The following is a 57,671-nucleotide window of genomic DNA, read 5'->3' on the forward strand; positions in this document are numbered from 1 at the left end:
CCATGGCCGACGGGTCCACGTTCCAGCGGGCCGCGGGGTCCACGAGCACAATGTTGGCCGGCTCACCCACCTCCAGCGGGCGGCCTTGGCCGCTCAGCCGGCCGATGGCCGCCGGGGCGGTGGACGTGACGCGGGCAAAGTCCGCCCACGTCATAAGTCCGGACTCGATCATGGTCTCCTGGACCACGGAAAGCGCCGTTTCCAGCCCGGTCATGCCCATGGCCGCGGACGCCCACTCGCATTCCTTGGCTTCTCTGGGGTGCGGGGCGTGGTCGGTGCCGACAATGTCGATGGTGCCGTCGGCCAGGGCCGCGCGCAGGGCGTGCACGTCGGCGTCTGCACGGAGCGGGGGGTTCACCTTGTAGACGGGGTTCCAGCTGCGGACCAGTTCCTCGGTGAGCAGCAGGTGGTGGGGGGTGACCTCGGCCGTGACGTTGATGCCGCGTTCCTTGGCCCAGCGGATGATTTCCACTGAGCCGGCCGTGGAGACGTGGCAGACGTGGAGGCGGGATCCCACGTGCTGGGCGAGCAGGACGTCGCGGGCAATGATGGATTCCTCGGCCACGGCCGGCCAGCCGGCCAGGCCAAGCACGGCCGAAACCCTGCCCTCGTTCATTTGGGCGCCCGCGGTCAGGCGGGGCTCCTGCGCGTGCTGGGCGATCACGCCGTCGAACGCCTTGACGTATTCCAGCGCCCGGCGCATCATAACGGGGTCGCTGACGCAGATGCCGTCGTCGGAAAAGACGCGGACGCGGGCGCGGGAATCGGCCATGGCGCCCAGCTCGGCCAGCTGCTCCCCGGCGAGGCCGACGGTCACGGCGCCCACGGGGCGCACGTCCACCCAGCCGGATTCGCGGCCCAGCTGGTAGACCTGCTCGACGACGCCGGCCGTGTCCGCCACGGGCGAGCTGTTGGCCATGGCGTGCACGGCCGTGAAGCCGCCCAGTGCCGCGGCCCGGGTGCCGGTCTCCACCGTCTCGGCGTCTTCCCGGCCGGGTTCGCGCAGGTGCGTGTGCAGGTCCACCATGCCGGGCAGTGCCACCAGGCCCGCGGCGTCGATGACCGTGGCCCCTTCCGCGGACTCCCCCAGGTTCTCCCCCACGGCGGCGATGACGCCGTCGCGGACCAGCACGTCCGCCGTCGTCGTGCCCAACAGGGACGCAGAGCGGATGAGGTAGCTTGCGTGGTTCATGAATGGTCCTTTGCGGCAGGCGGTGCGGATGTCGGGGCGTGGGCGGCCGGCATGCCCCCGGAAAGCAGCAGGTACAACGCGGCCATGCGCACCGAGACGCCGTTGCGGACCTGGTCCAGCACCGTGGAGCGGGGCGAATCCGCGGCGGCCGAGGAAATCTCCAGGCCCCGGTTCATGGGTCCGGGGTGCATGATGATGGTCTCCGCCAGCTTCAGCGCGTCCAGGCGGGCGAGCCGGGCGTCGTCGAAGCCCCAGCGGCGGGCGTATTCACGCGTGGAGGGGAAGAAGGACGCCTTCATTCGCTCGGCCTGGACACGCAGCATCATGATGGCGTCGGCGCCGGCCTCGAGCGCGGCGTCGAGGTCATAGCTGACCCCGCATGGCCAATGTTCGACGCCGACCGGCAACAGGGTGGGCGGGGCAACCAGGGTGACGCGCGCCCCCAGTGTGCGCAGCAGCCACACATTCGAGCGGGCCACCCGTGAGTGCAGCACGTCGCCAACAATGAGCACGCGCATGCCGGAGAGGTCACCGCCCACCGACGGTACGCCGGACAGCCTTGACCAGTGGGCGCGCATGGTGAACGCGTCCAGCAGCGCCTGCGTGGGATGTGCGTGGGTGCCGTCGCCGGCGTTGATGACGGCGGCGTCGATCCACCCCGAGGTGGCAAGCCGCGCGGGGGCCCCTGAAGCCCAGTGTCGGATGACGACGGCGTCGGCGCTCATGGCCTCCAGCGTCTGCGCCGTGTCCTTCAGCGACTCGCCCTTGGAGACCGAGGAGCCCTTTGCGCTGAAGTTGATGACGTCGGCGGAGAGGCGCTTGGCGGCTGCCTCAAAGGAGATCCGGGTGCGGGTGGAGTCCTCAAAGAACAGGTTTACCACGGTGCGGCCGCGCAGGGCCGGCAGCTTCTTGACCTCGCGCTCCCCCACTGCCGACATTTCCCGGGCGGTGTCCAGGATTGCGATGGCGTTGGCCCGGCTGAGGCTTTCGGTGTCCAGCAGGTGCCTCACTCGCCGGCCTCGATCACTACTTCGTCAAGGATGCCGGGGCCGTCAATTTCGCTGATGCGCACTCGAACCTTTTCGCTGGAGGAGGTGGGCAGGTTTTTGCCGACGTGATCGGCGCGGATGGGCAATTCGCGGTGGCCCCGGTCCACCAGAACGGCCAGGCGCACCGCCTGCGGGCGTCCCAGGTCGACGAGGGCATCCAGCGCGGCGCGGATGGTGCGTCCGGAATACAGGACGTCGTCAACAAGCACCACCACCTTGCCGTCGATCCCGGAGACGGGAAGTTCGGTGCGCTGGGGTGCCCTCGTGGGCTGGTGTGCCAGGTCGTCGCGGAACATGGTGACGTCCAGCTGGCCCACTATGGCAGCGGGGTCAATGCTGGGATCGGTGGCGGCCAGTTTGGCGGCCAGCCGTTGGGCGAGGGGGTAGCCCCGCCGGGGAATGCCAAGGAGGAGCAGGTTCGCCGAACCCTTGTTGGCTTCGAGAATTTCATGGGCGATACGAGTCAGGGCGCGGTCAATGTCCGCCGCGGAAAGTACCATGCGGGACGAGTTGGGCGCTGCTGCGTTGAATGGGCGTTCCCCGAATGGTGCAGAGGTGCTGGTCATTGTTCTCGCGTCCCCTTTCCCCGCCTCACTGGACGGAATTAAAAGGTTGATTACTGTTTTCAAAGCTACCACAGCGCCCGCTCCGGGCCATTGCCGGGCGCCGCCGCCGTGGGCCCGCGGCCGGGCCGCTTGGCCGCTGGCATCCTCGCGCCTTCCCTGCCCTGGCTCCGTCCCCACCGGCCGCTACGCTTATACGCATGACTGAACCCGGGAATTGGCAAAACCAGCAGAATCAGCAGTTGCCGCTTCCACGGTCCGGCGCCCCGCTGCAGCAGGCGCACTCTGCGCAGGAACTGTTGTCCCAAGGTCCTCCCGGCGCGCAGCCGGCCCCGTCCCACGAGTACTGGGCGCACCCGGCACCGGCGCCCCGCCGCCGCCCCCTGGTGGTGACCAACGTCATCCTGCTCTGCGTGCTGCTGGCCGTAACCTTGGGCACGCTTGCCGTATTCGCCTTTGCCATCGGTGTCAGCGTCTTCCTTGTCTGCGGCGCCCTTGCCCTGGTGCCGCTGACCATTTGTGTCGTGACGCTGATGTGGATCGACAGGTGGGAGCCGGAACCCAAGACGGCGCTGCTCTTCGGCTTTTGCTGGGGTGCCGGCATGGCCGTGGTCACTGCACTGGTGGTGGGCAGTTGGGTGCAGCCGCTGCTGACGGCCTCCAATGCCTCCGCGGATCCGGACTTGATCGGAGCCGTCATCCAGGCGCCGCTGGTGGAGGAATTCTGCAAGGGCGCGGGCGTGCTGCTTTTGTTCTTCCTGCGCAGGCGCACCTTCGACGGACCCATCGACGGAGTGGTCTACGCGGGCATCATTGCCGCAGGCTTCGCCTTCACGGAGAACATCCTGTACTTCGGCCAGGCCTTCAATGAGGCCGGCGGCCACCCCAGCGGCCTGGTGGGCATCTTCGTCATGCGCGGACTCATGTCCCCGTTCGCCCACGTCATGTTCACCGGCATGCTGGGCGCCTGCGTGGGCTACGCAGCCCGCCATGGAGGCACCGCACTGGTTCTGGGCGCCTGGGTGGTGGGCCTGGTCCCGGCCATGCTGCTGCACGGGCTGCGGAACAGCCTGACGTTTATCCACGGCAACTTCCTTGTGCTGTACCTGGTCATGCAGGTGCCGGTCTTCATTCTGTGCTTCACCGGGATCGTGTTCCTGCGCCGGGCCGAGGCCCGGCTGACCAGGCAGCGCCTCTCCGACTACGTCCCGGCCGGCTGGTTCAGCCAGCCCGAGGTGCCGATGCTCGCCTCAGGCGGGGGCCGGCGCCGTGCGCTGGCGTGGTCCAAGACGTTTGGGGCGGGGAAGGTCATGAAGGAATTCATCCGCCTGGCCACGCGCCTGGCCTTCACCCGGCAGCGGATCCTGGTCGATGCCAGGGGCGCGCCAGGCAGCGCCGCGGCATCGCGCTTCGCCGCCGCGCAGGGGCAGGAGCTGACACTGTTGCACAAGGCCGCGGCCGCCCGCGGTGAGCTGCTGGGCCGCCACGGCGCAGCGGTCGCGGCCGCCCAGCATCCACCCTTAAACAACTGACCCGCAGCAGTGGTCGAAAAAACGCAATTCTGCGGGATTTTTCGACCACTGCTGCGGGTCGGCCGGAAGGTGACTCCGCGCGCCCGAAGGGCCACGACCGAGGCACGGGAGGGCGTGGCTGGGCCCACGCTGTCCAGGTTCCCGGCAAAATCGCGCCAGCGACTCTTTCGGGCCGGACAGTGGCTGAGCCCACGCTGTCCAGGTTCCCGGCAAAATCGCGCCAGCGACTCTTTCGGGCCGGACAGTGGCTGGGCCCACGCTGTCCAGGTTCCCGGCAAAATCGCGCCAGCGATTTTTCGGGCCGGACAGTGGGGACTACGCGAGCAGGGTCGGCTTGACCTGCTGCAGGCGGCCCAACAGCCCGTTGACGAACTGCGGGGACTCGTCGGTGGAGAGCATCTTGGCCAGTTCCACGGCTTCGCTGACGGCAACGGCGTCCGGGACGTCGTCGTTGTACAGCAGCTCCCATGTGCCCAGGCGCAGGATGATGCGGTCGACGGCGGGCATCCGTTCCAGCGTCCAGCCCTGGGAATAGGTCTGCAGGTGCTCGTCGATGCTTTCCTGCATTGCTGTCACTCCCTCGACCAGGTCAACGGTGTAGGGATTGATGATCTGGCCGGTCTTTTCACGCCTCGCGGCAATGGCCGAGAATGCCGTGACGTCACGCTGCTCGGCTTCAAACAAAATGTCCAAGGCCCGGCGGCGTGCCTTGCTGCGCGCTGAATTGGGTTTGCCCGAAGGGCTGGTCTGACTGCTTGCCACTACTCGCTGACACGTCCCTGGTAGCTGCCGTCGCGGGTGTCGACCTTGACGAGGGTGTTGTTTTCCACGAAGAGCGGGACCTGGATTTCGTAGCCGGTCTCCACGGTGGCGGGCTTGGTGCCGGCCGAGGAGCGGTCGCCCTGCAGGCCGGGCTCGGTGTAGGTGATGCGCAGCTGCACGGACGGGGGCAGCTCAATGTAGAGCGGGGACCCTTCGTGCAGGGCAATGGTGACGTTGAGGTTTTCCAGCATGAAGTTGGTCGCGTCGCCCACGGTCTTGCCGGAGACGGTCAGCTGGTCGTAGTTCTGGTTGTCCATGAACACGAAGTCTTCGCCGTCCTGGTACAGGTACTGGTAGTCGGAGCGGTCAACAGTGGCCGTTTCAATCTTCAGGCCCGCGTTAAAGGTCTTGTCAACAACTTTGCCGGAGAGGATGTTGCGCATCTTGGTGCGGACAAAGGCTCCGCCCTTGCCGGGCTTGACGTGCTGGAACTCAATGATGTTCCAAAGCTGCCCTTCAAGCTTAAGGACAGTTCCGTTCTTGATGTCGTTGGTTGTTGCCACAGTAGCCTCTTACGTATAAGTGTTATCAAAAATCCATTGATCATACTACCGCATCGGGTGGCAGCTGCCACCCGATGCCCGTCATTCGCGGTCGGCCAGGTCCAGTGCGCGCTGCAGGGAAACGGTGGAGGAGTAGATCGCCGATGCGTCCGCGCCGGAGGCGACGCGCTCTTCCAGGGCCGTGGAAAAGCACTTGGCGGCCGCCGCGTAGTTGCCGTTTGAAAAGTAGACCTTCCCCAGCTGGTGGCGGATCCACGCCTCCAGGGATGAATCCGCCACCGTGGGCAGCAGCGACTTAAGTACCCGTTCGGCCCGGTCAAAGTGCCGGGTGGCACGCAACACCTCGGCATCCAGGACCTGCAGCCGGATCGACTCCGGGTCCAGCAGGCGGGCATCGGCGGCCATCTCTGCGGCCTCGGCGGTCAGGCCGCGGGCCAACAGCACGAACACGTGGTCCGCGGCATCATTGGAGATTTCCAGCGCAGCGGCGCACTGGTCCTCGTCCACCACCTCGGGCAGCAGCGTTTCCGGGTTTACTGCCGTGCCGGGGAAGCCGGCGGACGGCCAATCCTTGAGTCCCATCTACGATGCAATCTCCTGGTAGGCGGCAAAGAGCAGGGACGGGTCCGGCACCTCGAGGATTCCAGGGCGGCCGATGCCGTCCAAGACCACAAAGCGCAGCAGGTCCCCGCGCGTTTTCTTGTCCCGGCGCATTCCGTCCAGCAGTGCCTGCCATCGGTCCCTGCGGTACGTCAGGGGCAGGCCCAGCTGGTCCAGGATGCGGCGGTGCCGGTCGGCGTCGTCGTCGCTGAGCCGTCCGACGCTGCGGGCCAGCTCCGCGGCAAACATCATGCCGACGGAGACGGCGGCGCCATGACGCCATGAGTAGCGTTCGGCGTGTTCGATGGCGTGGCCCAGCGTATGGCCGTAGTTGAGTGTCTCGCGGAGCCCGGTTTCAGTCAGGTCCTCCGAGACGACCCTGGCCTTGACGGTGATGGCCCGCTCAATGAGTTCGCGCAGGACATCGGAGCGCGGGTCCTTGACAGCTTCCGGGTTCGCCTCGATCAGTTCCAGGATGGCAGGGTCCGCAATAAAGCCGCACTTGACCACCTCGGCCATGCCGGAAAGCAGTTCATTGGGCGGCAGCGTGTCCAGCGTGTCCAGGTCCACCAGCACGCCGGCCGGGGGGTGGAAGGCGCCAACCAGGTTCTTGCCCTCGGCGGTGTTAATGCCCGTCTTGCCGCCAACGGAGGCGTCCACCATGCCCAAAAGTGAGGTCGGCAGGTGGACCACCTTTACACCGCGCAGCCATGTTGCGGCCACAAAGCCGGCAACGTCGGTGACGGCACCGCCGCCCACGGCCACGATGGCGTCGGACCGGGTGAAGTCGTTTTGTCCCAGCACCTGCCAGCAAAAGGAAGCCACCTGGATGTGCTTGCCTTCCTCGGCATCGGGTATCTCGGCAGTCAGGGACGTGAATCCGGCAGCGGCAAGGTCCTCCCGGACCGCCTCGCCGGTGGCCCGCAGTGCGCGGGGGTGGATCACCAGGACACGTTTCACCCGCTCCCCCAGCAGCTCCGGAAGGTTGGCCAGGAGGCCGCGGCCCACGACAACGTCATAGTTGTCGGTGGGCGCGGTTCCGGTGACCTTGATGACTGTGTTCAATTCATTCACGGTGCAGTGTTCTCTTTCCTTGATTCAGCGTCCAGCAGGGTGATCAGCTGGGCAACGAGCTCCGGCACGTTTGACTTGCCGACATCAATGGTGACGTCGGCCAGGCGGGAATAAACGGGTCCCCGTGCTTCCGTGAGCCGTGACCACGTGGCCACGGGGTCTGCGGACAGCAGCGGGCGGCCGGTGTTGCGCACGATCCGTTCCCTGACTGCGTCCACAGTGGCCCGCAGGTACACCACGGTGGCACGGGCCAGCAGTTGCTGCGTGCCGGTGTCCAGCACGGCCCCGCCGCCCAGGGACAGGACCACCACCTTGGACTTGGCAGAGTCCAGGACGTCGGCCACGGCGCGGGCCTCGAGCTGGCGGAAGTGGTGTTCGCCGCGGGCCGTGAAAATACGGGCAATGGCCCCGTTCTTGGCCACGATCCGCTGGTCGGTGTCGACGAAGTCCAGTCCCAGGGTGCGGGCCAGTTCGGCGCCGATCACCGATTTGCCCACGGCCATGGGCCCAATCATGGCGATGGGGCGGGCCGGGCGGTATTGCGGCGCCCCGGAACGCTCCGTCCCCGCTGCCATCAATGCCCCAGTGTGTCCAGATTGGCCGGGATGGCGGCCAGGAAGCTTAACATGTTCCGGCGGGTTTCAATCATGGAGTCCCCGCCGAACTTTTCCACCAGGGCTTCGGCGAGCACCAGTGCCGTCATTGCTTCGGCCACGACGCCGGCCGCCGGCACCGCGCACACATCGGAGCGCTGGTGGTGCGCCTTGGCGGGCCCGCCGGTCGCCACGTCAATGGTCTTCAGGGCACGGGGCACGGTGGCGATGGGCTTCATGGCCGCACGGACGCGAAGGACGTCGCCAATGCTCATCCCGCCTTCGATGCCGCCGGCACGGTTGGAGGTGCGGGTGACACGGCCGGAGGCGTCGCGCACAATTTCATCGTGCGCCACTGAGCCGCGGCGGGCTGCGGTGGCGAAGCCGTCGCCGACCTCGACGGCCTTGATGGCCTGGATCCCCATGAGGGCGCCGGCCAGGCGAGAGTCGAGGCGGCGGTCCCAGTGGACGTAGCTGCCCAATCCCGGCGGCAGTCCGTAGGCGAGGACCTCCACGACACCGCCGAGGGTCTCACCCTCCTTGTGGGCGGCGTCCACCTCGGCGACCATGGCGGCGGAGGTGGCGGCGTCAAAGCAGCGCAGCGGATCGGCGTCCAGGGCAGCAACATCGCTGAACACGGGCACGGCGGCATCTTCCGGGGAGGCAACGCCGGCGATCTGGACGGTGTGGCTGACCAGCTCAACGCCCACGGCGGCCAGGATTTGAGCGGCCACCACGCCCAGGGCAACGCGGGTGGCGGTTTCGCGGGCACTGGCCCGCTCGAGCACCGGGCGCGCCTCGCTGAAGCCATACTTCTGCATGCCGGTGAAGTCGGCATGGCCGGGCCGCGGGCGGGTCAGGGGCGCGTTGCGGGCCTGGTCGGCCAGCTCGGCGGGGTCCACGGGGTCCGCGGACATGATCTGCTCCCACTTGGGCCATTCCGAGTTGGCGATCTGGATCGCCACGGGGCCGCCCTGGGTCAGGCCGTGCCGCACCCCGCCCAGGATGGTGACCACGTCCTGTTCAAACTTCATCCGGGCACCGCGGCCGTAGCCGAGCCGGCGCCGGGCCAGGGCGTCCCGGATGAGGGCGCTGGTGAGCTCAACGCCCGCCGGGACGCCTTCAATAATTCCAACAAGGGCCGGGCCATGTGATTCCCCGGCGGTCAACCAACGCAACATACGATCCATCCTGCCATGTTATGTCCGGGCTATTTGTGCCGGGGGCGCCGGTTGAGCCCCAGTGCGTCGCACATCACATTGAGGATGGCCCCGGCGTGTTCGTCGGCCCGGTCCCGAAATCCCCCGGCCCCCGCAAACAGTTTCACTTGTTCCATGCCTTGATACAAAAGCATCTCAATTCCCGGAACGACGGTGCCGCCATGCTGCTCCCACGCGGCCGCCAGGGCGCTGGGCCAGGGGTCGTAGGCAGCGTCCAGGAAGCATGCCCCGAGCGTGTCCGGGACAGACGCGGCGAAGTCTCCGGCCAGGTCGTCGGCACCATGGGGTGGAAGCGTTGAAATCACGACGCCGTAGCCGGCCAGTGCTTGCGCCGCGCCATCGTAGGGCAACAGTGCCGCGGGCAGGCCGAGCCGGTGGGCCACCTCGAGCGTCGCGGTTGCCTTGGCGGGGCTGCGAACGTAAATGTCAACCTGCGGGGCGCCCAGCTCGGCCAGGGCCGCGACCGCGGAAACGGCCGTGCCTCCCCCGCCCAGGACAGCTGCACGCGGGCGTTCCGGCGCGCCGGCGTGGCGCAGCGCATTGACGAGCCCGGCGACGTCGGTGTTATCCCCCAAAAGGAAAGTGCCGGCGTCGTCCGTCCTGGTGACCACGATGGTGTTGACGGATCCCAGCGCCCTCGCCACCGGGGTGAGCTCGTCCACCAGGGCCGCCGCCCGGTTTTTCAGCGGCATGGTCACGGACAGCCCGTACCAGTTGCCGTCCGCGCGCACCCGGTCCAGGAACGGTGCCAGGGCCGCTGCCTCCAGGTCCACCGCGGCGTAGCTGTAGTCAAGGCCCAGCTCAGCGTAGGCGCGCCGGTGCATGGCCGGCGACTTGGAGTGCCCGATGGGGTGCCCCAGCACGGCGCCTTGGAGTGCTGCGGCCATCTATTTGCATTCCGACGCGTTGGCCTTGCACCAGGCTGTGTACTGGGCAACGTTTTTCAGGTGCTCGGCATAGGTGGTGGCATACAGGGTCTCGCCGGTCTTCAGGTTCACCGTGACCCAGAAGTAGTACGGGTTGCTTGCCGGGTGGGCGGCGGCCTCGATGGCGTCAGCCGCCGGGGAACCGATGGGGCCTACGGGAAGGCCCGGGTTGGCAAAGGTGTTGTACAGGTTTTTCTTGTCGGCCTTTTGGGCGTCCGTGATGTTATACGTCTTGATGCCCAGTCCGTAGGCGACGGTGGCGTCGGATTCCAGCCGTCCGCCGGTCTCGCCGTTGGGGTTGTTGATCCGGTTTTCTATGGCACCGGAGATGTTGGCATAGTTTGCCTCGTTGCCTTCAAACTCGATAATGCTGGCAATGGTGAGCACACGGAATTGTTCTGCCGGATCGGTGACGCCTGCCTTGGCGAGGTTGGCCTTGGTGGCGTCCACCATTTCGGTCAGGATGGCCTTGGCGTCATGGTCGATCGCGAAGCGGTACTCCCCGGGCGACAGGTAGCCCTCAAGGTTCTTGGCCTTGGCCGGCAGGCCGAAGGCCTTGGGGTCGCTGGCCAGCTTTTCAAAGTCACCCTTGGCAATGCCGGTGCTCTTGGCCAGGATGTCCAGGGTTTCGCCCAGGCGCAGGTTCTGCGCCACGGCGGCATAGTGGACCTTTGCGGCGTCGTTGGAAAGCAGCACCGTCACGGCGTCGGAGGCCTTCATCTGCTTGCGCATCTCAAAGGAACCGGGCTGCAGGGAGCCGGTCCCGTTGGCAGCGGAGAGGGCATCCAGGAATGCCTGCTCGCTGGCCACGACATCCTCGGTGCGAAGTTCCGTGGCCACGGAGCGGGCGGAGGAGCCTTCCGGCACCACCACCTGCACGCTTCCGGCTCCCGGGCCGGGGTAGTCCTCGGCCTTGAATCCGCCCAGCATGGGCTTGACCGTCTGAACCACAAAGAAGACAACGACGGCGAACAGGGCCAGCACAATGAAGAAGACCACCGTGCGGCGGCGCCTGCGGACACGTTTTGACACGCGGGTGCTGCGGCGCGATGGCAGCGTGGCCTCGTCGAAGAAGACGGGAGCCTGTTCGTGCTCCGGGGTCCGGTGTGCACCGTCCACTCCGGTCTCGTGGCCGGCGTCGAACCGGGGATCCTGCCAGGAGCCGTCCACGGGCAGGTCGTGCTCCTCGGACCAGTGCGGCTCCGGGCTGCCCGCCAGGTGGGAAGGATGGTTGCTGGCGCCCGGGCGCCCGCTCATCGTGCCGGTCCCTGGTGTGGGGGCAGTCCCGGCGGCACAGGAATTGAATTGGAGATGGCCGAACCTTCTTCTTTTTCGGACGGACCGGCATCCCCCACGGTGCCCGGCAGTGGTGCGCGCACAAGTTCGCCAACCATGGCACTGCGCGCTTTTTGCATGTCTAGGGCCTGCTGCAGGATCGCAACGGCCGCTACTTGATCCACCATTTTACGATGATCGCGGCTGTCGATGCCAGCCGCACGCAGCGCCTGGTGCGCGCTGACCGTGGTGAGGCGCTCGTCAATGAGCCGTACCGGCACGGCCAGGCCGGCCTGCGCCAGCGCGGCTGCCAGCAGGTCCGCATAGCCGCGGGCCATCTGCGCCGACGCCGTTTCGGCGCCCTTGAGCGTGCGGGGCAGCCCCACATAGATCTCCACGGCGTTGCGTTCGGACGCTTCCCGGACCACAACCCGGATGTCCGAGTTCTTCTTCACGTCCCGCGACAGGGTCTTGACCGGGGTGGCCAGGATGCCGTCGGGGTCGCAGGAAGCCAGGCCGACGCGGACCATGCCCACGTCAATGCCGAGCTTCACTCCGTGCAGGTGGCTTTGCTGCCCCACGCGTACCCTAGCGCCCCCTGACGGCGTTCGTGACCGCAACCAGCGCGGCCGGGATGGCGGCCACGTCGGTGCCGCCGCCCTGTGCAACGTCCGCCTTGCCTCCGCCGCCGCCGCCGAGGACGCCCGCGGCCACTTTTACCAGCGCACCCGCCTTCACTCCGGCGTCGCGCGCGGCCTCGTTGGTGGCTATCAGGATCACGGGACGGCCGTTGTTGGTGCCGGCCACGGCCACGGTGGCCGCGGCCGATCCCAGGAGCTGGCGCAGGTCCAAGGCCAGCGCGCGGAGGTCGTCCGCGCCGGAGACCTCGCCGGCGTCGTGGGCGATGACCTTCACACCGGCAACATCCACGGCCGTGCCGGCCAGGCCGGCCGCGGCGGCACCGAGCTGTTCCCTGCGCAGGCGCTCCAACTCCTTCTCGGCAGTCTTCAGCTTGGCCAGGGTCGCGGCCACGCGCTCCTGCAGGAGGTTCGAAGGCACCTTGAGCATGTCCGTTAGGGACGCGACCAGGGCACGCTCGGCAGCCAGGTGGCGGAACGCGTCCATGCCCACAAAGGCCTCCACCCTGCGGTTGCCGGAGCCCACAGACGCCTCGCCCAGCAGGGTCAGGGAGCCGATCCGGGACGTGCTGTCCACGTGGGTGCCCCCGCACAGCTCCCGGGACCAGGCGCCGTCGATCTCCACGACGCGCACCTCGGAGCCGTAGCTTTCGCCGAACAGCGCCGTGGCGCCAAGGTCCTTGGCGGCGTCCAGGTTCATGACCCTTGTGTCGACGCGGAAGTTGTTGCGGATGGCGATGTTGGACACTTCCTCGATCTCGGACCGCGTCGCCGGGCTCAGGCCTTCACCCCAGGAAAAGTCAAAGCGCAGGTAGCCGGCCTTGTTGAATGAGCCGCGCTGCAGCGCCTCCGGGCCGAGAATCTGGTGCAGGGCGGCGTGCACGATGTGCGTACCGGTGTGCGCCTGTTCGGCGGCATGGCGGCGTTCACGGTCGACGGCGGCGCGCACCAGTGCGTCGGCCGGCAGTTCGCCTTCGCGGACAACCGCCTGGTGCACGCTCAGGCCCTTGATGGGCCTTTGCACGTCAAGGACCTCGACGACGAAGCCGTCACCGGTGATCAGGCCCGTATCGGCGGCCTGGCCGCCGGCCTCGGCGTAGAAGGGGGTTTCGTCGAGCACAATCGAGACTTCATCGCCCGTCGAGGCGTGGCTGACGGCGGCACCGTGGGACAGGATGGAGCGAACCCGCCCCTGTCCTTCGAGCTCGGTGTAGCCGGTGAACACCGTCTCGCCCTGGGTCAGCAGTTCGTGGAACACGCTCAGGTCCGCGTGGCCGCTCTTTTTGGCCTTGGCGTCCTTTTGGGCCCGCTGGCGCTGCTCAAGCATCAGCGAACGGAAGCCGGCCTCGTCCACGGCCAGCCCCGCCTCGGCCGCCATTTCCAGGGTCAGGTCGATCGGGAACCCGAAGGTGTCATGCAGGGCGAAGGCCTCGGCGCCGGACAGGGAAGTGTTGGCGGCCTTGGATTCCTTGACGGCCTCCTCCAGGCGGGCGGTGCCGCTGGCGATGGTGCGCAGGAAGGACCGTTCCTCGGCGTAGGCGATGCGGGCGATGCGGGCGAAATCGCGCTCAACCAGCGGGTAGGCACCCTTCATGGCGTCACGGGAGACGGGCAACAGCTCCGGCAGGACCGCCTCTTCCACCCCCAGCAGGCGCATGGAGCGCACGGCCCGGCGGATCAGCCGGCGCAGCACGTAACCGCGGCCCTCGTTGGAGGGGGCAACGCCGTCGGATATCAACATCAGTGCGGAGCGGATGTGGTCCGCCACCACGCGCAGGCGGACGTCGTCGATGTGGTGCGGGTCGGCCGGGTCCTCGGTGGAGGTGTAGCTCTTGCCGGACAGCTCCGCGGCCTTGTCCAGGACGGGGCGGACCTGGTCGGTCTCGTACATGTTCTCAACGCCCTGCAGGATCATCGCAAGGCGTTCAAGTCCCAGACCCGTGTCAATGTTCTTGTTGGGCAGCTCGCCCACCACGTCAAAGTCGGTCTTGGAGGTGACATTGTCAATCTGGTACTGCATGAACACGAGGTTCCAGATTTCAATGTAGCGGGTTTCGTCGGCGATGGGGCCGCCCTCAATGCCGTATTCGGGGCCGCGGTCGTAGAAGATTTCCGAGCAGGGGCCGGCCGGGCCGGGCTGGCCGGTGGACCAGTAGTTGTCCTCCTTGCCGATCTTCTGGATGCGGTCGGGGGCCACGCCCACCTTGTCGCGCCAGATGGACAGTGCTTCCTCGTCCTCGGTGTAGACCGTGACCCACAGCTTGTCCACGGGCAGGCCAAAGCCGCCGTCGGCCACGGGGCTGGTCAGCAGTTCCCAGGCGTACGGGATGGCTGTTTCCTTGAAGTAGTCGCCAAAGGAGAAGTTGCCGCACATCTGGAAGAAGGTGCCATGGCGGACCGTCTTGCCGACCTCCTCGATGTCGCCGGTGCGGATGCACTTTTGCACGCTGGTGGCGCGCTTGTACGGCGGGACCTCGCGGGCGGTCAGGTAGGGGATGAAGGGCACCATGCCGGCCACCGTGAACAACAGTGACGGGTCCGACGAGATCAGCGAAGCCGACGGCACCGGGGTGTGGCCCCTGCTGGCGAAGAACTCGATCCAGCGATCGGCAATTTCGTGGGATTTCATTAGCCTGGTGGCTCCTTCAACAGTTCGTGCAACGGTTCGTGAAAAATCGGCGGTTATAACAGGGGCCCACGCGGGTGTTCATGCCGGACGTGCCGTGCCTGGGCGCGGCCCTTGGCAGGGCCGCGCTGTTGTGCGGCTGCCGGCTGGCGTACGGCCGCTGGCCGGTACCCTAGTGGCGTGGGCCCGAGGGGCGTTCGGGGTCCAGGCCCAGGGCGGCACGGAGGTCTGTTTCGCGCTCCCCCATGCTGTCGCGCAGGGCGTCGGCGAAGTCGTGGACGGCGTCGGAGGCCCGGCCCACGGCCCGGTTGAGGCCTTCGGGGCCGATGGCGCCCTTGGCGGCGGCCAGCTTGCGGGCCGCAACAACACCAATGGTGATGCCCACGCCCAGCCAAAAGATCTTCTTCATGCTTAATTTCCCTCCAGCAACGTCAATATGGGGCCGGCCTGTCCGCCCGGCGCGGTGCGTCCTAGCGGCTTCGCCGGGCCCGTACCGGTTTCTTGCGGCCGGCGAACGCCTGGCGTACGCCGTAGGAGAAGGCTGCGACCTTGATCAGCGGCTGTCCCAGCGTGGCGGCAAAGAGCGAGGACAGCGCGGAGATGTTGGCGGTGGCGTCGGAGATGTTGTTGGAAATCCCGTCCACCTTGCCCAGCTGCGTGTTGGTGGTTGCCACCGTGCTGGTGACCTCATCGATGAGCGGCGTGGTGCCGTCGCCGATCTGCCTGATGGTGACCCTGATTTCATCAAAAACCTTGCCGAGCTTGAAAATCGGCACGGCCAGCAAGGCAACCAGTATGGCAAATACGCCCGCCGCAATCAGTCCCGCAATGTCTCCACCACTCATGGAGGGCCGCCTCATTTCCGTTTAGCCGAATGTCTCTTTGAATACCTTAGCCAAAAGCAGCCCGCGGCGCGTGCCGCGGACTGCTTTGAAGGTGTCGAACCGGATCACTCCGGCCCTGCTTTCCGCCGAAAATCTAGCGTGAGTAGAATTCCACGACCAGCTGCTCTTCACAGGTGACGGGAACCTCGACGCGCTTGGGCTTGCGAACCAGGCGGGCCTGCAGGCTCTCCAGCTTCACCTCCAGGTAGGCCGGGACGTTGGGCAGCACGTCGCGGTGGGCACCGGCTGCAGCAAGCTGCAGCGGAACCATGGTCTGGCTGCGCGGGTGCACGTGGATCAGCTGACCCTCGGCAACGCGGAACGACGGGCGGTCCACGCGGGCGCCGTCAACCATGATGTGGCGGTGCACAACCAGCTGGCGTGCCTGGGCCGTGGTGCGGGCAAAGCCGGCACGCAGAACCAGGGCGTCCAAACGGGTTTCCAGGATCTCAACCAGGTTTTCACCGGTCATGCCCTTGGTGTGCTTGGCTTCCTCGAAGGCACGGGTCATCTGTGCTTCGCGGATGCCGTACTGGGCGCGCAGACGCTGCTTTTCGCGCAGGCGAACCGCATAGTCGCTGTCCTGCTTCTTGCGGGCGCGGCCATGCTCACCGGGACCGTACGGGCGGCGCTCGAGGTACTTGGCCGCTTTCGGGGTCAGGGCAATGCCGAGGGACCGCGAAAGGCGGGCCTGCCGGCGGGCACGTGTGTTGTTAGCCACTTGTGTCCTTCCAATATTTGCAATACATGTATGTCCTGGCCTCCATTGTGGAGAGTTGGGGCTATTGCGGCCCGTCGCTGCAGCACCCGGGCATAACCATCCGCACCTGTTTTCGTGCGGCAGTGATGCCATCAAAAATGCAGGGGGTTGGACATGGAGCCGGGGCTTGCCAGTGCGCCATCAACTCTACCACCTGGCCTGCCTGCCGCCCGACGCCGGAACTCCCCTCCCGCTTCCGTCCCTTGCATTGCCGTCCGGGGGCGTCACTTGCCGGCGGCGGGTCCCCTGCCCCGAATGATCGCTCTCAGGCGCTCCACCCGCACGGACAGGTCCCGTTCCACGCCGTTGCCATTGGGCTTGTAGTAGTCCCGGCCCACGAGGTCATCCGGCGGATATTGCTGGGTGGCAATGGAGTGAGGGGAATCGTGGGAGTAAATATAGCCCTTGCCATGGCCCAGTCCGGCAGAACCGGCATAGTGGGCGTCGCGCAGCGGCGGCGGGACCATGGTGCCACGCCCGGCCCGGACATCGGCAATGGCTGCATTGATTCCGTTGTAGGCCGCGTTGGACTTGGGCGCCGTGGCCACATGCACCACGGCCTCGGCCAGGATGATCCTGGCCTCGGGCATGCCGATCAAGGCCACAGCCTGGGCCGCCGCCACGGCCGTCTGCAGTGCGGTGGGGTCCGCCATGCCCACGTCCTCGGCGGCGGAGATCATGATGCGGCGGCTGATGAAGCGCGGATCCTCCCCCGCCTCGAGCATCCGGGCCAGGTAGTGGAGTGCGGCGTCGACGTCGGAGCCCCGCACCGATTTAATGAACGCGCTGATGATGTCGTAGTGCTGGTCCCCCGCCCGGTCGTAGCGCACCGCGGCGGCGTCGATGGCGCGTTCGGCAAGGGCCAGGTCGACCACGGCGGGGGTTCCGCCGTCGGGCCCGTCTTCGGTGCGTTCCTCGGAGAGGGCGACGCCGGCCGCGGCCTCCAAGGTGGTCAAGGCACGGCGCGCGTCCCCGCTGGCCAGCCGGACCAGGTGGTCAAGGGCCTCCTCGGTCAGCGTGACCAGTCCGTCGAGGCCGCGTGGATCGGTGACTGCCCGTTCCACGAGGCCCTGGATGTCACCGTTGGTCAGCGGTTTAAGTGTCAGCAGGATCGAGCGGGAGAGCAGCGGGGAAACAACGGAGAACGAAGGGTTTTCGGTGGTGGCGGCGATCAGCACCACCCAGCGATTCTCCACGCCGGGCAGCAGCGCATCCTGCTGCGCCTTGTTGAAGCGGTGGATTTCATCCAGGAACAATACGGTGGTGCGTCCGTGCAGGTCACGGTCCGTGAGGGCCTGGTCCATGACGCGCCGGACGTCCTTGACGCCGGCGGTGATGGCGGAAAGCTCCACGAACTTCCGTCCCGGCCCCCGGGCAATCACATGGGCCAGCGTGGTCTTGCCGGTCCCGGGCGGCCCCCACAGCATGACGGAGGCGGGACCGGCCGGGCCGCCCGAGGTGCCGCCGCCGGCCAGCAGCTGCAGCGGCGAGCCGGGGGCCAGCAGGTGCTGCTGGCCCACCACCTCCGCCAGGGTGCGCGGACGCATCCGCACGGCCAGCGGGCTGCGCGGGCGCGATCCGCCGGGGGACGCGCCGCCCAGGGTGGGGGTGCCGGCGTCGTTCTCCCCGTCGTCCTCAAACGCGCTGTCAAAAAGATCGCTCACCCCCTTAGCCTATCGGGGCGGTGGACGCTTGCCGGGTATCGTGGCAGGCGTGAGACCCCCAACGCGCACCGCCTTTGTCCCCGCCGCCCGCCTGCCCGGCTGGCTGGAGCGTTTTTCGGACGCGCACGGGGGCCTGGCTTCGCAGGCAGACACGGACGACGGCGTTGCGTTGCGCATGCTCGACGGTGCCGTGGCTCTCCTCTCGCCTCCGTGGCCCGACGACGGCCGCCCCGGGCGCGGCTCCGACCTGCTGGGGCGGCTGGCGTCCCTCGCCTCGCAGGAACGCTCCACCGGCGTGGTGCTGGTGCGACGGGGCGGGTATGCCGTGGGGGTCGCTGTCGGCGGCCGGCTTCTGGCGCACAAGTGCGGCACCAAGTACATCCAGTCGCGGACGGCGGCCGGCGGGCAGTCGCAGCACCGCTTTGCCCGGCGGCGCGGCAAGCAGGCAGACGCCCTGGTGGTGAAGTCGTCGGAAGAGGCTGCGCGGATCTTCGCCGGACACGGTTTCGAATACCTGGCCACCGGCGGGGACAAGGCCCTGGTGGAGGACGTCCTGGCTGAACCAGTGCTCCGTCCCTACGCTGCACGGCCCCGGCTTGCGCCCTTGGCCGTGGCGGATCCCAATATGGCCGTGCTGACCCGGGCTGCGGCCGATTTTTGCGCCGTTCGCATCCAGGTCACCGACGCACCCTGAGACGCCGAACCAGCCGGTCCGGCAGGGATTGAAAAGACAGCACCTGCGGGTCATCATGGCCGTGACCCGCAGGTGCTGTCTTTTCAAGGAGTCGAACGGTCCCAGCGGCGTCGGTGAAGTGAATATGTGACACTGCAACACAGGCACAGCCCCCGTGACCCGCAGGAGGGGCTCAAGCCAGGTGAAAGCACCCATACCCAGGGCCCGGGAATTCGCCAGTGATTCGAAGAATTACGGCATCGCCATGTGCACCCACTTGGTGGATACCGCAGCTGATACCACCGCAACCATGCGTCAGCAGACGTTGGGCGCCCGGTACAGCGGGGCCTGGCGGTAGTGGTAGCGGGCCGACTCGGCAAACCCGGCACGTTTATACAGGGCCCGGCCCCCGGCGTTGGCTTCAGTGGCCACAAGCCAAAAGTTGGCGGCGCCCGCCTCCCGGCCGGCGTCGCGCAGCACGTCAAGAATGGCCGTTGCAACGCCCTGCCGCCGGAATTCCGGGTGCACGGCCATGCAGTAGATGCCGCCGCATCCGTCCAGGACCGTCAGCCTGCCGGTGCCAATAACGGCTCCGTGGCCGTCCAATGCGGTGGCATAGATGGAGGGCGTGCCGGTGACAATTGACCACGCAATGTGGCGCTCGGCCGCGCCTCCCCTGCCGTCCACGCGCCACCAGAGATCCAGCCATTCCGGCGACGGCGCATCCTCCAGAATCACATCCACCCCAGCCGTCGGCCCGGACGCGTCTGCACCTCGCCATCCAGCTGCAGCACCGCGTGCCGTCATGATGAGCGTCTCTGACCGCCGCGAATAGCCATGCCTGTCCAGGAGCCTGCCCAATTCATGGTTTTCGGGCCGGGCGGTCAACTGGAAAATGACCGGCTGGCGTTTGGCGGCATACCAAGCCGCGGCGGACCGCAGGGCCGCGTCAAGGTCCGCCGGCGCCGCGGCCGGCCACACGGAATTGGCCCGCTGTGTTACGGATCCTGCGGACCGCAGGATCCAGCCATCAAGGATCTCCCGCTCAGAGGCCAGCCATGCCCGGTCCATCAAGTTTTCAAGTTGGTCGAGCGCCTCTGGCAGCTGCGCGATCTGGGTCATTTCTCCATCGTAAACAAGTTGTAACGAGCCTGCCGCCGAAGCGACCGCGGCAGCCCACGGATCACCGACTTCGCCGCCCGAGGGCGCGGTGACGGCGGCGGGCGCCAGGTCCGACGTCGTCCGGGCAGTCTCCGGGCGGGCCTACCTGTCCGAAGGGCTCACCGTCGAAGGCCGGTAGGCAGCGTGAAGGCCGGCCTCCCAGAGGGAGACCGGCCTTCACTGTTATTTCCGGTGGCTACTTCGCGTCGGGCTTGGCTTCCGGCTTGAAGTCGACGCCCGCTTCCTTGCGCTGCTGCGCCGTAATGGCGGCAGGGGCTTGGGTCAGGGGGTCGTAGCCGCCGCCGGACTTCGGGAAGGCGATGACGTCGCGGATGGAGTCCACGCCGGCCAGCAGGGACACTGCGCGGTCCCATCCAATGGCGATTCCGCCGTGCGGCGGCGCTCCGAACTTGAAGCCCTCGAGCAGGAAGCCGAACTTGGTCTGCGCGGCCTCGTTGTCCAGGCCCATGAGCTCAAACACGCGTTCCTGCACGTCGCGCTGGTGGATGCGGATGGAGCCGCCACCAATCTCGTTGCCGTTGCAGACGATGTCGTAGGCGTAAGACAGCGCGCTCTCCGGGTCCTTGTCAAAGGTGTCCATGAACTCGGGCTTGGGCGAGGTGAACGCGTGGTGCACGGCGGTCCACTGGCCGCTGCCCACTGCCACGTCGCCGGAGGCCACGGCGTCAGCCGTGCGCTCGAACATGGGTGCGTCAACAATCCACACAAAGGCCCAGTCGGCCGGGTTGATCAGGCCGGTGCGGTGGCCGATCTCCACGCGCGCTGCCCCGAGCAGGGCGCGCGAGGGGTTGACTTCACCGGCGGCGAAGAAGATGCAGTCGCCGGGCTTGGCGCCGACGGCCCCGGCCAGGGCGGCCCGTTCGGTGTCGGAAAGGTTCTTGGCAACCGGGCCGGCCAGCTCGCCGTCCTCCTTGAGCAGGACGTAGGCCAGGCCCCGGGCACCGCGCTGCTTGGCCCATTCCTGCCAGGCGTCCAGCTGGCGGCGCGGCTGTGCGGCCCCGCCGGGCATGACAACCGCGCCCACGTATGGGGCCTTGAACACGCCAAAGCCCGTGTCCTTGAAGAACCCGGTCATCTCCGTCAGTTCCAGGCCAAAGCGCAGGTCAGGCTTGTCCGAGCCGTAGCGGGCCATGGCGTCGCGGTACGTCATGCGCTGAATGGGCGTCGGGATCTCGACGTCGATCAGCTTCCACAGCGCCGTGACAACCTTTTCGCCGAGGGCAATGATGTCGTCCTGGTCCACAAACGACGCTTCGATGTCCAGCTGCGTGAACTCGGGCTGGCGGTCGGCGCGGAAGTCCTCGTCGCGGTAGCAGCGGGCGATCTGGTAATACTTTTCAAAGCCGCCCACCTGCAGGAGCTGCTTGAACAGCTGCGGGGACTGGGGCAGTGCGTACCAGGATCCGGGTGCCAGGCGGGCCGGCACCAGGAAGTCACGGGCGCCCTCCGGCGTCGAACGCGTCAGGGTCGGGGTCTCGATCTCCACATAGCCCTGCTCATGCAGGAGCTCGCGGGCCACGCGGTTTGCCTCCGAGCGCAGTCGCAGGTTGTGCTGCATGCCCGGACGGCGCAGGTCCAGATAGCGGTGCTTCAGGCGTGCTTCCTCGCCGACCTCCACGTGTTCGTCGATCTGGAACGGCAGCGGGGCGGCCTCATTGAGTACGACGACGTCATCGGCCACGACCTCGATCTCACCCGTGGCGAGACCTGGGTTTTCGTTGCCCTCGGGACGCCGTGAGACCGAACCGGTGATTTGCAGCACGTATTCGTTGCGCAGCGAGTGGAACACCTCTTCCTCGCGGACCACAATCTGCGACACGCCCGACTCGTCACGCAAGTCAAGGAACGCCACACCACCATGGTCACGACGGCGGGCAACCCACCCCGAGAGGGTAACAGTCTGTCCAATGTGCTCAGCCCGCAGGGAGCCCAGGTCATGTGTGCGCAGCACAGCATTCCTTTCAATTGTGATCTCCGGCCCGTGCGACCGGGCCATAAGTTTGTCTTCGCTCGAGTTTACCGGGGAATCGAAGAGCGGGTGGTCGCGTCGCGACCCCGGCGGCGGCCCGGCGCGTAGCGACGGTGGGGGCTGGCGGTGTGGTGGGCGCCGCAGCGTCCGCTTCGACGGAGTCGTGTGCGGCGCGCGCGGGCACCAGCCCCCACCTCGCGAGAGCGCCGGACCCGCCGCAGCAGGACGGTTACGCGGTGACGATCTGCGGCTTGAGGTCTTCTGCCGGCGGCATCCAGGTGCCCGGGTCTGCCGCCAGCTGTTCGCCGGAGCGGATGTCCTTGACCTGGTGGGCGCCGTCGCCGTCGGTAAACCAGACGTACGGGATGCCCCGCTTGTCCGCATACTTTATCTGCTTGCCGAATTTGTCCGCCTTGGCGGCAACTTCCGTGGAGATCCCGCGGGCACGCAGCGACGCGGCCACTTCCTGGGCTGCGGTCCAGCTGTCCTCGTCGGCCAGGGCGACCAACACAGCCGTGGGAACGCTGCGGGAGGACTTGGCAAATTCCTGACTGAGGATGCGGGACACCAGGCGCGTGACGCCAATGGACAGCCCGACGCCGGGGAACTTGCGGCTGCCCTTGGATGCCAGGGCGTCGTAGCGTCCGCCTGAACAAATGGAACCCAGGGCCTCGTGGCCCACCAGCACCGTCTCATAGACGGTACCGGTGTAGTAGTCCAGGCCGCGGGCAATGGAAAGGTCCGCGACAACGGAACCGGGCGCGCTCGTCACCGCTGCGGCGATGACCTGCTCCAGTTCATTCAGGCCCTCTTCCATCAGTTCATTGGTGACGCCCAGGGCGCGCACCTTGGCCACAAAGGAAGTGTCTTCGGTGCGGATTGAGGCCAGGGCCAAGGCTTGGGCAGCTTGTTCAGCCGTGGCGCCCAGCTCGCTTGTGAGCAACCCGGCCACCGCTTCGGCGCCAATCTTCTCCAGCTTGTCGATGCTGCGCAGCACCCCGGCCGTATCCGCCAGTCCGATGCCGCGGTAAAATCCTTCGGCCAGCTTGCGGTTGTTGATGCGCAGCTTGAAGGCCGGGATGGGCAGGGCGGACAGGGCCTCGGCAATAACGAGGGCCAGTTCGACGTCGTAGCGGAACGGCAGCACACCGTCGCCCACCACGTCGATGTCCGCCTGGGTGAACTCGCGCGCACGGCCCTCCTGGGGACGCTCGCCGCGCCACACTTTTTGGATCTGGTAGCGGCGGAACGGAAAGGAAAGGTAGCCGGCGTTTTCCACCACGTAGCGGGCAAACGGCACCGTCAGGTCAAAATGCAGCGCCAGCTGGTTGGGGTCTTCCCTGGCTCCCGTCGCGGCATTGCCGTCGTCGTCCTGCAGGCGTGAGAGCGCGTAGACCTCCTTGTCGATCTCACCCTTGCGCAGCAGCTGCCCCACGGTCTCCACGGCCCGGGTCTCCACCGAGCCAAAGCCGTGCAGTTCAAAGGTGCGACGAAGCGTGTCCAGCACATGCTGCTCGACCAGCCGCTCCTGTGGCAGCCACTCGGGGAAACCTGACAGGGAGGCGTTGCGTGCCATGGGTGGGACTCTCCTAGCAACTTGGGTGAAACGGGCCGGCCCCGGACAAACGGGGCCATCCACAGTCCACGTAACAAAGTGATCGCGTGCAAATCCAGCCACCGTGTTACGCATCTGCAAGGCAAATACGTGGGTAAACTGACATCCGGCTGCCATTTTATAAGGATTTGGCGGGCCTCCCCAACCAGTTCCGTGCAGCTTGACTGTTGCGCGGTCCCGGGCCCATCGACGAATCCATGGAGAACCACCGTTGGCTAACAGCAAGAAGGACGCCCGGGAAGCCAAGACGCGCATCGCGCGGATGGCGGCCAACCGGCAGATGCACCAGGAACAGCTGGCACACCGCAAGCGGGATAACATCGTTGCCATCGCTGCGATGGCCGTTGCCCTCGCCGTGGCTGTGGTCCTTGCGCTGACGGTGTTCGCCGGTCCCAAGAACGACGCCGCTGCCACGGACGCTCCGAGCGCCGCCCCGTCCGCGTCCCCCACCGCCAGCGCAGCCGTGGAAACCAACAGCCCGACGGTCCCGAAGGCAGCGACCGCCCAAGGCAAGACGTTTTCCGGTTCCTTGGTGCTCAATGGCCAGCCGATGGGCGTGGAGTTTGACGGCGCCAAGGCCCCGCAGGCCACCGCGGTGTTCAAGTCGCTGGCGGACAGCAAGTTCTTTGCTGGCAAGAACTGCCACCGCCTGACGGATTCCACCGACTTTGCACTGTTGCAGTGCGGTTCGCTCAAGGGTGACGGCAACGGCGACCCGAGTTATCAGTGGGGCCCGGTGGAAAACTCACCCACCAGCGGCGTCTACCCCGCGGGCAGCATCGCGGTGGCCCGTGGCAGCAGCACCTACAGCAACGGCACCCAGTTTTTCATCACCTACAGGGACACCACCCTGCCGCAGACCGCTGGCGGCTACACCCTGGTCGGCAAGGTCACCAGCGGCCTGGACGTCGTGACCAAGATAGCTGCCGGGGGCATCACCCCGGGGGCCGCCGGAGCCGCCGACGGTGCACCCAAGACCAAGGTGACGATAGACTCGCTTACGCTGAAGTAAATGCGACGGCCACACATTCGACGGGCGCCACCGCGCCCACCGAAGCACAGCACCTTCGATCCCGGCCACATCGATTTGCGTATTAGACCTGCCAGATTTCCCTCCAGCGAAAGACTTTTAGCGGTGACACACAGTCAACAATCCGACGAATCAACGTCCATGGCCACTGAGCCGGCAGACGCCCAGGCTCCCGTGACCGGGCCGGTCCCTGTGAATGAGACGGCCCCTGAAACCGCACCGGCCCCTGCCGAAGATACGGAAGGCACGGCGCCGCAAGCGCCAGCCGAGCCCGCAGCCGACGCCGCGCCCGAAGCACCAGCCGAGCCCGCAGCCGACGCCGCGCCCGAAGCACCAGCCGAGCCCGCAGCAACACCCGCGCCCGCCCCGTCAGCTCCGTCTCCGGCAGCCTTTGCAGCCAGGCCCAAGGCCCCCGCCGCGCCCGCCGCCGCACCGGTTCCCGCGCCGGCACCTGCCGCCGCAGCCGTCAACTTGGAGGAGGCGGCCAAGTTTGGCCGTGCCGAGGACGACGGCCGTGTATTCCTGAAGCTGGATGGCCAAGAGTTCCCTGTGGGCCAGTACCCCGGAACCAGCAAGGACGAGGCCCTGGCCTACTTTGCCCGCAAGTTCGAGGAGATCACCGCCCAGGTCACCTTGCTTGAGCAGCGAGTGGAGGCGAAGGCCCCCACGACAGACATGGTCAAGACGGTCAACCACCTCCGTGCGCTGCTCGGTGAGCGTACCTCAGTTGGCAATGTCAACGGCGAACTTGCCCGACTGGCGGGCCTGGAGGAAGCCATCAGCTCCCTTCAGACGCACGAACGCGCAGCCCATGAAGCAGCCCGCGGCACGGAACTTGCCGCCCGCGAAGCCATTGTGGCCGAGGCCGAGGCGATTGCCGGCGAGGACCCCACCAGCGTCATGTGGAAGGTCAGCAGCGCCCGCATGAACGAACTCTTTGAGACGTGGAAGCAGGCACAAAAGACCGGCATGCGTCTTGGCCGTGCCACCGAGGAGGGACTGTGGAAGCGGTTCCGTAGCGCCCGCACCGTCTTTGACCGCCACCGACGCGCCTACTTCTCCCAGCTCGACAACAACAATGCCGCCGCCAAGTCCGCGAAGGAAGCATTGATTGCCGCGGCGGAGGAACTTTCCTCCTCCACGGAATGGGGCTACGCCGCCGGCGAGTACCGCCGCTTGATGGACGAGTGGAAGGCGTCGCCGCGCGCCAGCCGCAAGGATGACGACGCGCTCTGGAACCGGTTCCGTGCCGCACAGGACAAATTCTTCAAGGCCCGCCAGTCTGCCAACGAGGCCATCGACGAGGAATTCGGCGCCAACCTGGTGGTCAAGGAAGCCCTTATCACCGAGGCCCAGGCTCTGCTTCCCGTCAAGGACCTGGCTATCGCCAAGAAATCCCTGCAGTCCGTCCGGGACCGTTGGGAAGAGGCAGGCAAGGTTCCACGGGCAGACATGCAGCGTGTGGAGGCAGCCCTGCGCAAGGTGGAGGACGCGGTCCGGTCCGCCGACGAGGACAACTGGCGCCGCAGCGATCCCGAGGCCAAGGCCCGCACCAGCAGCGCCCTGACCCAGCTCGAGGCCACCATTGCGGGCCTGAGGGAAGATCTCGCCTCTGCGAAGAAGGCCGGGGACGCCCGCAAGGTTGCCAAGGCCACTGAGGCACTCGAGGCACGGGAACTGTGGCTCGAACAAATCCAGAAGGCAGCCGAGGACTTTAGCTGACCACACGTTTTACAGGGCCTTCGGGCCGGGTTGTCCACAATCCGGCCCGAAGGCCTTTTTGCTGCCCGCGACGAAGGTGCACGCTGGGCGTATGAGTATTTCCCTTGAGCCCGCCGGCATCCTGGCCCCGGGTGGCCAATTCACCCTTGCCGAGCTATGTGCCATGCGGCAGGACGGCGTGCTCGCCCACGTATACGGCCAGGCGTTCCGCTCCATCGCGGAACCGGAGACCCCTGCCCTCCGCGCGGCTGCCCTGGCCGTCCAGGTTCCAGCGGGGCTCGCGGAGCGTGCCGTGTTGGGCCGCAGCGCGGCGGCCTGGATTTATGGCTGCGCTCCCCCGCCCCCAGTCATCTGCCTGCTGATCCCGAGAGAGCATCGAACCAGCACACTACCGCCACATAGCGGATGCGTCCTCCATGAAGTCCGGCTGGACAAATACGACGTCGATCGGCTGGGCGGCGCCCAGGTCACCTGTGCGCTGCGCACGGCAGTGGACGTCGCCACGAACGAGACCGTGGACGTGGCCGTGCCGGTGTTGCTGGCACTGGCAGGAACTGCCGGGCTGAACTGCCCCCTGGGGCGCATCAGTGCGGCCATCTCCCTGGTGCGGCATGTCCCCGGGAAGCGGCGGGCGCAGGCGCTGGTCCGATCCCTGCTCGAGCGCTAATTCCGGCGCTGCGAGCCCGAGACCCGGTAGACGTCGAACACGCCGTCGATCCGGCGAACGGCGTTCAGCACATGGTGCAGGTACTTCGGATCGCCCATTTCAAAGGCAAACTTTGACAGGGCAACGCGGTCCCGCGAGGTGTTGACGCTGGCAGCCAGGATGTTGACATGGCTTTCGGACAGCACGCGCGTGACGTCCGAAAGCAGGCTCTTGCGGTCAAGTGCCTCCACCTGGATCTCCACCAGGAACACGCCGGACTGGGTGGGGGCCCATTCAACGTCCACCAGCTTGTCCGGCTCATTCTTCAGGTGCAGCAGGTTGGGGCAGTCCTCGCGGTGCACGGAAACACCCGAGCCCTTGGTGACGTACCCGGCAATCGGGTCGGGCGGGACGGGTGTGCAGCAGCGGGCCAGCTTGACCAGCACTTCACCCACGCCGTGCACAATGACGCCGGAATCCGACACCCTCGAGCGGGCGTTGGAGACGTGCGTGGCCACGGGCGGTGCGGCGTCCTCAATGTCATCATTGACGCCCAGTACGTCCACCAGGCGCTCCACCACGGACTGGGCGGAGGTGTGCCCGTCCCCGACGGCCGCATACAACCCGGCAATGTCCACATAGCGAAAGTGCTGCGTGACCGCCAGGAGCGCGTCATGGGTCATCATCTTTTGCAGCGGCAGGTTTTGCTTGCGCATCGCCTTGGTGAGCAGGTCCTTGCCCTTTTCAATGGACTCTTCGCGGCGTTCCTTGCTGAACCACTGGCGGATCTTGTTCCGGGCGCGGGCGCTCTTGACGAAGTTCTGCCAGTCCTGGCTGGGACCGGCCCCTTCAGCCTTGGACGTGAAGATTTCCACGGTGTCGCCGTGTTCAAGCTCGCTGTTGAGCGGCACCAGCTTGCCGTTGACACGGGCGCCAATGGTGCGGTGCCCCACCTCCGTGTGGACGGCATAGGCAAAGTCCACCGGGGTGGAGCCGGATGGCAGCGCGATGACCTGGCCCTTGGGCGTGTAGACGAACACCTCGCGCGCGTTCATCTCGTAGCGCAGGGAATCCAAAAATTCGTTGGGATCCGACGTTTCCTGCTGCCAGTCCACAAGGGTGCGCAGCCAGTTCATCTCTTCCTGGCCGGACACGGGACTCTTGCTGCCGGTCTTGTACTTCCAGTGTGCGGCCACGCCGTATTCGGCGCGCTGGTGCATCTCGTGGGTGCGGATCTGTATTTCCACCGGCTTTCCGCCCGGTCCGATCACCGTGGTGTGCAGCGACTGGTACATGTTGAACTTCGGCATGGCGATGTAGTCCTTGAACCGGCCGGGCAGCGGGTTCCAGCGCGCATGGATGGTGCCCAGCGCCGCGTAACAGTCACGGACCGTGTCCACGAGCACACGCACGCCCATCAGGTCATTGATGTCGTCAAAGTCCTTGGCCCGGACCACCATCTTTTGGTACACCGAGTAGTAGTGCTTGGGCCTGCCGGTGATTTCGGCCTTGATCTTGGCGGCCTTGAGGTCCTCGTTGATTTGGCGGCGGATGACCGTCAGCTGCTTTTCCCGCTCCGGGGTCCGGTCCTGGACCATGCGCACCAGCTCTTCGTACACCTTCGGGTACAGGGCGGCAAAGGAGAGGTCTTCCAGCTCCCACTTGATGGTGTTCATGCCCAGCCTGTGGGCGAGCGGGGCAAAGATGTCCAGCGTCTCCCGTGCCTTCCGGCCGGAGGATTCAGCGGAGACAAACCGCCAGGTGCGTGCGTTATGCAGCCGGTCCGCCAGCTTGATCACCAGCACCCTGATGTCCTGGGCCATGGCGATAACCATCTTGCGGACGGTCTCGGCCTGGGCGGAGTCCCCAAACTCCACCTTGTCGAGCTTGGTCACGCCGTCCACGAGCTTGGCGATCTCATCGCTGAAGTCGTGCCGGAGTTCATCGAGCGTGTAGGGAGTGTCTTCCACGGTGTCGTGGAGAAGGGCTGCGGCCAAGGTGGGGCCGGCCATGCCCAGCTCAGCCAGTATGGTGGCGACGGCCACCGGATGGGTAATGTAGGGGTCCCCGCTCTTGCGCTTTTGCCCCTCGTGGTATTTTTCGGCAACCGCGAAGGCCCGTTGGATGAGGTCGAAGTCTTCCTTGGGGTTGTTGGCCCGCACAATGCGCAGCAGCGGTTCCAGAATGGGCGCGTAGCTTTCGGTGGACCACCCGGTCAGGCGGGCCAGCCGGGACCTGGTGCGTTCCCGGCGGCCCGGGAACGTTGGCCGCAGCTCCGCCGCGCGGTGTGTGCCGTCCCCTGCCCTGCCGGCGTTGCCTTCGGCGGGACTGCTGCCGGCGTTGCCTTCGGCGGGACTGCTGCCGGCGTTGCCTTCGGCGGGACTGCTGCCGGCGTTGCCTTCGGCGGGACTGCTGCCGGCGTTGCCTTCGGCGGGACTGCTGCCGGCGTTGCCTTCGGCGGGACTGCTGCCGGCGTTGCCTTCGGCGGGACTGCTGCCGGCGTTGCCGTCCACTTTCGCTGCTCCCACCTCAGCAGCGGTGTTGTCCCCGGTACCGCCGGCCAAAATTCCATGCGAGGGTGATTGATCGCTCACTTCGCCTGACCTCCCTCGTCTTCCCTGGCCCGATGCCGCCACTGCCGGACGTGTAAAGGGGCCCACAGCATTTATCCAGTGTAATCCCGGTACAGCGGCACCTTGGACCAGTACGGCAGGGGCCGGCAGCGGCGCAATGTGCGCTGCTGCCGGCCCCTGCCTGGCGTCTGGGCCCAAGCGGTCCTAGGCGTCCACGGTTTCCGCCGCACGGCGGGCCTTGACCTTCTTGGCCTGCTTGAGCAGTTCCGGTTCCTTCCCACGCAGCCATGCGTACATGGGTGCTGCGACGAAGATGGTGGAGAAGGTGCTCACTATGATGCCGATGAACAGTGCCAGTGAGAGGTCGCGCAGGGTGCCGGCGCCCAACAGCAGGGCGCCGATGAACAGGATGGACCCCACGGGCAGCACGGCCACCATCATGGTGTTGATGGAACGGACAAGCGTCTGGTTGACGGCCAGGTTGACCTCTTCGCCAAAGGTCCGCCGGGTGGAGGTTTTTATGTCCGCGGTATTTTCGCGGATCTTGTCAAACACCACCACTGTGTCATAGAGCGAATAGCTCAAGATCGTCAGGAAGCCAATGATGGCCGACGGCGTCACCTCAAACTCCGACGCCGCATAAATTCCGGCGGTGACCACCATGACCACCAGCAGGCCCACGATCGCCGCTACGGACATTCGCCAGGTGCGGAAATACAGCGCCATCATGAGGGTGGCAAGCAGCACGAACACGATAAAGCCGATGATGGCCTGCCGTGAGACGTCCTGACCCCAGGTCGGGCCGACGAACGTGGAGGTGACTTGGTCATTGCTCACACCATAAGCGGTCGTCAGTGCCTTCTTGACCTTGCTGGTCTGATCATCGGAGAGACGGTCGGTCTGCACCTGCATGGTCTTGCCGGCAATGTTGGTGACCACGGCTACCGTGCCGGGGGCGCCTTCGGACACTGCCTTCTCGCCGATGGACGGGCTGGTGTTGGCAACATTGGAGATGGTGAACTGGGAACCGCCCCTGAACTCGATGCCGAAGTTGAACCCTCCACCCAGGAGCGGGACCAGGAGGGAGAGCAGCACGGCAACACCGGCGATGCTGAACCAGATCTTGCGCTTGCCGACAAACTCATAGCTCCGTTCGCCGGTGTAAAGTTCGTTGCCGAATGTGGCGAAACTCTTCATTACTTGCTCTCCTTGAAGTCGTCACTGGGCTCGGCCTTCTTGGCACCGGCGCCCCGGCTGCCCACCATCTCCGCTTCCTTGGCGGCCAGCCGCCGTTCGGCAATGGTCTGGCGGCGTTCGGCCTCCCCAGCAGCCCTGGAGTTCTTCCCCTTTGACACGGCGAGCGTGTCCTCGGGCGAACGGAACCGCCCGGCACCGCGGTACAGCGGCACGGCGCCAAGCTGTTTGGGATCCAGCCCGGAGAAGTGGTGACCTTCGCCGAAGAATTTCGTGCGCGCCAGCAGCTGCAGCGTGGGGTGGGTGAACATGAAGACCACGATGAGGTCGGCCACAGCGGTCAGGCCAAGCGTGAAGGCGAAGCCCTTGACGTTGCCCACGGAGACGAAGTAGAGCACCAGCGAGGCGAGAATGTTCACCGCCTTGGACGCCAGGATGGTGCGTTTGGCACGCATCCAGCCGTTTTCAACGGCAGCCACCAGTCCGCGGCCGTCGCGCAGTTCGTCCCTGACGCGTTCAAAGTACACGATGAAGGAGTCCGCGGTTTGGCCGATGGAAACAATGATGCCGGCGACGCCCGCCAGGGACAGCCGGTAGTTCTCCGACCAGCCGAGCAGGATGATGGCCAGGTAGGTCAGGCCGCCGGCGATGACCAGCGAAAAGATGGTGACCAAGCCGAGGGCGCGGTACTGGAACAGCGAGTAAATAACCACCAGGGCCAGGCCGATCAAGCCAGCGAGCAGGCCCATTTCAAGCTGCTGCAGACCCAAGGTCGCGGAGATTTGCTCATCGGACTGGATGGTGAAGCTGATGGGCAGGGCGCCAAACTTCAGCTGATCCGCCAGGGCCTTGGCGCTGTCCTCGGTGAAGTTACCTGTGATGGAGGACTGTCCGTCGGTGATCACGGCCTGGGAGGCCGGTGCCGAGACCACATTGCCATCCAGCACGATCGCAAAGCGTGCCTGGGGATCGTTCTGGTTGGCCAAATACTTCGCGTACAGGCGCTGGGTGACTTCCTTGAACTTCGCGGCACCTTCCGGCTTCTTCAGCGTCAGGGCAACCTGCCACTGGTTTGTCGTCGCCCCCTGGGCACCGGTCTGCAGGCCATACGACGCTGTCTGGATCAGGTTGCCCGGAATTTCCACTGGGCCCAGGATGTACTTGAAGCCGGAATCGGCCTCACAGGCCACCATCGGCTTCGCCGGGTCTGCGCTGGTGTTCGGCGGCGTCGTTGGTGCCACGCAGCTGGTGGCCTCATACTCCTTCATGACCGCGGCGTCCACCCAGTTGGGGTCGCTGAAGTTGGTGGGCTTGGCGGTGGGCTTGGGCAGCTTGTCGGCCGGGGTGCGCTGTGCCACGGGCACGGCACCGGCTGCGGCCTCGCTGGAGACGATCACGGGGCGGAAGTTCATGTTGGCCGAGGCCGTGATGAGGGCCCGCTGCTCATCGGTGGGCGCGCCGGGCATTTGGACAACGACGTTCTTCCCACTCTGGGTGGAGATCTGCGACTCTGACACGCCGGAACCGTCCACGCGCTGGCGGATGATGGACACGGCCTGGTTCAACTGGTCGGCGGAAACGCTCCCGTTGCCCTCTACCTTGGGCTCCAGGATCATCTGGGTTCCGCCCTCAAGGTCCAAGCCAAGCTTGGGCGCCCAGGACGCGGCACCGGAGAGGACGCCGCCACTCACAGCAATAATGCAAACGATAATGAGCGCCGCCAGCCACAGAAGTGTTCTGCGCGCTATCGACGTCGGGCCGGTTCGTGCCATCAAGGGATCCTTCTATTGGTCACGGGTGAATGAACATGGCAAAACTGCCGCAGCAGGTAAAGCCCGCTGCAGCAGCGCCAACCCCGAATATGCCTAGTTGTCTTTATTGTTTTCTTGGTTCAAGCGCGCCAAGGTTTCCTCGGCGGACTCCTTGGAGTCATCACGCTTCTCCAGGCCCAGCGTCAGGGAGGAGACGTCGTCGGGGACGGAGTCCCCTGACAGCGATGCGTCTGCCGGGTCGATGATCTTGGCGACGGTCTGGCTGTGTACCGTGACCACCACGCCGGGGGAAATCTCGAGCTCAATCTTGTTGTTTTCGGTGTCAACGGCCTTCACGTGGCCAAACAGGCCAAAGTTGGTCATGATGTCAACGCCCGGAGACAATTTTGACTGTTTTTCCTGGGCTGCGGCCTTGGTCTTCCTCTGCTTGCGGATCATCATGATGATGAGCAGCGCAAACAAGGCGAACAGGACGAGGTTCATCGGATTAAATCCGCCGGCGGGAGCGGCCTGGTCGGCGGCCAAAATGCTACTGAGGGTCACTGCAAAAGTTCCATTCATAGAAATCCAGGTGGTGCCAGGGACGCATGGGACGTGCCGGACGTCATACCAGTCTAGGGGGTAAAGCTGAGTATGGGGTGAAGGCCGGGTGTCAATTGCCCACCCTTGATGCCGGCACCGACTGCGGGTGGCGGAAAACCAGGCTCCAGGACAACCCCCCTAGACGTCGTCGACGACGTCCTCGTCGAAGGGCAGCATGGCTGCGGCCACGGCGTTGCCAGGCATCTTCAGGCCGAGGTGTTCCCAGGCGGCCGGCATGGCAATGCGCCCGCGCGGGGTCCGGCCCAGCAGCCCCTCGCGCAGCAGGAACGGCTCGGCCACGGTTTCCACCGTTTCAGGTTCCTCGCCCACGGCGATGGCGAGCGTGGAAAGCCCCACGGGGCCCCCGTTGAATTTGCTGACCAGCGCTTCCAGGACGGAACGGTCCAGCCGGTCCAAGCCCCTGGCATCCACTTCATACATGTCCAGGGCCGCCGACGCCGTGCGGGCGTCAATCGTTTCAATGCCGTGCACCAGCGCCCAGTCGCGCACCCGCCGCAACAGCCGGTTGGCAATGCGCGGCGTGCCGCGGGAGCGCCCCGCAATCTCAGCGAAGCCGGCACTGGTGAGCTTCAGATCGAGCATTCCGGCGGAACGCCGCAGGACAAGTTCCAGCTCCGCCACGGAGTAAAACTCCAGGTGGCCGGTAAAGCCAAAGCGATCCCGCAGCGGCCCGGGCAGCAGGCCGGCACGGGTGGTCGCTCCCACCAGTGTGAAGGGCGGCAGTTCCAGCGGGATGGCCGTGGCGCCGGCACCCTTGCCGACGATGATGTCCACGCGGAAGTCCTCCATGGCCATGTACAGCATTTCCTCGGCCGGCCGGGACATCCGGTGGATCTCATCCAGGAACAACACCTCGCCTTCGGACAGCGAGGACAGGATTGCGGCGAGGTCGCCCGCGTGCTGGATGGCCGGGCCGGAGCTGATGCGCAGCGGCGCGTTCATCTCGGCCGCGATGATCATGGCCAGAGTGGTCTTGCCCAGCCCGGGCGGGCCGGACATCAGGACGTGGTCGGCGCTGCGTCCGCGGATCTTGGATGCGGCCAGCACCAGGGCGAGCTGTTTGCGCACCCGTTCCTGGCCCACAAAGTCGTCCAGGTTCTTGGGACGCAGCGCCGCCTCAAGCTCGCGTTCCTCCGGCTCGGCGGCCGCGGCAGGGTCACCGCTGGAGACGGCACTGCCGGCGGGCCCGGCCGCGCCCGCACCGATGCTGATCTGGCCCGGAAGCAGGCCGTCGCCGTTGAGTTCAGCCATGGCCTAGCGCACCCGGCTTGACTGGCGTGCACTGTTCTGGCGGGCGCCGTCCTGCCCCAGCCAGCGCAGCGTGGCGCGCAGGACGGCAGCCACATTTCCATCCTCGGCGAGCCCCGGCTCCGCGGCCACGGCCGCGTCGATGCTTTTCAGCGCATCCCTTTCATTCCACCCCAGGCTGGTCATGGCGGCCACCACCTGTTCCTTCCACTGCAGTGGGGCATTCGGCGCTGGCACGGCTGCCGCGCTGCCGGCGCCGGTGGGCTTGAGCTTGTCCTTGAGTTCGAGCACGATCCGGCCCGCCACCTTGGGCCCCACCCCGGGAACCTTGGTGAACACCTTCCCGTCGCCGCCGGCCACTCCCACGCGGATGCTTTCGGGCTCCAGCACGGCCAGGATGGCCAGTGCCAGGCGCGGTCCAATGCCACTGACCCCCATGAGGATGTCAAAGACCTCGCGCTCGTCGGCGTCGGCAAAGCCGTACAGAGTCATCGAGTCCTCGCGGACAATCATCGAGGTGGTGAGCGTGCTCTCCTCCCCCAGCCTGAGGCTGCCAAGGGTCTTGGGCGTGGCGTGGACCAGCATGCCCACGCCGTTGACGTCTATCACGGCCTGCGCCAGGGAAAGGTGGGCAACCGGGCCGCGGACAAAACTGATCATTACATTGCTCCTGACATGCCGTGCCCCTGAAATGAATGCGCACGTGCTTCGTTGGTGTCCACGCTACACGAAAGCTTATCGAACACAGCTACGAACGGCTAGCGCCAGGCCGCCCCGGGGTTTTCCTTGTTCTTGTGGATTTTCGCCTTGCCGGCGGCCTCGCGCCACAACTTTTGCGCCGCCGTCGTCCCCGGGGTGCCGGCATCAACCGCACCACCGCTGCGCCACGCGTGGGCGATGGCCAGGGCCAGCGCGTCGGCGGCGTCGGCCGGCCGCGGGGGCTCGTGCAGCCGCAGGAGCCGGGTGACCATGGCCGTTACGGAGGCCTTGTCCGCCCGCCCGTTGCCGGTCACGGCCGCCTTCACTTCCGACGGTGTGTGCAGGGCCACAGGTATCCCGCGGCGGGCCGCGGCGACCATGACCACCCCGGAAACCTGGGCCACGCCCATGACGGTGCTGAGGTTGGTCTGTGCGAAGACCCGCTCAATGGCCAGCACGTCGGGTTTAAACGCGTCCAGCCACTGGTCAACCGCGTTGGCGATGACCAGCAGCCGGGCGTCCAGTGTCTGTTCGTGCGAGCTGCCCACCACGCCCACCCCCACCAGGGTGGCGGTGCGGTTGGCGGCAACGTCCACCACGCCCAGCCCGCAACGGGTCAGGCCGGGATCCACGCCGAGGACACGCAGTTCCTAGTCCTCTTCGAGGGCGGCGAGGACTTCCTCGCTCATGTCGGCGTTGGAGTAGATGTTCTGGACGTCGTCCAGGTCCTCCAGCGCATCGTAGAGCTTCATGAACTTGCGGGCGTGTTCGACGTCGAGCTCCACCTGCATGGACGGGACAAACCCGGCCTCGTCGCTTTCGTAGTCAATGCCGGCCTCGGTCAGGGCGGCGCGGATGGCGGGGAGGTCGGCCGTGTCGGAGATGATCTCGAAGTGCTCGCCCTCCTCCTTGACTTCCTCGGCACCGGCGTCGAGCACGGCCATGAGGAGGTCATCCTCGGTGAGCCCGTTCTTGGGCAGTCCGACGATTCCCTTGCGGGTGAACATATAGGCCACGGAGCCGGGGTCGCCCATGTTGCCGCCGTTGCGGCCCACGGCCAGCCGGACCTCGGAGGCGGCACGGTTCTTGTTGTCCGTGAGGCACTCAATCAAGATGGCGGTTCCCTGCGGACCGTAGCCCTCATACATGATCGTCTGGTAGTCAACGGCGTCGCCCAGCTGGCCGGAGCCGCGCTTGATGGCCCGGTCAATGTTGTCTGCGGGGACGGAGGTTTTCTTGGCCTTGGTGACGGCCAGTTCGAGGGACGGGTTGCCCACGATGTCGGGGCCGCCGGTGCGGGCGGCAACTTCGATGGTCTTGATCAGCTTGGCGAACGACTTTGCACGGCGGCTGTCAATGATGGCTTTTTTGTGCTTGGTTGTCGCCCATTTGGAGTGGCCTGACATGGTTACGCTTCTCCTCTGATCATTCGAATAAATAGCTCGTGGATGCGGCGCTCGCCCGTCACTTCAGGATGAAAGGAAGTGGCCAGCAAGTGCTGCGAACGAACGGCGACAGCACGTACTACGGGTTCAATTCTACCGTTCCCTGCCGCCGGCCGCGCCTCGGCGGGGACTTCAACACTAGCAAGCACCTGCACGGACCGGCCCACGCGCTCCACCCACGGGGCCCGGATGAACACCGCATGGACTGCCCTCTCCGGCCCGCCCTCCGGCGCCAGCTGGGTAAAGTGCAGTTCGGTTTCAAAGGAATCCACCTGCCGGCCAAAGGCGTTGCGGCGCACCGTGATGTCCAGCCCGCCCAGCGTCTGCTGCGCATTGCCGGCCTGGTCGGTGGCGGGATCGGCAATGTTCTCCGCCAGCAGGATCATGCCGGCGCAGCTGCCGTAGACGGGCAGTCCCGCCTGGATGCGTTCGCGCAACGGCTCCCTCAGGCCAAAGATGCGCGTCAGCTTGTCAATGGTGGTGGACTCCCCCCCGGGCAGCACCAGGCCGTCGACGGCGGCCAGCTCGGCGGGGCGCCGCACGGCCACCACGCGCGCCCCGCACGACTCCAGTGCGCGCGCGTGTTCTCGCACGTCGCCCTGCAGGGCGAGGATGCCAATCAGGGGGCTGCTGCCGGTCGCGGATGGTCGTTTTTCAGGGTTTGGCACAGTCACTTTTACATCATAGATGGGCGCAAAGTCACAGGATTGCATCGCCCCCGCGCAGGGACGCCTGGCGGGCGGGTGTGCTGCCAGCAAGTAGCATTGTCCGTGGACTGACGGACTAAAGAGAAGAGGCACGCGGTATGTGCGGAATCGCCGGTTACTACGGTTATGGGGAAGACGAAACCCTCCTGCAGGGGATGAACGCGTGCATTGTGCACCGCGGCCCCGATGGAGAGGGCATCTACACACATGGCAACGTAGGCCTGGCGCACCGGCGGCTGTCGATCATCGACGTCGCCCACGGCCAGGAGCCGATGTACAGTGCCGACGGCGAGACCGTCCTGGTCTACAACGGCGAGGTGTACAACTACCTTGACCTGCGCACCGAGCTGGAGACCCTGGGCCGGACATTTTTGACGAACTCGGACACCGAAGTGGTGCTGCAGTCCTATGAGGAGTGGGGGGACGCCGCCTTTGACAGGTTCAACGGCATGTTTGGCTTTGCCATCCATGACAGGAAAAACAACCGCCTGGTTTTGGCCCGCGACCACTTCGGCATCAAGCCGCTGTACTACGCCACGGCCGGCACCCCCGAAGCCCCCACCCTGCTGTTCGGCTCCGAAATCAAACCGCTGCTCGCCTCCGGAAAGCTGGAGCAGGACGTCAATGAGCGGATCCTGTTCCGCTACCTGCAGTTCCGCATCCACGACGAAGAGGCCGAAACCTTTTTTGCCGGCATCCACAAGCTGATGCCTGGCGAGAAGCTCGTCCTGAGCACCGTGGACACGGAGGCCGGCCCCGCCGGCACCGTCACCATCAGCCCGTACACGCGCCTGAAGGAAGAGCTGGCCGAGCTGGCCAAGATCGAGACCCCCTACTCCCAGGCAGTGATCGACGAGTACCGGGAACGGTTCACGGAGGGCCTGCGCCTGCGCCTGCAGTCCGAGGTTCCCGTCGGCACCGCCCTGTCCGGCGGACTGGACTCGTCCGCCGTCGTGGTGACCATCAACAAGCTGATGCAGGAAAAGGCCGCCGCAACGGATTCCCTGGGCGCCACACAGCAGACCTTCTCCGCCGTGTTCCCCAACTCCCTCAATGACGAGGAGAAGTACGCCGACGCCGTCCTGGCCCGCTGCGAAGGCAACGTCACCAGCCACAAGATCCGCCCCCAGGCCGCCGAGTTCGTGGAGGACCTGGAGGACTTTGTGCGCACCATGGAGGAGCCCATTATCTCCTCCGGCCCGTACGCCCAGTACCAGGTGATGCGCGAGGCCTCCAAGCACGTGACCGTGCTGCTTGACGGCCAGGGCGCCGACGAGATGATGGCCGGTTACATCCCCTACTACTTCGCCTACCTGCGCCAGTTGAAGAAGAACGGCCAAAACGGCAAGCTCGCCAAGGAGCTCGCCTCCAGCTCCGACATCCTGTTCCGCCTGGCCCGCTTCCGCATTCAGGGCGCCCTGACGTTCAAGAAGGCAAGCGGCATCACGCCCCTGTTGAACAAGGAATTCACCGCCAAGTACAAGTCCGAGACTTTCTCCAACATCCCGGACAACTTGAAGCTGCGCCTCATCGACGACCTGTTCCACAAGTCGCTGCCGGCAGTACTGCGCTACGAGGACAAGAACACCATGCGCTTCTCCCTGGAGGGCCGCGTGCCGTTCCTGGACAAGGAAGTGGTGAAGTTCCTCTTCAGCCTCGACGACGAATCCATCATCAAGGGCGGCTGGAACAAGCGCATCCTGCGCGACGCCACCCGCGAGCTGCTGCCGGAAATGATCAGCAACCGCCGGAACAAGATCGGCTTCACCACGCCCGAGGCCGAATGGTTCTCGCTGATGAAGGAAAAGATCTACGAGATCTTCCTGTCCTCCTCCTTCGGCGCCCGGTCTTACTGGAACCAGGACGCCGTCATCTACGCCTTCGAGGAATACCTCAGCGGCAAGTCCGCCGGCTCCACCATGGTGTTCTGGCGCCTGATCAACACCGAACTGTGGCTCCGCGAATTCTTTGACGAGCCCGAGACCAAAGCCGGCATTGAGGGCAAGAGCGACTACATCCCCAACGCCGGCAAGCAACTGGACATCACCGTGCCCAACGGCGCCGGGACTTTCCGCCGCTACCCGCTGCGCACCGAGGTCTTCTACAAGGAGACCGACTTCGACCCGGCCGCCATGACGTACGTCAAGCGCTTCTTTGACGGGCTCCCCGTCGCCGGCGGTGACCACGGCGCCGCGACGGCGGACACCCCCTGGTACCTGTTTGTTTCGGAAAAGATCGTGGCGATGACCCAGGGCCGCTCCATTCCGGTCTGGGACATCAAGGTCTCCGGCGCGGCCCGCATCTTCTCCAAATTCGTGACGCGGAACCCCGGCGGGATCGGCCTGGCAAGTCCATGGTCCATGCAGCTGGCGATCGACGAGGTTGGCCTGCCCCGCATCATGTACGCCTCCGCCCGCAGCGTGCTGGGCAAGCTGCAGGGCAAGTCGGGCGTGTTTTACGAGGTGGTGGGCCATAACATCAACGCGATCGACGGCGCTGCCGGTTACCAGGTGGGCACCTCCACCCACTCAGTGAAGTACGCACCCCTGGACCCCGACGGCGTTGCGGCGCGGCTGAGCGCGCTGGTGCGCAAGACGGTGCCGGCCGAATACGCCGCCACCTTTGCCGGCACGGCCATCATGGACGCCAACGACCTCGGGGTGGTGGCCCTGGGCCACGACACCAGGCTCACCAAGGACGTCCTGCAGGACATCTTCCGCGACAACCCGCAGGGCCAGACGACCGAGACGACCCCCATGTCCGTCGTGTTTACGCAGAAGTAGGATGCCACGGGCACAACCCATGCAACCCAAGGAACGACGGCGAAACTTTCGTTTCGCCGTCGTTCCTTGGGTTAAACATGAAAGAGTCGACGCATGACTGATGACGTTTCCGCCAACCCGTTCCTGGTGGCCAGCGGGCTGCCCTGCCAGCTGCCCGACTTTGCCGCCATCCGCGACGTGGACTATCTGCCCGCCTTTGAGGCCGGGTTTGCCCGGCACCTTGCGGAGATCGCCGCCATCACCGCGAACCCGGAGCCCGCGTCCTTTGCGAACACCGTGGTCGCCATGGAACGCAGCAGGGCCATGTTGACGCGTGTGGAAAATGTGTTCTTCAACATCGCCGGCGCATGCGGGACACCGGCCATCCAGGACATTGAACAGCGGATCGCGCCGCGGCTGGCCGACCACGGCGACACGGTGCTGCTTGACAACACCCTGTACCAGAGGTTCCTGGCCGTGCCCACGGAGGGGCTGGACGCGGAGTCGTCACGGCTGGTGGCTGAATACCGCAAGTCGTTCACCCGGGCCGGCGTGGGACTCGACGCGGCCGGGCAGGCACGGTTGCGTGAAATCAATGGGCAGCTCTCCACGCTCGGCACGCAGTTTTCACAAAGGGTGCTTCAGGGCATCAACGACGCCGCGGTGTTTGTCAGCGACCGGACCGAGCTTGACGGGCTCAGCGCCGACGACCTCGCGACGGCGGCCGCCGCAGCCCGCGCGGCCGGGCACGGTTCCGGCTACCTGCTGACCTTGATCCTGCCCACCGCGCAGCCCGCAATGGAGGTGCTCACCAACAGGGAGACCCGGCGCAGGCTGCATTTCGCCTCCCTTGGCCGGGGCGCGGGCGACGGAGAAGCCAATGTGCTGGGCCTTGCGGCGGCCATGGCCGCGCTCCGTGCCGAAAAGGCAGCCCTGCTCGGCTTCCCCACAGAGGCGGACCGAGCCATCGAACCCCAGACAGCGCCGTCACTCGAGTCCGTGCACGCAATGCTCTCCCCCATCACCGCCGCGGCCGTGCGCAACGCCCACGCCGAGGCGGAGAAGCTGGCCTCCACTGCCGGGCACGACATCGAGGCGTGGGACTGGGCGTTTTACTCGGAGCAGGTCCGCCGGGACGAATATGGCGTGGACCTCGCAGCACTCCGCCCCTGGTTTGAACTGGAATCGGTGTTGGAGAACGGCGTGTTCTACGCCGCGTCCAAGCTGTACGGCCTCTCCTTTGCCGAGCGGACGGGGATGGCCGGCTACCACCCGGACGTGCGCGTCTGGGAGGTGTTCAATGAGGACGGCTCGACGCTGGGCCTTTTCCTGGGCGACTACTACACCCGGGACACCAAGCGTGGCGGTGCATGGATGAATTCCTTCGTGGAGCAGTCGGCGCTCGAGGGGACGCACGCCGTCGTGGTCAACAACTTGAACATTCCCAAGCCGCCGGCCGGCGAGCCCACCTTGCTGACGTATGACGAGGTGGTTACCTGCTTCCACGAATTCGGCCACGCGCTGCACGGACTGTTCTCTGCCGTCACCTTCCCGTTATTCTCCGGCACCAACGTGCCCCGGGACTTTGTGGAGTACCCGTCCCAGGTCAACGAAATGTGGATCCTGTGGCCCGAGGTGCTGGCCAACTACGCCAAACACCACCAGAGCGGGGAGCCACTGCCCGAAGGCACCGCGGACAGGCTGCGTGCCGCGTCGCTCTGGGGCCAGGGCTTCGCCACCACCGAGTACCTGGGCGCCGCGCTGCTGGACCTGGCCTGGCACGAGCTGGCCCCGGGCACCACGGTGGAGGACCCACTGGCGTTTGAGGCGGCGGCCCTGGCGGCTGCCGGCATGGACCTGCCCGCCGTCCCGCCACGCTACCGGACCGGCTACTTCAACCACATCTTTGCCGGCGGCTACGCGGCCGGCTACTACTCCTACATTTGGAGCGAGGTGCTCGATGCCGACACCGTGGCCTGGTTCAAGGCCAACGGCGGGCTGTCACGGGCCAACGGCGAACACTTCAGGTCCACCCTGCTCAGCAGGGGCTTCTCGGTGGATCCGCTGCAGGCCTTCCGTGACTTTGCCGGCAGGGACGCGGACACCGCGCCTCTGCTGGCCCGCAGGGGGCTGGCCTAGCCCGTGGTGACCCTCGCAGACTGCGAACGCACCCAGCACGCCTGGTTCAAGGCCCTGGCGGCGGCGACCGGCGGGCGGGCCTTCGGCACGCACCGCATGGAATGGGTGTGGCTCCCGGAGACGCGCGAGATGCTCTGCATGTTCCCCACCGAGATCACCGAAGCCGGGCTGCTGCCCGCCCTGGCTGAGGCGGAACGCCGCGGGGCCGCCGTGGTCGGCGTATGGCTCAACGCCGCCGCCAGGGGCGCGGTGCTGGCCGACCACAGCTTTGAACCCGGCTGGCAGCCGTGGTGGATGACGCTTGCGCTGGACCCCGCAAGAATCGGGCAGTCCTCCGATGCCCGGGTGCTCATCAACGATCCGGCACCGGCCGTGTGTGCGCTGGCGCCGCAGCAGGCGTGGCTGGGCACCGCGCGCGTCGGCAATGAATGGGCCGGACAGTCGTACGTGTTCATCCCGCCCGAGCAGGGCACCAAGCACCTGGCAGGAATCTTCGACATGGTGGTGGCGCCCGACCACCGCCGCACGGGCTTGGGCACGGCGCTGCTCGACAGGCTTTCCGAGACGGCCTTGGAGGCCGGGGCGGAACACCTGCTGCTCAACGCCACCCCGGACGGGCAAAGGCTGTACTCCAAGTATGGATTCGCGCTCATCGGCAAGGGCCGGACCTGGTGGTACCACCTCCCCCAACCCTGACCCGACGCCGTATCACCGTTGGCTGCCTTTTCGACAACGCCGTATCACCGTTGTGGCGGCGCGGACTGACCGTTGATCGAATTGGGAATGTGGTCAGCTTCGTCCTCCGTCGCAGCGGCGAACGGGCCGCGGGGACCGGAGGTGGGGACTCCCAAAGAATAGGCCAGCGCGTGCAGCGCACCCAGTGCGTGCTTTGCCTCCGAAAGTGCCAGCGCCACGGATTGCAGGCGGCCCTGGGCAGCCCAGTGGCGACACCCTGACTGAGCGTTTCGCCACACCTCTGCTTACTCCTCGGGCAACAAGGCAGCCAGTCCTGTGTGACATACGTCGACACGGGGCAGCTCAGCCAGAAGGTGGACGTCGGAACTGAGACCTATCGAGAACTCCTCCCCCACGGCGTCCCTTAGCTGCCGAATCCGGCACTCAATGTCCTCCCTCCTCATGGTTTCCTTCACGACCACCACGTTTGATGTGCCAGCCAGGTGGGCCAGGGTATTTGGCGCGACGTCGTACTGGGTCTGGAGCGGCTTGTTGTAAAGACAGATGGGCAGAGCCGTGGCATCGGCGACCTCAGTGAAGAGCGCCCTCACTTCTGCGTCCGACAGGGAAAGTACGAGAACGGGGCCAGTAGAAGGCCGCCGGCTCCCGCCTGTTCTGCATCCCAGGCGAGGTGCAGTACTTCCCGAGTGGAGGGGGGGCTCACGGCCGCGAGCACCGGAATGGATATCTTTCCCGGCGCGTGCGCAGCGTCAACCGCCGCTTCCACGACGGGCCGCCGCTCCCCGCGGTCAAGGGTCACACCGGCACCTGAAGTGGCCAGAACGGTGACGCCGGAAACGTCGGCCGCGGCCGAGTTGCGCACGAGGTTCGACAAGGCACCCAGGTTGGGTTCGCCGTCGTCCGTCAGGGGCTTCACTGGGTAAGCAAGCTAACCGGCAAATGACTGGGCCACGATAACAATCCTCGAGTCGAGGCGGGCGTGAAATTGGCCGCCAACGCAAACAGTTGAGGGAGAAATGAATCTCCCTCAACTGTTGGTACGGTGGTGATACCGCGTCGCCGAACATCTCGCCAACGGTGATACCGCGTCACCGAAAAGGCGACCAAAGGTGATACGGCGTTGGTAGTGGGGTTACCAGCCGCGCTCTGCGAGGCGGTGCGGCTCGGGGATGTCGGCAACGTTGATGCCGACCATGGCCTCGCCCAAACCGCGCGAGACCTCTGCGATAACGGCAGGATCGTCGTAGAAGGTGGTGGCCTTTACGACGGCGGCGGCGCGCTGGGCCGGGTTGCCGGACTTGAAGATGCCGGAGCCGACAAACACGCCGTCGGCGCCGAGCTGCATCATCATGGCGGCGTCGGCGGGGGTGGCGATGCCGCCGGCGGTGAACAGCACCACGGGAAGCTTGCCGGTGGCGGCAATTTCCTTCACGAGCTCATATGGGGCAGCCAGTTCCTTGGCGGCGACGTACAGCTCGTCCTCGGGCAGGGCGGACAGCTTGGCGATCTGCGCGCGGATCTTGCGCATGTGGCCCGTGGCGTTCGAGACGTCCCCGGTGCCGGCCTCGCCCTTGGAACGGATCATGGCCGCGCCCTCGTTGATGCGGCGCAGCGCCTCGCCAAGGTTGGTGGCACCGCAGACAAAGGGAACCTTGAAGTTCCACTTGTCAATGTGGTGCTCATAGTCGGCCGGGGTCAGGACCTCGGACTCGTCCACGTAGTCGACCCCGAGTGATTCCAGGACCTGGGCTTCGACAAAGTGCCCGATGCGGGCCTTGGCCATGACGGGGATGGACACGGCGGCAATGATGGCGTCGATCATGTCCGGATCGCTGGCGCGGGACACGCCACCCTGGGCGCGGATGTCCGCGGGCACGCGTTCCAGGGCCATGACGGCCACGGCGCCGGCATCTTCGGCAATCCTGGCCTGCTCGACATTGACGACGTCCATGATGACGCCGCCCTTGAGCATCTCGGCCATCCCACGCTTTACCCGACTGCTGCCGGTCACCGCTGATACATCGCTTGTAGACACAAAAACCCCTCTGGGAAGGAACGAAAGAATAGTCTTGCCCGCAACGTGGCACGCCACACGGGTACGCCCATTCTATTCCCGGTAATGCCGGGTGCTGAAACCGGGGCTACCGCTCGGCCTGCAGATTGCCGTTCATGGCCTGGCGGCGTACAGTGCCCACCCGCTGGACGATGGTCACCACGCTGGCTGCCGCCAGCAGGACCAGCACGACGGCGAGCACGGCCACCGGGATGCCCAGGCCCACCAGCCCGGTCGCCACGAGCACCACCACGAGCCTGTCGGAACGCTCGGCAATGCCCACGTTCGCTGTCATCCCCAGCCCCTCGGCCCGGGCCTTGGCGTAGGACACAACGGAGCCGAGCACCAGGCACGTCAGGGCCATGGCCGCGACGAAGGAGTTGTGCCCGCCGGTGTAAAACCAAATGACGATGCCGGCAAAGACCGCGCCGTCACCCACGCGGTCCAGCGTGGAGTCCAGGAAAGCGCCCCACGGTCCGGAGCGGCCAATCATGCGCGCCATCAGCCCGTCGATGATGTCGGAGAAGACAAAGACGGTAATGACCACGGTGCCCCAGAAGAGCTGCCCCATCGGGTAGCCGATCAGGGCGCCGCCGGCAACACCGAGCGTGCCAATGATGGTGACGGCGTCCGGGGACACCTTCAGGCGCACCAGCAGCGCGGCAACCGGTGTGAAGATGGCTGCAAAGAGCGCGCGGGCGTACTTGTTCAGCATGGATTCTTCCTCGTCATGGTTGGCGCGTCCGGCCGGTGGCGTCCCAGGCGCCCGCCACCTGTTCGCGCACCTCGCCGAGCGTCTGGGTGATGGCCTTGGTGCCGGCGATGATGGGCAGGAAGTTTCCATCCCCGCCCCACCGCGGCACAATGTGCTGGTGCAGGTGCGAGGCGATGCCCGCCCCGCCCGTGGCACCCTGGTTCATGCCCAGGTTGAAGCCGGAAGGGTTGGCGACCGCCCGCAGCACCCGCATGGCCTGCTGCGAAAGCGCGGCAAACTCGGCCGTCTCCTCCGCCGTCAGGTCCGTGTAATCGGGCACGTGCCGGTACGGGCACACCAGCAGGTGGCCGGGGTTGTAGGGGAACAGGTTCAGCACCACATACGCCAGCGCCCCCCGGTGGACGATCAGCGATTCGGCATCGCTGCGGCCGGGGGCCTCGCAGAAGGGGCAGTTGTGCGGTCCGGTGACCTGTTCCTGCCCGCCCTTGACATAGGCGAGCCGGTGCGGCGTCCAGAGCCGCTGAAAGGCATCCGGCACGCCCGGAAGTTCAAAGTCGTCCTGCATGGACGCCACGCCCTGTTCGCTCACGCCGTCCGGTTCCGTACGGCAGTAACAATCCGGGCCACTGCCGTTTCGACGGCCACGCCGTTGTCCTGGCTGCCGTCGCGGAAGCGGAAGGACACCGCGTTGGCGTCGGCGTCGTCACCGCCGGCAATCAGCACAAACGGCACCTTCTCCTTGCTGGCGGTGCGGATCTTCTTCGGGAAGCGGTCGCTGGAGGTGTCCACTTCGGCGCGGATGCCCTGCTCCTTTAGCTTGGCGACGACGTCGAACATGTAGTCGTTGAAGGCCTCGGCAACCGGAATGGCCACCACCTGAACGGGCGAGAGCCAGGCCGGGAACGCGCCGGCGTAGTGCTCCGTCAGCACTCCCATGAAGCGCTCCACCGAGCCGAACAGGGCGCGGTGGATCATGACGGGGCGCTGGCGGGTCCCGTCGGCGCCCTGGTACTCAAGCTCAAAGCGTTCGGGGAGGTTGAAGTCCAGCTGGATGGTGGACATCTGCCAGGTGCGGCCCAGAGCATCCTTGGCCTGGACGGAGATCTTCGGGCCGTAAAACGCGGCGCCGCCGGGATCCGCCACAAGCTCCAGGCCGGAGGCCGTGGCAACCTCGGCCAGCGTGTTGGTGGCTTCCTCCCATGCTTCGTCGGATCCGACAAACTTTTCCGGATCCTTGGTGGAGAGCTCCAGGTAGAAGTCGTTCAGCCCGTAGTCCTTCAGGAGGGAGAGGACAAAGTTCAGCGTGTTGGTGAGCTCGTCCTTCATCTGCTCGCGGGTGCAGTAGATGTGTGCATCGTCCTGGGTCATGCCGCGCACGCGGGTCAGTCCGTGCACCACGCCGGACTTTTCGTAGCGGTAGACCGCACCGAATTCAAACAGGCGCAGCGGAAGTTCACGGTAGGACCGTCCGCGGGAGCGGAAGATCAGGTTGTGCATGGGGCAGTTCATCGGCTTGAGGTAGTAGTCCTGGCCGGGCTTGCGCACCGTGCCGTCCTCGTTGAGTTCCGCATCCACGTGCATGGGCGGGAACATGCCGTCCTTGTACCAGTCCAGGTGGCCGGAGACTTCATAGAGGTTGGCCTTGGTGATGTGCGGGGTGTAGACAAAGTCGTAGCCGGCCTCCACGTGGCGCTGGCGCGAGTAGTCCTCCATTTCCTTGCGGATGATCCCGCCCTTGGGGTGGAACACTGGCAGGCCGGAGCCCAGCTCGTCGGGGAAGGAGAACAGGTCCAGTTCCACGCCCAGCTTGCGGTGGTCGCGGCGCTCGGCCTCGGCGATGCGTTCCTGGTACGCCTTCAGGTCGTCCTTGGTGGGCCAGGCCGTGCCGTAGATGCGCTGGAGCTGCTGGTTGTTCTGGTTGCCCAGCCAGTAGGCGGCGGAGGTACGGGTCAGCGCGAACGCGTTGGAGATCAGCTTCGTGTTTTGCAGGTGCGGGCCGCGGCACAGATCGCACCAGATGCTCTCGCCGGACTTGCGGTCGACGTTGTCGTAAATGGTGATGTCACCGGCCCCGACCTCAACGTTGACGCCTTCGCCGGCGGTATCGGCGTCGGAGGCCCTGCCCAGCAGCTCCAGCTTGTACGGCTCGTTGGCCATGGCCTCGCGGGCCTCGTCCCCGGAAACGACGCGGCGGGCGAACTTTTGGTTTTGGTTGACGATCTTGAGCATCATCTTCTCAAGGGTCTTCAGGTCCTCCGGAGTGAACGGCTCGGCGACGTCGAAATCGAAGTAGAAGCCGTCGGTGATGTACGGGCCGATGCCGAGCTTGGCGTCGGGGCGCAGCTGCTGCACGGCCTGGGCCATGACGTGGGCGGTGGAGTGCCGGAGCACGTTCAGCCCGTCCGGGGAATCGATGGTGACGGCCTCGACGACGGCGCCCCCGGCCAGGGGCTGGTCAAGGTCCGTCAGCACACCGTTGACACGGGCAACAACTACCTCGCGGCGTTCGAAGAACAGCTCTGCGCCGGTGGTGCCGGTGGCCACCGTCGTCGCAACGCCGTCGACATTGATGGTGATTTGTGTATCCACTGGCACGGGAACTCCTTGATTCGTCATGTACGGCTCCATGTTTAAGCAACATACGGGGGTTGCTGTGAGCCTCTTTGATGGTATCGGTTCCCCCTCACGCCTTCCAACACGGGCGTCCGCGGTCATCACGTGTGCGCGGCTGCCTTCCAGCCTGGGCGCCGCAGGCCCTCCGCCTCAGCCCGCCCGGTGGTCCAGGCTCTCCACCTCCATGCGGCGGGCCAGTTCGGCGGTGGACTGCTGCCCCGGCGTTCCCCGCCCAAGCTCCCGTGCAAGCTCCCGGCCCCCGGCACGGCTGGAATCGGGGTGCCGGGAATCCTGAGGCCTCCCCGGATCCTGCAGGTACCCGGGGCCCGGCAGGGCCTCCGGACGGGCCAGGTCCCAGGCCTCCAGCGCCTGCAGGCTGATGCCGCGCGGGCCGGTGCGCCGGGTCAGGCCCCGGATCAGGAGCATGCGGGTGCCGAACAGCAGGGGGCCGGAGCGTTCCTGCGCCTCGTGGAAGAACGTGGCATCCACGCAGCCGGTGCCGTCGTCGACGCTGATGAACACCACGCGCCGGCCTCCGCGCATGGGCGGGGTCTGGGTGGCCACGCGCACCCCCGCCACCAGCACCTCCGTGTTGTTGCGCAGCCCCAACAGCTTGTCCGACGTCGTCACCCCCAGTTGCGCCAGCAGCGGGGCATAGCTGTCCATCAGGTGTGCGCTGGCGTCCAGCGCGAGCAGGTCCAGTTCGGTGCGCACGGTCTCCGCCAGGGTGGGGGCCGGCAGCCTGGCGGCCAGGGTGCCCAGCTCGAGCTCCCCCAGCGGCAGGTGCAGCTGCCCCTCCATGGCTTCACTGCGCCTGCTCGTTTTCGACGCCGGCATGCTGTTCACATGGGCGATCAGGTCCGCCCGGTTGGCCGTGTTGCCGGTGAGCTGCTGGGCCGAGCGCTGCAGCGAGTCCAGGGCACCCAGCTGGGCCAGGCGCTTGAGGATGGGCCGGGACACCTTCGCCCGGCTCCGCAGGTCGGCGAGGGAATCGTAGGGCTGTCCGGCCACAATCCGCTTTAGTTCAGTGCCGGAAAGCCCATACACGTCCGACAGGCTCAGCCGGATGCCGGTCACGCCCTCCCCGCCGGCGGCGGCCGGGGTGCGTTCCGCCCGGTAGCATCCGGCACTGGCGTTCACGTCCAGGGGGAGGATGGGGATGCCCATGCGCCGGGCCTCCGCCACGAGCAGGCGCCGCGGGTACATGCCGGGATCGTGTTCCCACAGGCCGGCCAAAAACTCCGCCGGGTGGTGGGCCTTCAGCCAGGCCGACTGGTAGGTGGGCACGGCAAAGGCGGCGCCGTGGGCCTTGCAGAACCCAAAGCTGCCAAAAGCCTTCAGTGTGTCCCATACCTCCTCGATGGTCTCCGTGCTGTAGCCCCGCTGCCGGGCGTGGGTCCGGAAGTATTTCTCCACGACCGGCTCCTGGTCCGGCTTGCCCAGGCCGCGCCGGAATTCATCGGCCCGGGACAGCGTGCACCCGGTCATGATGTGCAGGGTGCGCAGCACCTGCTCATGAAAAACCGTCACTCCGTGCGTTTCGGCCAGGGCCGGCTTAAGGTCGGGGTGGGCGTAGTGTGCGGGGGCAAAGCCTGCACGGTTTTCCAGGTACGGCTTGACCATGTTCGACTTCATGGGCCCGGGCCGGAACAGGGAAATGTCAATGATGAGGTCGTTGAACTCGCGTGGGGCCATCTTCCCCACCAGCTCCCGCTGGCCCGGTGATTCGATCTGGAAGCAGCCCAGCGTGTGGGTGCTGCGGATCAGCTCAAAGGTGGGCTCGTCGTCGAGCGGGACGGCGTCAAGGTCAATGAGCCCGTCCTCCCCCACATAGGCCGGTCCCTGCCCGCCCCCGTCCACCGGGTGGCTCCCGGCAGCCACCACCTCCGCCTTGGAGGGGTGCAGCCGGACCACCTCCCGCACCGCATAGGCCATGGCGCTTTGCATGCGCACGCCCAAAACATCCAGCTTGAGCATGCCCATGGCGTCCATGTCATGTTTGTCGAACTGGCTCATGGGCAGGCCCAGTCCGCTGGCCTGCACTGGGGTGCGGTCCAGGAGGGAGGAATCCCCGAGGATCACCCCGCACGGGTGCATGGAGATGTGCCGGGGCAGCCTGTCCAGCCGCTCGGTCAGGTCCACCAGCAGGTCCAGCTGCGCCCCTCCCCTGCCGTCCCTTCCTTCCCGGGCGCCGGGCTGCTGCGCCTGCTCCACCCGGGCGGCAAAGTCACGCAGCTCCGGCTTTTCCACCAGGGCTTCCCGGAAGGAGCCTGCCGAAAAACGCCACAGCTGCTTGGCGATGCCGTCCACATCCTCCGGGTCCATGCCCAGGGCCAGCCCGGCGTCGCGGACGGCTCCCCTGGCCCGGTAGCCGTTTTGCATGCTCATCAGCGTGACCCGCTCGGGGCCAAACCGCTCAAAGATCCGGTGGTACACCTTATGCCGTTCGGCGCTTTCGACGTCCAGGTCAATGTCCGGCAGCGTGGAACGGTCGCGGGAGAGGAAGCGTTCAAAGAGGAGGTCGTTGGCGATCGGGTCCACGGCGCTGATGCCCAGCACGTAGTTGACCAGCGACGACGCCCCCGAACCACGCGCTGCCCGCCGCACCCCCATGGTGCGGATCATCTCAGATACCTCCGCCACCGTCAGGAAGTAGGAGGCAAAGCCCAGTTCGTTGATGGTCTCCATCTCCATGGTGAGCCGGTCCCGCGCGGCGGCCAGCCTGTCGCCGCCGAGCCCGGGGAAGCGGAGGTTCAGCCCGGCCTCGGCACGCTGCCACAACTCAACGGCCGCGGGCTGGGCCAGGCCAAGCACCCCGGCTTCCGGGGTGACGGGCTTCTTCCAGCCCAGGTCCGACGCCGGATCCAGCCGGCATTTGTCCGCCAGCCTGTGCGTATTGGCCCACAGCTGCTCCAGCTCCGCCACGCTGTACCCACCCTGGCCAACAATTTCCCGGCCCGCCCGGTACATGGCCGCGGCACCCTTCAGCCAGCCCTGCCCGGTGGGCTGGAGGCCGGGAACCCGTCCCAGCGGCGTGATGGCGCGGGCGGCGTCCAGGACGTCCGCGGTGGGGGCATCGTCCTCCCCGCAGTACCGCACGGCATTGCCCAGCACCGCCGGCACGCCAAATTCCTCGGCCAGCTTGAGCATGCGCACCGCCAGGGTGGTGCTCAGGGGGCTGCCGGGCTCGCTGAAGTGGCTTACAACCTCAACGGCCAAGGTGCCGGCGGGCAGGGTGTCCCGCCAGGTCGAAAATTTGGTGCGGGGCAGTAGGTACCGACGCCCGCCCATGGCCCGGGCCACGTCGGAAAAGGGGCCCAGCAGGACCGTCAGCGCCGGCGCGCCGGTTTCCGGATCCAGCACGCCGGCGGCCAGCTGCGCCAGGGTGAGCCCCACGGGACCCCGGGGACGCGCATGGGCGGTGGAGATCAGCCGGCACAGGGCCGTATACCCTGCGCCGTGGCGCAGGGCCTGCCCTCCGTGGGCCAGAATGACAACACGTCCGGCTTCCGCCAGGATCCCGCCGGGGGATCCCGTGTTTCCTGAGGATCCCGCGGTTTTGGAAGGCTCCAGGATGGCCAGGTCAACGCCGAGGAGGGGGTCGATGCCGGCGGCCATGCAGGCCTTGACATGCTTGACCGCCCCATAGAGCCCGTCCCGGTCGGTGCTGGCCAGGGCGTCGGCGCCGTCGTCGGCGGCCGCCTGCACCAGGTCATCGGGCCAGGAGACCCCGTAGTGGGCGCTGTAGGCACTGGCGGCATGCAAATGCACAAACTTAGGCACCGGGTTCCAGCTCTTCCACCGATTCCCTTAACGCATCATAAATTTTAATGACCCGCCAACGGCCTGCGGGCAGGTACCTCACCAGGTCCAGGGTCAGCAGCGGGGTCCCGCTGGCACCCCCGTCGCGGCGCACCTGCACCCGCCAGATTTCCCGGTCCACCAGGCCAGCCCCCGCTCCCGGCGCGGCCCGGGTTTCCTCGTCCCACCAGTTGCGCCGCTCATACCAGCGCACGGGATCTGCTGCGAGCGTGTAGCGGCGCCCGCGCCACAACAGGTGCAGGGGCAGCCCGGCAGCGGTCAACCACACCTCAATGCCTTCGCTGAATGTGCCCATGCGTGCCTGCCACCTCCGCCCGCTGCACCACTTGCCAGGTACCGTGTACACGGCACCAATTGATTACTAGAAAATATATACTAATAAATTTAGTGTACGCTCACTTCACCCGGGACGAAAACCGCCCATGGGGAAGAAATTCGTAGCGTACGGGCATTTACCCGCACCACAATGCGTTAAGCAAATACCGGCCACGGCCTGACGGCGTCTAGCATGGCTTTAAAAGTCACCGACGTAACCTGCGCTACGGCGCCTCAACGATTTAAGGAGCGTTCCATGACTGACATGGTCACCCTCATCGCCAGGACGACGCCGCTTGAGCGCGAACTCAAAACGGCGTCCCGCACAGTGGAGGAATCCGATCTTCCCCGCCTGGGCGAGCTTTACTTCACCGCCTACGAGCCAGGCGTGGCAGGTGCCTCGCTGCAGGCTGCCATGGATGACATGCAGGCTTCACTGGCCGGCAAATACGGGCAGTTCCTGCCCAAGGCCTCCCATGTGGCACTGGATGAAAACCAGAAGATCGTGGCCGCAGTGCTCGTCGTGGAGCGCGCCATTGGAGACGACACGCCGGAGACGCCGTTCATCATCGAGCTCATTACCGACCGTGAACACCGCCGCCAGGGCCTGGCCGAGGACCTGGTGCTTGCCACCATGGACACGCTGTTCAACGAGGGCCAGCAGGAAGTGGCCCTGCGTGTGGAGGAAAGCAACTCGGCAGCGCTGGCCCTGTACCTGTCCCTTGACTTCCGCCGGTGGATGCCGGAGGAAGACGACGACTAACCGGCACCGGCCATGGAACAGCAGCTGAACTTCATTTCCCTGGGCGTCCGCGATGTGGGGCGCTCCCATGACTTTTATGTCACGGGCCTGGGCTGGACCCCGCAGCTGGAGGTGCCGGGGGAGGTCATTTTCCTCCAGGTCAACCATGGACTGGTCCTTTCACTGTGGAGCCGCGCGCAGATGGCGGCCGAACTCGGCGTCGCCGAGGACGCGCTGCAGTCCCCGGCCGGCGTCCCGCCCGTCACGTTGAGCCACAACGTTGGCAGCCCCGGGAAGGTCGACGCCGTGGTGGAGCAGGCACGGCAGGCCGGTGCCGACGTCGTCCATCCCCCCAGGCAGCAGGCCTGGGGCGGGTACAGCGGCTATTTTGCCGATCCGGACGGCTTCCGCTGGGAAGTGGCGTTCAACCCCACCTGGGCCGTGAACGACGCCGGAAACGTCACCGTCTAAACGGGGAGGATACCGGGGCTGTGAATACTCTGGGAGTTCCCGCAAGGTTCTGCGTTTTCGACAGCTCCGCCGTCGGGGCCGTGTGACGATGGAATGGTTCGCCCGGCATGGAGCCTGGCAAAGATTCTGCGTCCTGGAGGCGCGTGGCAAGGAGCGCAGCCATGATCCAGCTGGTGTTGGGTTTGTTGCTGGCCGCGGCGCTGGTGTTGGGCGCAGCAAGGACGGCGGCAGCCCGTTCCGCGGGTGGCCGGGTGGACGCCCTGGCCATCTGGCTGGCCGTGTGTGCCCCGGCAGCGGCCGTGCCCGGGTGGGCTCCGGGAGGATTCGCCGTTCCCGCAGCGTTGGCCTGCATTGGCCTGTGGTTCGCCTACCGCACCGCGGGGCCACGGGGCCGCGCGGACCGGCCACCTGGCGCGGGACGGGCCGCCTCCTTTTACCACCTTGCCATGACGGGGACGGCCGCATGGTGCCTGGCGGCCCTGTCCGGGCCGGCCGGCGCCCACCCGGCCAATGCGCAGCTGGGAAGCCTGATCATGCACGTGGTTGCGGCCATACTGCTGCTGCTGGCCTGCGTTGGCTGGCTGCTGGGTTCGTTTGCGACCCCCGAAGGTCCCCAGGAACGGCTGTCCCGGGTCGCGGGTGTCCAGGAAGCGTTCCTCGCGGCGGCACTCGCCGTCTGCTTCCTTGCCTTGGCCTGAGGCATCAGGGGCCTGAAGTATCTGGCCTGAGGCCTCCCGCGCTAGACGATCGGGACAGTGAGCTCAGGTGAGTCGTTGCGCACATTCCCCACGGCCGGGTCCACCGGATCAAGCTGCCAGCCGGCGGCCACCGCGTACGCACCGGCAAGGACCAATTCGAGCAACGCCGCAGGATCCTCCGCCGCCGGATTGAGCCATTCGGTTAGGCCGTTGCGGGTCAGGGGCACCGGCAGCCGGTCGTGCAGGCCGGCCAGTTCGCCGTCGGGCGGGGATGCCATGGTGAGGATGCTGCAGGAAAGCAGCCACTGGCCGGTGTCGCCGTCGGCCTTGGCCGGGTCCTTCCACCACTCATACAGGCCGGCAAAGGTAGTCAGCGTGCCGTCCGCGGTGTGCACAAGGTAGGGCTGCTTCTTGCCGTCGGGCAGCTTTTTCCATTCGTAATACCCCTCCACCGGCACCCCGCAGCGCCGGGACTTCACGGCGGTGCGGAACGTCGGCTTTTCCAGCACCGTCTCGCTGCGGGCGTTGAAGGAGCGCACTCCCACTGAAGGGTCCTTGGCCCAGCGCGGCACCAGGCCCCAGGTGGCCACGTGGACCTGCCGTCGTGGCACGCCTTCGACCAGGCGCTCCAGCACAATGGGAACATCCGAGGTGGGGGCCACGTTCCAGGACGCCCGCAGTTCCAGGCCGGCGTCGGCTTCCGCTTCAAGTTCAGCCACGAGGTCCCCGACGGCCCGGGCCATGACGTATCGTCCGCACATGCTTCAATGGTGCCACGGCGGCGGCCGCAAAAGTGGGAATATGCCTGCCGGACGGTAGCGTTGCACCAAGAGGAACACCATTCGGCGGCACCCCCCCCCGCGCCCGCCCTACATCCGTCACAAGGAGCCAACTGTGCAGTACACCCCGGAATCCGGCACCATCACCATGTTCTCCACCGTTTGGTGCGGCTACTGCAAGCGGCTGAAGAAGCAGCTTGACGCCAAGGGGATCGGCTACACGGAAATTAATATTGAAGAGACCCCGGGCACTGCCGAACTCGTCGAAAAGCTCAACAACGGCAACCAGACGGTCCCCACCGTGCTCTACCCGGACGGGACGGCAGCGACCAACCCCTCGCTAAACGACGTCATGGAAAAGCTGGGCGTGTAGGCGACATACCGTCACTTCCAACTTTTTCATCGCCGCCGCGACCCCACCACCGTTGGGGCCGCGGCGGCGATGGGCTTTTAAGAGCTGCCGTGATAGACAAGGCCATACGCAGTTCAACTTTCAAGGAGCAAGCAGTGGTTTACAAAGTCAAGGGCGCCGTGGTGCTCACCAGGGACGCACCCGTCACATTGGAGACCATCCTGGTCCCGGAACCCGGTCCCGGCGAAGCGCTGGTGGATATCCTGACCAGCGGCGTGTGCCACACGGACCTGCATTACAAGCTGGGTGGCATCAGCGACGATTTCCCCTTCCTGCTGGGCCACGAAGCCACCGGCGTGGTCAGCGCCGTGGGGCCGGACGTGGTGAATGTGGTGCCCGGGGACCGCGTGATCCTCAACTGGCGCGCGGTGTGCGGCAACTGCCGGGCCTGCGCCAAGGGCCAGCCGCAGTACTGTTTCGACACGGCGAACGCCACCCAAAAGATGACCCTCGAAGACGGCACCGTCCTCTCGCCCGCGCTGGGCATCGGCGCGTTCATTGAAAAGACGCTGGTGGCCGCCGGGCAGTGCACCAAGGTGGACGCCGACGTCGATCCCGCCGCCGTAGGGCTGCTCGGCTGCGGCGTCATGGCCGGGCTGGGCGCCGCCATCAACACCGGCGGCGTCAAGCGCGGGGATTCCGTGGCCGTCATTGGCTGTGGCGGCGTGGGCTCGGCAGCCATTGCCGGGGCCGCACTGGCCGGGGCCACCACGGTCATCGCCGTGGACCGCGACCCCAAAAAGCTCGCAACCGCGAAGGCGCTGGGCGCCACGCACACCGTCGATTCCACCGCGGAGGACGCCGTGACGGCCATCCAGGGCCTCACTGGCGGATTCGGCGCAGACGTGGTGATTGACGCCGTCGGACGCCCGGAAACCTACAAGCAGGCGTTCTACGCCCGCGACCTGGCCGGCACCGTGGTGCTGGTGGGCGTGCCCACCCCGGACATGGTGCTGGAGCTGCCGCTGCTGGACGTGTTTGGCCGCGGCGGGTCCCTGAAGTCGTCCTGGTACGGCGACTGCCTGCCCTCCCGGGACTTCCCCATGCTCGTCGATCTCTACAAACAGGGCAAGCTGGACCTGGACGCGTTTGTCACCGAACGCATCACCGTCAACGACATTGAGGCCGCCTTCGCCAAGATGGGCGAAGGCTCCGTGCTGCGCTCGGTGGTGGTGCTCTGATGGCCGCCCGCATTGACCGGCTGGTCACGTCCGGGACGTTCTCACTCGACGGCGGCACCTGGGACGTGGACAACAACGTCTGGATCGTGGGGGACGACACCGAGGTGTACGTGATCGACCCGGCCCACGACCCCGCGGCGATTGCCGAGGCCGTGGGGAACCGCAAGGTGAAGGCCGTGCTCCTGACCCACGGACACGACGACCACATCCGCTTCGCCCGGCAGTATGGGGTCATGGCGGGGGCCCCGGTGTTCATGAACCCGGCGGACCAAATGCTGTGGGAGGCCGTATTTCCGGGCACCGCCCCCGACGCACCCATTGCCGACGGGGACACTTTTGAGATTGCCGGCACCACCCTGGTGGCCCTCCACACGCCGGGCCACTCCCCCGGTTCCACCTGTTTTTACGCTGAGCAGCTGGGCACGGTTTTCTCCGGCGACACCTTGTTCAACGGCGGACCCGGAGCCACGGGACGCTCGCATTCAAGCTTTGACACGATCATCGCCTCCATCACCGAACGGCTCCTGGTGCTGCCGGCGGAAACTGTGGTCAACACCGGCCACGGGGACGTCACGAGCATTGGCGCCGAGGCGCCACAGCGCCAGGAATGGATCGACCGGGGGCACTAGCACAGGCAGTCCGCCGCATGCCGCTGTGGGGCGCCCCGTTCGGGGCGCCCCACAGCGGCATCACCCCAAAATCCCGCACTCCCTTTGTCGAATTGTGACAAACAACACGATCCCAAAATCGCAATATTTAGCTGATTGACGATCAGCGATTTGTCGTAATCGCAAAAGTGCAACTACCGTGGCACGATGCCAACAAGCCAAACCACCCAAGCCGGACTGGCCGAGCGCGCCCGCCACGCGATCCGGAATTCCGGCCTGGCCCAGCGGGAAATCGCCCGCCAAATCGGCGTCGATGAAACCAAGCTGTCCAAGTCGCTCAAGGGCATCCGCCGGCTCCCCGCCCAGGAAATTGTCCTGCTGGCCACCGTCACCGGCGTGACGGCAAACTGGTTGATCACCGGCTCGGATTCTGCCGACGGCCCCACAGTGGCACCACCGCAACGCATTTTGCCCAAAAAGCACCGCGAGGACCAAAACCATGCCCAGCGGCGCCGCAGCATCGTTGAAAAGGCTTGGTGGCTCTTCGCCCAACGGGGCTACGCATCTGTGCGGATCGCGGACATTGCAGGGGAAATTGGGGTCAGCACGGCCACGGTGCACTACTACTTCCCCACGAAGCAGGCGATCTTCACCGAAACGCTCCAC

Annotated in this window: 53 protein-coding genes (2 of these 53 cut by a window edge); 15 read left to right on the plus strand and 38 right to left on the minus strand. The window is 66.2% G+C overall.

From position 1 onward, the window contains the following. The 3 genes in view from CVV68_RS09970 to pyrR are tightly spaced (each overlapping or abutting the next) and all read right to left on the minus strand, a layout consistent with a single transcriptional unit that may run on beyond the window. On the minus strand, positions 1 to 1,192 hold the 5' portion of the coding sequence (locus CVV68_RS09970; protein ID WP_110500858.1) for a dihydroorotase. The gene continues 131 nt to the left of window position 1, outside the view; 1,192 of the gene's 1,323 nt are visible here — the first part of the coding sequence; its start codon is at positions 1,190 to 1,192; its stop codon lies beyond the left edge, outside the window. Continuing rightward, on the minus strand, positions 1,189 to 2,202 hold the full coding sequence (locus CVV68_RS09975; protein WP_110500859.1) for an aspartate carbamoyltransferase catalytic subunit: 1,014 nt from the start codon (positions 2,200 to 2,202) through the stop codon (positions 1,189 to 1,191). Before CVV68_RS09975 ends, CVV68_RS09970 begins: the two co-directional genes overlap by 4 nt. Then, positions 2,199 to 2,807, minus strand: coding sequence for a bifunctional pyr operon transcriptional regulator/uracil phosphoribosyltransferase PyrR (gene pyrR, locus CVV68_RS09980; RefSeq protein ID WP_110500860.1), 609 nt, complete (start codon positions 2,805 to 2,807; stop codon positions 2,199 to 2,201). Before pyrR ends, CVV68_RS09975 begins: the two co-directional genes overlap by 4 nt. Positions 2,808 to 3,004: 197 nt before the next feature. Between pyrR and CVV68_RS09985 the strand changes: the two genes are divergently transcribed. Then, positions 3,005 to 4,336 (plus strand): PrsW family intramembrane metalloprotease, encoded by a 1,332-nt coding sequence (locus CVV68_RS09985; protein ID WP_110500861.1) that lies wholly within the window; start codon positions 3,005 to 3,007, stop codon positions 4,334 to 4,336. Positions 4,337 to 4,651: 315 nt separating this feature from the next. Here the strand turns inward: CVV68_RS09985 and nusB are convergent, their stop codons facing one another. The 14 genes from nusB to CVV68_RS10055 form a co-directional block, all read right to left on the minus strand. Further along, complete coding sequence (gene nusB, locus CVV68_RS09990) at positions 4,652 to 5,098, minus strand: transcription antitermination factor NusB (RefSeq protein WP_110500862.1); 447 nt, start codon at positions 5,096 to 5,098, stop codon at positions 4,652 to 4,654. Beyond that, the gene (efp, locus tag CVV68_RS09995; RefSeq protein WP_110500863.1) at positions 5,098 to 5,661 is read right to left on the minus strand and encodes an elongation factor P; all 564 of its coding nucleotides are present in this window, start codon (positions 5,659 to 5,661) and stop codon (positions 5,098 to 5,100) included. Before efp ends, nusB begins: the two co-directional genes overlap by 1 nt. An 81-nt stretch (positions 5,662 to 5,742) precedes the next feature. Continuing rightward, positions 5,743 to 6,243 (minus strand): tetratricopeptide repeat protein, encoded by a 501-nt coding sequence (locus CVV68_RS10000; RefSeq protein WP_110500864.1) that lies wholly within the window; start codon positions 6,241 to 6,243, stop codon positions 5,743 to 5,745. Continuing rightward, positions 6,244 to 7,335, minus strand: a complete 1,092-nt coding sequence (gene aroB / locus CVV68_RS10005) for a 3-dehydroquinate synthase (protein ID WP_110500865.1) — start codon at positions 7,333 to 7,335, stop codon at positions 6,244 to 6,246. Further along, on the minus strand, positions 7,332 to 7,910 hold the full coding sequence (locus tag CVV68_RS10010; RefSeq protein WP_110500866.1) for a shikimate kinase: 579 nt from the start codon (positions 7,908 to 7,910) through the stop codon (positions 7,332 to 7,334). Before CVV68_RS10010 ends, aroB begins: the two co-directional genes overlap by 4 nt. After that, complete coding sequence (aroC, locus tag CVV68_RS10015; protein WP_110500867.1) at positions 7,910 to 9,109, minus strand: chorismate synthase; 1,200 nt, start codon at positions 9,107 to 9,109, stop codon at positions 7,910 to 7,912. Before aroC ends, CVV68_RS10010 begins: the two co-directional genes overlap by 1 nt. 29 nt (positions 9,110 to 9,138) lie before the next feature. Further along, positions 9,139 to 10,035 carry a shikimate dehydrogenase gene (locus CVV68_RS10020; protein ID WP_110500868.1) on the minus strand — a complete coding sequence of 299 codons (897 nt, stop codon included), beginning with the start codon at positions 10,033 to 10,035 and terminating at the stop codon, positions 9,139 to 9,141. Next, a complete protein-coding gene (mltG, locus tag CVV68_RS10025; RefSeq protein WP_110500869.1) occupies positions 10,036 to 11,331 on the minus strand; it encodes an endolytic transglycosylase MltG in 1,296 nt (431 codons plus the stop codon). It abuts the gene before it with no gap. Further along, positions 11,328 to 11,879 (minus strand): Holliday junction resolvase RuvX, encoded by a 552-nt coding sequence (ruvX, locus tag CVV68_RS10030; protein WP_110500960.1) that lies wholly within the window; start codon positions 11,877 to 11,879, stop codon positions 11,328 to 11,330. Before ruvX ends, mltG begins: the two co-directional genes overlap by 4 nt. A 58-nt stretch (positions 11,880 to 11,937) precedes the next feature. Then, complete coding sequence (gene alaS, locus CVV68_RS10035) at positions 11,938 to 14,616, minus strand: alanine--tRNA ligase (RefSeq protein ID WP_110500870.1); 2,679 nt, start codon at positions 14,614 to 14,616, stop codon at positions 11,938 to 11,940. 169 nt (positions 14,617 to 14,785) lie between these two features. Beyond that, on the minus strand, positions 14,786 to 15,022 hold the full coding sequence (locus CVV68_RS10040) for a hypothetical protein (protein ID WP_110500871.1): 237 nt from the start codon (positions 15,020 to 15,022) through the stop codon (positions 14,786 to 14,788). 61 nt (positions 15,023 to 15,083) lie between these two features. Then, positions 15,084 to 15,458: a DUF948 domain-containing protein gene (locus CVV68_RS10045; protein WP_110500872.1), complete on the minus strand. Its 375-nt coding sequence runs from the start codon at positions 15,456 to 15,458 to the stop codon at positions 15,084 to 15,086. Positions 15,459 to 15,591: 133 nt separating this feature from the next. After that, positions 15,592 to 16,218 (minus strand): 30S ribosomal protein S4, encoded by a 627-nt coding sequence (rpsD, locus tag CVV68_RS10050; protein ID WP_110500873.1) that lies wholly within the window; start codon positions 16,216 to 16,218, stop codon positions 15,592 to 15,594. A 263-nt stretch (positions 16,219 to 16,481) separates the two neighbouring features. Continuing rightward, on the minus strand, positions 16,482 to 17,921 hold the full coding sequence (locus CVV68_RS10055) for a replication-associated recombination protein A (protein ID WP_110500874.1): 1,440 nt from the start codon (positions 17,919 to 17,921) through the stop codon (positions 16,482 to 16,484). Positions 17,922 to 17,970: 49 nt separating this feature from the next. Here CVV68_RS10055 and CVV68_RS10060 point away from each other — a divergent pair, with 49 nt between their 5' ends. Beyond that, positions 17,971 to 18,615 carry an acVLRF1 family peptidyl-tRNA hydrolase gene (locus CVV68_RS10060; RefSeq protein WP_245933456.1) on the plus strand — a complete coding sequence of 215 codons (645 nt, stop codon included), beginning with the start codon at positions 17,971 to 17,973 and terminating at the stop codon, positions 18,613 to 18,615. Positions 18,616 to 18,909: 294 nt separating this feature from the next. Here CVV68_RS10060 and CVV68_RS10065 read toward each other — a convergent pair whose 3' ends face one another. From CVV68_RS10065 to hisS, 3 genes are all read right to left on the minus strand, one after another. Further along, positions 18,910 to 19,716 (minus strand): GNAT family N-acetyltransferase, encoded by an 807-nt coding sequence (locus tag CVV68_RS10065; RefSeq protein WP_110500876.1) that lies wholly within the window; start codon positions 19,714 to 19,716, stop codon positions 18,910 to 18,912. Positions 19,717 to 19,951: 235 nt separating this feature from the next. Then, positions 19,952 to 21,727 (minus strand): aspartate--tRNA ligase, encoded by a 1,776-nt coding sequence (gene aspS / locus CVV68_RS10070; protein ID WP_211320786.1) that lies wholly within the window; start codon positions 21,725 to 21,727, stop codon positions 19,952 to 19,954. Positions 21,728 to 21,974: 247 nt separating this feature from the next. Beyond that, positions 21,975 to 23,321, minus strand: coding sequence for a histidine--tRNA ligase (gene hisS, locus CVV68_RS10075; RefSeq protein ID WP_110500878.1), 1,347 nt, complete (start codon positions 23,319 to 23,321; stop codon positions 21,975 to 21,977). Positions 23,322 to 23,571: 250 nt separating this feature from the next. Between hisS and CVV68_RS10080 the strand changes: the two genes are divergently transcribed. The 3 genes from CVV68_RS10080 to CVV68_RS10090 all read left to right on the plus strand — a co-directional run bounded on the left by CVV68_RS10080 (position 23,572) and on the right by CVV68_RS10090 (position 26,779). Beyond that, the gene (locus tag CVV68_RS10080) at positions 23,572 to 24,372 is read left to right on the plus strand and encodes a peptidylprolyl isomerase (RefSeq protein ID WP_110500879.1); all 801 of its coding nucleotides are present in this window, start codon (positions 23,572 to 23,574) and stop codon (positions 24,370 to 24,372) included. Positions 24,373 to 24,495: 123 nt separating this feature from the next. After that, complete coding sequence (locus tag CVV68_RS10085) at positions 24,496 to 26,112, plus strand: DUF349 domain-containing protein (protein ID WP_110500880.1); 1,617 nt, start codon at positions 24,496 to 24,498, stop codon at positions 26,110 to 26,112. Positions 26,113 to 26,203: 91 nt separating this feature from the next. Further along, on the plus strand, positions 26,204 to 26,779 hold the full coding sequence (locus CVV68_RS10090; protein ID WP_110500881.1) for a hypothetical protein: 576 nt from the start codon (positions 26,204 to 26,206) through the stop codon (positions 26,777 to 26,779). Here CVV68_RS10090 and CVV68_RS10095 read toward each other — a convergent pair. The 9 genes from CVV68_RS10095 to pdxT all read right to left on the minus strand — a co-directional run bounded on the left by CVV68_RS10095 (position 26,776) and on the right by pdxT (position 36,960). Next, positions 26,776 to 29,031, minus strand: coding sequence for a RelA/SpoT family protein (locus CVV68_RS10095; protein ID WP_110500961.1), 2,256 nt, complete (start codon positions 29,029 to 29,031; stop codon positions 26,776 to 26,778). The genes CVV68_RS10090 and CVV68_RS10095 overlap by 4 nt on opposite strands. A 504-nt stretch (positions 29,032 to 29,535) precedes the next feature. Then, a complete protein-coding gene (gene secF / locus CVV68_RS10100; protein WP_110500882.1) occupies positions 29,536 to 30,528 on the minus strand; it encodes a protein translocase subunit SecF in 993 nt (330 codons plus the stop codon). Continuing rightward, positions 30,528 to 32,297, minus strand: coding sequence for a protein translocase subunit SecD (gene secD / locus CVV68_RS10105; protein ID WP_110500883.1), 1,770 nt, complete (start codon positions 32,295 to 32,297; stop codon positions 30,528 to 30,530). Before secD ends, secF begins: the two co-directional genes overlap by 1 nt. Positions 32,298 to 32,390: 93 nt before the next feature. Then, the gene (locus CVV68_RS10110; RefSeq protein WP_245933457.1) at positions 32,391 to 32,840 is read right to left on the minus strand and encodes a preprotein translocase subunit YajC; all 450 of its coding nucleotides are present in this window, start codon (positions 32,838 to 32,840) and stop codon (positions 32,391 to 32,393) included. Positions 32,841 to 33,017: 177 nt separating this feature from the next. Beyond that, positions 33,018 to 34,151: a Holliday junction branch migration DNA helicase RuvB gene (gene ruvB / locus CVV68_RS10115; protein WP_245933458.1), complete on the minus strand. Its 1,134-nt coding sequence runs from the start codon at positions 34,149 to 34,151 to the stop codon at positions 33,018 to 33,020. 3 nt (positions 34,152 to 34,154) lie between these two features. Beyond that, positions 34,155 to 34,808 (minus strand): Holliday junction branch migration protein RuvA, encoded by a 654-nt coding sequence (ruvA, locus tag CVV68_RS10120; RefSeq protein WP_110500885.1) that lies wholly within the window; start codon positions 34,806 to 34,808, stop codon positions 34,155 to 34,157. Between the two features lie 98 nt (positions 34,809 to 34,906). Further along, complete coding sequence (gene ruvC, locus CVV68_RS10125; protein ID WP_110500886.1) at positions 34,907 to 35,494, minus strand: crossover junction endodeoxyribonuclease RuvC; 588 nt, start codon at positions 35,492 to 35,494, stop codon at positions 34,907 to 34,909. Between the two features lie 3 nt (positions 35,495 to 35,497). After that, positions 35,498 to 36,253 carry a YebC/PmpR family DNA-binding transcriptional regulator gene (locus tag CVV68_RS10130; RefSeq protein WP_110500887.1) on the minus strand — a complete coding sequence of 252 codons (756 nt, stop codon included), beginning with the start codon at positions 36,251 to 36,253 and terminating at the stop codon, positions 35,498 to 35,500. Between the two features lie 2 nt (positions 36,254 to 36,255). Beyond that, a complete protein-coding gene (pdxT, locus tag CVV68_RS10135) occupies positions 36,256 to 36,960 on the minus strand; it encodes a pyridoxal 5'-phosphate synthase glutaminase subunit PdxT (protein ID WP_245933467.1) in 705 nt (234 codons plus the stop codon). Positions 36,961 to 37,097: 137 nt separating this feature from the next. Here pdxT and asnB point away from each other — a divergent pair, with 137 nt between their 5' ends. The 3 genes from asnB (at position 37,098) to CVV68_RS10150 (ending at position 42,596) form a co-directional block, all read left to right on the plus strand. Continuing rightward, a complete protein-coding gene (gene asnB, locus CVV68_RS10140) occupies positions 37,098 to 39,782 on the plus strand; it encodes an asparagine synthase (glutamine-hydrolyzing) (RefSeq protein WP_110500889.1) in 2,685 nt (894 codons plus the stop codon). A gap of 93 nt (positions 39,783 to 39,875) precedes the next feature. Beyond that, entirely contained in the window at positions 39,876 to 41,900 is a 2,025-nt protein-coding gene (locus tag CVV68_RS10145) for a M3 family metallopeptidase (protein WP_110500890.1), read from the plus strand. A gap of 3 nt (positions 41,901 to 41,903) precedes the next feature. After that, entirely contained in the window at positions 41,904 to 42,596 is a 693-nt protein-coding gene (locus CVV68_RS10150) for a GNAT family N-acetyltransferase (protein WP_110500891.1), read from the plus strand. A gap of 284 nt (positions 42,597 to 42,880) precedes the next feature. Here CVV68_RS10150 and CVV68_RS24595 read toward each other — a convergent pair whose 3' ends face one another. From CVV68_RS24595 to CVV68_RS10190, 8 genes are all read right to left on the minus strand, one after another. After that, entirely contained in the window at positions 42,881 to 43,186 is a 306-nt protein-coding gene (locus CVV68_RS24595; RefSeq protein WP_170133147.1) for a dihydrodipicolinate synthase family protein, read from the minus strand. Continuing rightward, complete coding sequence (locus CVV68_RS24600) at positions 43,183 to 43,512, minus strand: dihydrodipicolinate synthase family protein (RefSeq protein ID WP_110500893.1); 330 nt, start codon at positions 43,510 to 43,512, stop codon at positions 43,183 to 43,185. The genes CVV68_RS24595 and CVV68_RS24600 overlap by 4 nt, the downstream gene beginning before the upstream one ends. A 216-nt stretch (positions 43,513 to 43,728) precedes the next feature. After that, positions 43,729 to 44,631, minus strand: coding sequence for a pyridoxal 5'-phosphate synthase lyase subunit PdxS (gene pdxS / locus CVV68_RS10165; RefSeq protein WP_110500894.1), 903 nt, complete (start codon positions 44,629 to 44,631; stop codon positions 43,729 to 43,731). 106 nt (positions 44,632 to 44,737) lie between these two features. Then, complete coding sequence (pgsA, locus tag CVV68_RS10170; RefSeq protein WP_110500895.1) at positions 44,738 to 45,364, minus strand: phosphatidylinositol phosphate synthase; 627 nt, start codon at positions 45,362 to 45,364, stop codon at positions 44,738 to 44,740. A gap of 13 nt (positions 45,365 to 45,377) precedes the next feature. After that, positions 45,378 to 45,929 carry an HIT family protein gene (locus CVV68_RS10175; RefSeq protein WP_110500963.1) on the minus strand — a complete coding sequence of 184 codons (552 nt, stop codon included), beginning with the start codon at positions 45,927 to 45,929 and terminating at the stop codon, positions 45,378 to 45,380. 20 nt (positions 45,930 to 45,949) lie between these two features. Continuing rightward, positions 45,950 to 47,980 carry a threonine--tRNA ligase gene (gene thrS, locus CVV68_RS10180; RefSeq protein ID WP_110500896.1) on the minus strand — a complete coding sequence of 677 codons (2,031 nt, stop codon included), beginning with the start codon at positions 47,978 to 47,980 and terminating at the stop codon, positions 45,950 to 45,952. Between the two features lie 147 nt (positions 47,981 to 48,127). Then, positions 48,128 to 51,760, minus strand: a complete 3,633-nt coding sequence (locus tag CVV68_RS10185) for a DNA polymerase III subunit alpha (protein WP_110500897.1) — start codon at positions 51,758 to 51,760, stop codon at positions 48,128 to 48,130. After that, entirely contained in the window at positions 51,753 to 52,094 is a 342-nt protein-coding gene (locus CVV68_RS10190; RefSeq protein WP_110500898.1) for a DUF6504 family protein, read from the minus strand. Before CVV68_RS10190 ends, CVV68_RS10185 begins: the two co-directional genes overlap by 8 nt. A gap of 276 nt (positions 52,095 to 52,370) precedes the next feature. Here CVV68_RS10190 and CVV68_RS10195 point away from each other — a divergent pair, with 276 nt between their 5' ends. The 3 genes from CVV68_RS10195 (at position 52,371) to CVV68_RS10205 (ending at position 54,025) form a co-directional block, all read left to right on the plus strand. Further along, positions 52,371 to 52,877: a GNAT family N-acetyltransferase gene (locus CVV68_RS10195; protein WP_110500899.1), complete on the plus strand. Its 507-nt coding sequence runs from the start codon at positions 52,371 to 52,373 to the stop codon at positions 52,875 to 52,877. Positions 52,878 to 52,889: 12 nt separating this feature from the next. Continuing rightward, positions 52,890 to 53,327, plus strand: a complete 438-nt coding sequence (locus CVV68_RS10200; protein ID WP_110500900.1) for a VOC family protein — start codon at positions 52,890 to 52,892, stop codon at positions 53,325 to 53,327. A 161-nt stretch (positions 53,328 to 53,488) separates the two neighbouring features. Beyond that, entirely contained in the window at positions 53,489 to 54,025 is a 537-nt protein-coding gene (locus CVV68_RS10205; protein WP_110500901.1) for a hypothetical protein, read from the plus strand. Positions 54,026 to 54,066: 41 nt separating this feature from the next. Here the strand turns inward: CVV68_RS10205 and CVV68_RS10210 are convergent, their stop codons facing one another. Next, entirely contained in the window at positions 54,067 to 54,786 is a 720-nt protein-coding gene (locus tag CVV68_RS10210) for an SOS response-associated peptidase (protein ID WP_110500902.1), read from the minus strand. Positions 54,787 to 54,919: 133 nt separating this feature from the next. On the opposite strand from CVV68_RS10210, the gene CVV68_RS10215 reads away from it, so the two are divergent. The 4 genes from CVV68_RS10215 to CVV68_RS10230 all read left to right on the plus strand — a co-directional run. Beyond that, complete coding sequence (locus CVV68_RS10215; RefSeq protein ID WP_110500903.1) at positions 54,920 to 55,177, plus strand: mycoredoxin; 258 nt, start codon at positions 54,920 to 54,922, stop codon at positions 55,175 to 55,177. Positions 55,178 to 55,311: 134 nt separating this feature from the next. After that, positions 55,312 to 56,397, plus strand: a complete 1,086-nt coding sequence (locus tag CVV68_RS10220) for an S-(hydroxymethyl)mycothiol dehydrogenase (protein WP_110500904.1) — start codon at positions 55,312 to 55,314, stop codon at positions 56,395 to 56,397. Then, a complete protein-coding gene (locus CVV68_RS10225; RefSeq protein WP_110500905.1) occupies positions 56,397 to 57,026 on the plus strand; it encodes an MBL fold metallo-hydrolase in 630 nt (209 codons plus the stop codon). The genes CVV68_RS10220 and CVV68_RS10225 overlap by 1 nt, the downstream gene beginning before the upstream one ends. A 186-nt stretch (positions 57,027 to 57,212) precedes the next feature. Continuing rightward, positions 57,213 to 57,671: the 5' portion of a TetR family transcriptional regulator C-terminal domain-containing protein gene (locus CVV68_RS10230; protein WP_110500906.1), read on the plus strand. It continues 405 nt past the right edge of the window; only the first 459 of its 864 coding nucleotides appear in the window; it begins with the start codon at positions 57,213 to 57,215; its stop codon lies off the right edge, out of view.

Source organism: Arthrobacter livingstonensis (assembly GCF_003219815.1).
In the GTDB taxonomy this organism is placed as follows: domain Bacteria; phylum Actinomycetota; class Actinomycetes; order Actinomycetales; family Micrococcaceae; genus Specibacter; species Specibacter livingstonensis.

Excerpts from the sequence above, each read along its gene's own strand:
- CVV68_RS10210 (WP_110500902.1), bottom strand. The coding sequence starts at position 54,786 with ATGTGCGGACGATACGTCATGGCCCGGGCCGTCGGGGACCTCGTGGCT.
- CVV68_RS10065 (WP_110500876.1), bottom strand. The coding sequence starts at position 19,716 with ATGACCCAGATCGCGCAGCTGCCAGAGGCGCTCGACCAACTTGAAAAC.
- thrS (WP_110500896.1), bottom strand. The coding sequence starts at position 47,980 with ATGACGAATCAAGGAGTTCCCGTGCCAGTGGATACACAAATCACCATC.
- aroC (WP_110500867.1), bottom strand. The coding sequence starts at position 9,109 with ATGTTGCGTTGGTTGACCGCCGGGGAATCACATGGCCCGGCCCTTGTT.
- pyrR (WP_110500860.1), bottom strand. The coding sequence starts at position 2,807 with ATGACCAGCACCTCTGCACCATTCGGGGAACGCCCATTCAACGCAGCA.
- secD (WP_110500883.1), bottom strand. The coding sequence starts at position 32,297 with ATGGCACGAACCGGCCCGACGTCGATAGCGCGCAGAACACTTCTGTGG.
- CVV68_RS10090 (WP_110500881.1), top strand. The coding sequence starts at position 26,204 with ATGAGTATTTCCCTTGAGCCCGCCGGCATCCTGGCCCCGGGTGGCCAA.
- pgsA (WP_110500895.1), bottom strand. The coding sequence starts at position 45,364 with ATGCTGAACAAGTACGCCCGCGCGCTCTTTGCAGCCATCTTCACACCG.
- CVV68_RS10040 (WP_110500871.1), bottom strand. The coding sequence starts at position 15,022 with ATGAAGAAGATCTTTTGGCTGGGCGTGGGCATCACCATTGGTGTTGTT.
- CVV68_RS10190 (WP_110500898.1), bottom strand. The coding sequence starts at position 52,094 with ATGGGCACATTCAGCGAAGGCATTGAGGTGTGGTTGACCGCTGCCGGG.
- CVV68_RS09985 (WP_110500861.1), top strand. The coding sequence starts at position 3,005 with ATGACTGAACCCGGGAATTGGCAAAACCAGCAGAATCAGCAGTTGCCG.
- CVV68_RS10195 (WP_110500899.1), top strand. The coding sequence starts at position 52,371 with ATGACTGACATGGTCACCCTCATCGCCAGGACGACGCCGCTTGAGCGC.
- secF (WP_110500882.1), bottom strand. The coding sequence starts at position 30,528 with ATGAAGAGTTTCGCCACATTCGGCAACGAACTTTACACCGGCGAACGG.
- CVV68_RS10000 (WP_110500864.1), bottom strand. The coding sequence starts at position 6,243 with ATGGGACTCAAGGATTGGCCGTCCGCCGGCTTCCCCGGCACGGCAGTA.
- CVV68_RS10225 (WP_110500905.1), top strand. The coding sequence starts at position 56,397 with ATGGCCGCCCGCATTGACCGGCTGGTCACGTCCGGGACGTTCTCACTC.
- ruvB (WP_245933458.1), bottom strand. The coding sequence starts at position 34,151 with ATGGCTGAACTCAACGGCGACGGCCTGCTTCCGGGCCAGATCAGCATC.
- alaS (WP_110500870.1), bottom strand. The coding sequence starts at position 14,616 with ATGAAATCCCACGAAATTGCCGATCGCTGGATCGAGTTCTTCGCCAGC.
- mltG (WP_110500869.1), bottom strand. The coding sequence starts at position 11,331 with ATGAGCGGGCGCCCGGGCGCCAGCAACCATCCTTCCCACCTGGCGGGC.
- hisS (WP_110500878.1), bottom strand. The coding sequence starts at position 23,321 with ATGGCACGCAACGCCTCCCTGTCAGGTTTCCCCGAGTGGCTGCCACAG.
- CVV68_RS10145 (WP_110500890.1), top strand. The coding sequence starts at position 39,876 with ATGACTGATGACGTTTCCGCCAACCCGTTCCTGGTGGCCAGCGGGCTG.
- CVV68_RS10175 (WP_110500963.1), bottom strand. The coding sequence starts at position 45,929 with ATGCAGGACGACTTTGAACTTCCGGGCGTGCCGGATGCCTTTCAGCGG.
- CVV68_RS10205 (WP_110500901.1), top strand. The coding sequence starts at position 53,489 with ATGATCCAGCTGGTGTTGGGTTTGTTGCTGGCCGCGGCGCTGGTGTTG.
- CVV68_RS10045 (WP_110500872.1), bottom strand. The coding sequence starts at position 15,458 with ATGAGTGGTGGAGACATTGCGGGACTGATTGCGGCGGGCGTATTTGCC.
- asnB (WP_110500889.1), top strand. The coding sequence starts at position 37,098 with ATGTGCGGAATCGCCGGTTACTACGGTTATGGGGAAGACGAAACCCTC.
- CVV68_RS10200 (WP_110500900.1), top strand. The coding sequence starts at position 52,890 with ATGGAACAGCAGCTGAACTTCATTTCCCTGGGCGTCCGCGATGTGGGG.
- ruvA (WP_110500885.1), bottom strand. The coding sequence starts at position 34,808 with ATGATCAGTTTTGTCCGCGGCCCGGTTGCCCACCTTTCCCTGGCGCAG.
- ruvX (WP_110500960.1), bottom strand. The coding sequence starts at position 11,879 with ATGGTCCGCGTCGGCCTGGCTTCCTGCGACCCCGACGGCATCCTGGCC.
- CVV68_RS10130 (WP_110500887.1), bottom strand. The coding sequence starts at position 36,253 with ATGTCAGGCCACTCCAAATGGGCGACAACCAAGCACAAAAAAGCCATC.
- CVV68_RS10020 (WP_110500868.1), bottom strand. The coding sequence starts at position 10,035 with ATGGCCGCAGCACTCCAAGGCGCCGTGCTGGGGCACCCCATCGGGCAC.
- CVV68_RS10010 (WP_110500866.1), bottom strand. The coding sequence starts at position 7,910 with ATGGCAGCGGGGACGGAGCGTTCCGGGGCGCCGCAATACCGCCCGGCC.